Raw genomic sequence first — 55,323 nt, forward strand, 5'->3', positions numbered from 1 at the left:
CCGCGCGCCAAGCAGGGCGGGCGAAGTCCGCCGCGCTCCGGAGGGGGCGCGGGGCTGTGTTCATGTGCGGCTCCGCCGCGTGGGCGCGACCAGCCACCACGGCGCCGCGGACGATCGACGGCACATCGCCGCACTCCCAGCGGGACGCGTAGCGCCACCGGCGCCTGCTGGCCACTGGTAATTGACGTACCGTCAGAAACCGCGTCGGTGGCCGCCGTCCACGGGGACCATGATGCCGGTCAGATAGGACGCGGCAGGCGACAGCAGGAACGCCGCGGTCTTGCCGAACTCCTCCGGAGTGCCGTAGCGGCGCAGCGGAATCGACGCGCTGTGCCGGGCGCGGGCGGCCTGCGGGTCACCGTCGAGCGCGTCCAGTTCCCGTACCCGGTCGGTGTCGATCCGGGCCGGGAGCAGCCCCAGGACCCGGATGCCGCGCGGCCCCAGCTCGTCGGCCATGGTCTTGGCCACGCCCGCCAGCCCCGGCCGCAGCCCGTTGGAGACCACCAGGCCCGGGATCGGCTCGTGCACCGAGCCGGACAGCACGAAGCCGATGACCCCGCCGGAGCCCAGTTCGGCCGCGGCGGTCCGGGCGATGCGTACCGCGCCCAGGAAGACCGTCTCGAACGCCGCCCGCCACTGGTCGTCGTCGATCGCGGTGGCCGGGCCGGCGGGCGGTCCGCCGACGCTGACCAGCACCCCGTCGAAGCGGCCGAAGCGCTCGCGGGCGGCGTTGATCAGCCGCTGCGGGCCGTCCGGGTCGGCGTTGTCCGCGACCACGCCGAACGCCCGCCGCTTGCCGCCGAGCGCTTCGACGGCCGCGTCGACCGACTCCTCCTTGCGCCCACTGACCACCACCCTGGCACCGTCGGCGACCAACTCGCGGGCGACGGCGAAGCCCAGCCCCCGGGTGGCACCGGTGAGCACGTACACCCTGTCCTTGAGCCCGAGATCCATGGCGTCATTGGACCATGCGGGGCGCGCTCGAAAGGCGGTGGGGCGCCGCCCTGCCGGGGTCAGGCCCGCGCGGACGCCTCAGCGGGTTCGGCCGCGGCCCGCTCCGCCTCCGCCCGGGCCCTGCGCTGGTCCCTGACCTCGCGGCGCACCAGGATGAACCAGCCCACCGGGACCATGACCACGAACAGCCACCACTGCCAGGCGTAGGCCAGGTGCGGCGGGCTGTACCAGCCGCCGCTGTCACCGGGCGTCGGGGCCGGGACCGGCTCGGGCTGGTCACCGGACGGCTTGGGGGAGGTGCCGGTCAGCTCAAGGTAGCCACCGAGCAGTGGCTCGGTGACGGATCCGGCCAGCTTCGAGCTGTTGATCAGCATGATCTGCCGGGCGGGCAGCCCGGCCTTGTCGCGGATGCTGGTGCTGGCGGTGGTCTCGTCCGGCCGGATCCGGCCGGTGGCCGTGATCTCGCCGGACGGGGTGCTCGGGACCGGCGGGAACGAGACGCCGTCACCGTACTGCGGGGCGGCGATCCAGCCGCGGTTGACCAGTACGGCCTTGCCGTCGGCCATGATCAGCGGGGTGACCAGGTAGTACCCGATGGTGGAACCGTCAGCCGAGGTGCGGTGCCGGACCACGACCTGGTGCGCCGGATCGTAGTGCCCGGTGGCCGTCACCTTGCGGAAGTTGTCCCGCGAGGGCACCTGGGCGCCCGGCGCGGTGAGCTTCTCCACGGGGACCGCGGGAGCGTTCAGGCTGCGGGCGATCTCGGAGTTCTGCCGGGCCTGGCTCTCGTGCCGGTGCATCTGCCACAGGCCCAGCTCCACCATGGTGGGCATCAGGACCAGGCCGACGAGGGTGAGGATCACCCATTGTCTTGACAGCAGGAAGCGGTACACCCCACGACGGTACATCTCCGTCGTGGGGTGATCACCGTGGGGTCACGCCGTGGGGGCGCCGACCCGGTCGACGATGCCCTGGACCCCTTCGGCCTTGGCGCAGTGCGCGCTGCAGAACTGGCGGCCGTCAGCCTCGACGCCATGGCCGACGACCTGCACCCTGCAGTGCTCGCAGATCGGCGCCATACGGTGGATGGCGCACTCGAAGCAGTCGAAGACGTGCACCGCGCCACCCTGTGCGTGCACCTCGAACGTCATGGAGTACTCGTTACCGCAGACCTCGCAATGTCCCATGCGGCCAGAGTGCGGGCGCCGCGCCGCCCGGACAACGCTGCGGCTGGCGGGTCGTGGCGACTCCGCCCGTACGGCCTATCCGCCGTCACCCCTCGGCCCGGGCCACGTCCTCCAGCAGCTCCCGGAACCGTGCCTCGTCCACCACCGGGGTGCCGAACCGCCGGGCGTTGACCACCTTTCCGGCGGGGGAGCCGGGGTCGTTGGTGACCAGCAGGGAGGTGAGCCGGGAGACGCTGGACGCCACATGCAGCCCGGCTTCGGTGGCCCGGTCCTCCAACAGCTCGCGGTCCACGGTCGTATCACCCGAGAAGGCGACCCGCATGCCCTGTATCAGCGGCCCATCAGGCAGCAGACGGCCCGGGTTGGGGTACGGGCACGGCGGTCGCTTGCGTGAGTGCCGCCAACTGGTCGGCGGATAACCGGCCGAGCGCAGCGGCCCGCCGGTCGGCGACCACTCGGTGAGCGGGCGGCAGGCGTGCAGCGGCAGCGGTAGCCCGCTGGCCGCCGCCAGGTGCAGGCTCGGCCGGAACGCCTCGGCCAGCACCCGGGCGTCATCGAGGGCGTGGTGCGCCCGCTGCTGCACCACCCCGTAGTGCGCGGCCAGGGACTCCAACCGGTGGTTGGGCAACGGCAGTCGCAACTGCTTGGAGAGCATGATGGTGCACAACCGCTGCTCGACCGGGGCCCGGTGGTCGGCGCGGGCGTACTCGCGGGCCAGCATCGACCAGTCGAAGACGGCGTTGTGGGCGACCAGCACCCGGCCGGAGAGCCGCTCGGCCAGTTCGTCGGCGATGTCCCGGAACAGCGGGGCGTCGGCGAGCACCTCGCTGGTCAGTCCGTGGATCCACACCGGCCCGGGATCGCGCTGCGGGTTGACCGGCGAGTACCAGTGGTCCTGCACCTCGCCCTGCGCGTCCAGCCGGTAGACGGCCGCCGACACTATCCGGTCGTCCCGGCCCAGCCCGGTGGTCTCCACGTCCACCACCGCGTAGCCCTGCGGGTAGGCGGTCGGCCACGGGGAGGGGGGCTCGGTCGCGGCCGTGCGGTCCGTTTGGTTCTCCAGCATGGTCATTGAGGATAGGGGGCGGCACTGACAGTGACGGACGGGTGCACCGCCAGGGGTGAATGGCGCTCAGTTTCCTTGCGGGGGTGAGCGGTGGGCCGGACGGGAATGCCCGGGGCGCCGGGCGGCGTTGGACAGCCGGTAACACCGGTAGAGATTGAGGACCACCCATGCGCGCCACCGTCATCCATGCCCCGAACGACATACGCGTGGAGGAGGTGCCCGACCCCGTCATCAAGGAACCGGGCGACGCCGTGGTGCGCGTGCTGCGCGCCTGCATCTGCGGCAGCGACCTGTGGGCGTACCGGGGTGAGACCGCGCGGGAGCCCGGGCAGCGAACAGGCCATGAATTCCTGGGAGTTGTGGAGGAGACCGGCTCGCACGTCTCCGGACTGCGGGCGGGAGACCTGGTCGTCGCGCCCTTCGTCTGGTCCGACGGCTCCTGCGACTACTGCGCCGAGGGTTTGACCACCTCGTGCCCGGCCGGCGGCTTCTGGGGCGCCCCGGGCTCGGACGGCGGCCAGGGCGAGTACGTCCGGGTGCCGTTCGCCGACGCGACCCTCGTCGCCCTGCCCTCGGACGCGGTCGGCGACGACCGGCTGCTGGCCGCGCTGCTCACCCTCTCCGACGTGCTCGGCACCGGCCACCACGCGGCGGTCGGTGCGGGCGTGCGGCCCGGCGCCACCGTGGCGGTGGTCGGTGACGGCGCCGTCGGGCTGTGCGGTGTGGTGGCGGCGAAGCGGCTCGGCGCGGAGCGCATCATCGCGCTCGGCCGCCACCAGGACCGCACCGACCTGGCCAGGAGGTTCGGCGCCACCGACGTGGTCGCCGAGCGCGGCGAGGCGGCCGTCGAGGCGGTGCGCGAACTGACCGGCGGCCAGGGCGCCCACTCGGTGATCGAGGCGGTCGGCACCGAGCAGTCGATGCGCACCGCCGTCGGCATCGCCCGGGACGGCGGCGCGATCGGCTACGTCGGCGTACCGCACGGCAGCGGCACCGGGCTTGACCTCGGCGTGATGTTCGGGCGGAACATCGCGCTGCGCGGTGGCGTCGCCCCGGTGCGCACGTACATCGCGGAGCTGCTCCCCGACGTGCTGAGCGGCGCGATCGATCCGTCGCCCGTCTTCGACCTCACCGTCGACCTGGACGGCGTCCCGTCCGGCTACCGCGCGATGGACGAGCGCACCGCGCTGAAGGTCCTGGTGCGGCCCTGAGCTACCGGATGCCGCGCAGCGTCTCGATGCTCAGCAGCGGTATGACCACCCGCGGCCCGTACCACCTGCCGGATACCGGCGGTACGGGTCTGCGGGGCGCGGCCGGGGGCACGGGAGCGGCCAGCCGGACGGTTCCGTACGGTCGTTTGTCCGGCCCTGGCGGTGGGGTGCTCGGCGACGCGCTCACGCCGTGTAGAACGAACCGGAGCGTTACCGGTACCGGCCTGTCACTCGCGCTGTCGCGGCACCGCTGAGCTGGGCACCACCACCGTTTCAACAAACTGTTGCAATCGGCTGGTGGTCGCGTACCCTGACCGACGATCTAGGCTTGATAGCCACGGGCGCACCGAGTGCCCAGGAGGGGAGGCGTCACCGTGCTGCTCGACACCTACGGCCGGGTCGCCACCGACCTGCGGGTCTCGCTCACCGACCGGTGCAACCTCCGCTGTACGTACTGCATGCCGGAAGAGGGCCTGCAGTGGCTGGCCAAGCCCGAACTGCTCACCGACGACGAGATCGTCCGGCTGGTCCGGCTCGCGGTCACCGAACTCGGCGTCACCGAGGTCCGCTTCACCGGTGGCGAACCGCTGCTGCGGCCCGGCCTCGTCGGCATCGTGGAGCGCTGCGCCGCCCTCGAACCGCGCCCCCGGCTCTCCCTCACCACCAACGGCATCGGCCTGGCCAGAACCGCCCGGGCGCTGCGTGACGCGGGCCTGGACCGGGTCAACGTCTCACTGGACACCCTGCGGCCCGAGGTCTTCCAGCGGCTCACCCGGCGCAACCGGCACGAGGACGTCATCGCCGGGATGGCTGCCGCACACGACGTCGGCCTCACCCCAGTGAAGATCAACAGCGTGCTGATGCGCGACCTCAACGACGACGAGGCGCCCGCCCTGCTCGACTGGGCCATACGGCACGACTACGAACTGCGCTTCATAGAACAGATGCCGCTCGACCCCCAACACGGCTGGCAGCGCGCCAACATGGTGACCGCCGAGGAGATCCTGCGGCAGCTGACCGCGCACTTCACCCTGACCCCCGAGGAGTCCTCGGTCCGCGGCTCCGCGCCCGCCGAACGCTGGCTGGTCAACGGCGGCCCGGCCAAGGTCGGCGTGATCGCCTCCGTCACCCGGCCGTTCTGCCGCGCCTGCGACCGCACCCGGCTCACCGCGGACGGCCAGGTGCGCAACTGCCTGTTCGCCCGCGAGGAAACCGATCTGCGCACCGCACTGCGCTCAGGCGAGCCGGACGAGCGCATCGCCGAACTGTGGCGCGCCGCGATGTGGGGCAAGAAAGCGGGCTCCGGCCTGGACGACCCGTCCTTCCTCCAGCCGCAGCGCCCGATGTCCGCGATCGGCGGCTGAGCGCTCCGCTGGGGGGTGCGACGATTTTGCCCTCGATCGTCTGCGGCGCCGTGGTGGCTGGTCGCGCCCACGCGGCGGAGCCGCACATGAACACAGCCCCGAGCCCCTTCAGGGCGCTAGCGAACCGGAGCGGGGGCGGCACCCGCCGGTCAGGATTCGCGAGAGAAGTCCCAGTCCCCGAGCTTGACCACGTCCTTGAGGAAGCCGCGCATCCCCAGGAACGACGACAGGTGCTCGCGGTGCTCCTCACACGCCAGCCAGGTCTTGCGCCGCTCGGGCGTATGGACCTTCGGGTTGTTCCAGGCGATCACCCACACCGCCGCCGCCCGGCAACCCTTGGCCGAACAGATCGGCGTCTCGGCCGCGACGTGCTCCATGGTCTTCTTCGAACCCTCAACGCTCGGTGAACCCACCGCGAACCCTTGCGTGTTCGCTGGAAAGGCCGGAAAAGAGACGACGCCGGGCAGCCACGGGGGGAGCCGCCCGGCGTCGGTCCGTCGCTCCGACGGGGGATGCGGAGCGCCTACGAAGTATGTCACGCACCCACCCCGCCATGGCACCGGAACGACGTGATTGATCTGAGCTTTTCTTGAGCTTCCGGCAAGCGCGCAGGTCAGCTCGCCCGCTCGCGCCGGGGCTCCTCCCCGGCTTCCGCCCCGGCCGCTGGCTCGGCCTTCTCCGGGGTCCTCGGGTCCGGCGCCGGGCCCCGGTCCAGCATCGGACGCGGCGGATGCGACAGGTACGTGGACGGCAGCGACGGGGTGTTCTCCCGTCCCGCATTGGCGATAACCACCGCGATATACGGCAGTACGCCCCCCAGGACCAGCGCGATCGCCGCCAGCACCGTCTGTACGTGCCACAGGCAGATGGCGAGCAGGAAGCAGACCGTGCGGATCGACATCGAGATCACATAGCGGCGCTGCCGCCCTTTCACGTCCTCGGTCAGCCCGGCTCGAGCCCCCGTGATCCGGTAGACCCCGGCACTGCTGTGGTTCCGCATCACGTTCCACCACCTGTTGGATATGCCGGAACCTCCCCTGTCCGGACACTTCACACGTTACGCCGCGGCTGCGCTCGCTACGAGACCGGGGCTGACCCGTTCGGGGCGTGTGAGCTGCGCCGAACGGACGACCCGAGGCCCTGGCGGGAAGACCAGCCGGGCCGGGCCGTCCGTCCACCCGGCGTCACACCCCGGGGCTGACCGAGCTCATGTTGAAGTCAGGGACCCGCAGCGCCGGGGCCGCCGTGCGGGGGAAGTAGTCGCCCCACTCCCGCGGCAGGGTGCGCTCGGTGCGCCCGGCCTCCGTCGCCCGGCCCAGCACGTCCACCGGGGACTCGTTGAAGCGGAAGTTGTTCACCGCCGCGGTGACCTCGCCGTTCTCCACCAGGTAGACACCGTCCCTGGTCAGCCCGGTCAGCAGCAGCGTCGCCGGATCCACCTCGCGGATGTACCACAGGCAGGTCAGCAGCAGCCCCCGCTTGGTGCTGGCCACCAACTCGTCCAGCGACTTGCCGCCACCGGCGTCCAGCACCAGGTTGTCCACCGCCGGGGCCACCGGCAGACCGGTCAGCCGTGCCGCGTGCCGGGTGGCGATCAGCCGGTCCAGCACCCCGTCGCGCACCCACTCGGTGCGCTCCAGCGGCAGCCCGTTGTCGAAGACCGACGCCTCGTCACCCGAGGCGTGCGCCAGGACGAACGGCGCCGCCTCAAGACCGGGCTCGCGCGGATCGCTGTAGAGGCTCACCGGCAGTTCGGTGAGCTTCTCGCCAACCCGCGTACCGCCGCCCGGCCGACTGAAGACCGTACGGCCCTCGGCCGCGTCCCGGGCGCCCGAGGACCACAGCTGGTAGACGAACAGATCGGCCACCGCGCTCGGCGGCAGCAGCGTCTCGTACCGGCCGGCTGGCAGCTCCACCCTGCGGCCCGCCCACTCCAGCCGCCGAGCGAGACCCGCGTCCATCGCCAGCGGGTCGACGTCCGCGAAGTCACGGGTGGCCGCCCCCGACCAGGCCGAACGGGTGCCGTCCGGGGACTTGGCGTTCAGCTCCAGCGTGCCGGTCGGCTGGTCGTGGCGCAGCCGCAGGCCGGTCGAGCTGCCCAGATAGCTGGAGACCATCGAGTGGTACGCGAAGCCGTACAGCTCACGGCCGCCCGCCCGGGCCGCGGCGAACGACTCGCCCAGCGCGGGCGCGAACGCCGCGAACACCTCCGGGGAGGTCTCGGTAGGCGCCTCGGTGAAGTCGGCCGCCACCGCGCCCGCGCCGACCAGCGGCTGTGCGTCCTCCGCCGGGCCCGCCTCGCGCGCCGCCGCCTCCGCCGCGCGCACCAGCGGCTCCAACTCCCGTGCGGTGACCGCCGATCGGGACACCACTCCGGAGGCGGTGCCCCGCGCACCGTCCACGGTGGCGATCACGGTAAGGGTGCGGCCGCGGGTCACGCCGTTGGTGGTGAGCGCGTTGCGCGCCCAGCGCAGGTTGGCGCTCGACTCCTCGTCAGCGATGACCACACAGCCGTCGGCCCTGGACAACTCCAGGGCCCGCTCGACGATCTCGTGCGGAGCGGTCTGCCGGACGCTCATCGCCCTGCCTCCTGCGCGGTGTTGAGGATGGTGACGCCACGGAACAGCGCCGAAGGACAGCCATGGCTGACCGACGCGACCTGGCCGGGCTGCGCCTTACCGCAGTTGACCGCGCCGCCCAGCACATACGTCTGCGGGCCGCCGACCGCTTCCAACGCGCCCCAGAAGTCGGTGGTGGTCGCCTGATAGGCGAAGTCCTTCACCTGACCGGCGAGTTGGCCGTTCTTGATGCGAAACGCCCGCTGTGCGGTGAATTGAAAGTTGTATCGCTGCTGGTCGATGGACCACGACCGGTCGCCCACCAGGTACAGCCCCCGCTCCACCTGGCCGATCAGCTCCCGCGTCGACGGCCCGCCCTCCGCCGGGCGCAGTGAGACGTTCGCCATCCGCTGCACCGGCACATGGGAGGGGGAGTCGGCGTGCGCGCAGCCGTTGGAGCGCTCGAAGCCGCACCGTTTGGCGATCCGCCGGTCCATCTGGTAGCCGACCAGCACACCGTCCCTGACCAGGTCCCAGGACTGCGCGGCCACGCCCTCGTCGTCGTACCCGATGGTGGCCAGGCCGTGCTCCGCCGTGCGGTCCCCGGTCACGTTCATGACCTCGGAGCCGTACTTCAGCGTGCCCAACTGGTCGAAGGTGGCGAACGAGGTGCCCGCGTACGCCGCCTCGTAGCCCAGCGCGCGGTCCAGTTCGGTGGCGTGCCCGATCGACTCGTGGATCGTCAGCCACAGGTTGGACGGGTCGATGACCAGGTCGTACGTCCCGGCCTCGACGCTGGGGGCGCGCATCTTCTCGGCCAGCAGCGCGGGCATCGCGGCGAGTTCGGCGTCCCAGTCCCAGCCGGTGCCGGTCAGGTACTCCCAGCCGCGGCCCACCGGCGGCGCCAGGGTGCGCATCGAGTCGAACTCACCGGAGCGCTCGTCCACCGCGACGGCCGTCAACTCCGGGTGCAGCCGCACCCGTTGCTGGGTGGTCGTGGTGCCCGCGGTGTCCGCGTAGAACTTGTTCTCCTGGACGGTCAGCAGTGCGGCGTCCGCGTGCGAGACGCCCTCGGCGGCCAGCAGCCGACCGCTCCACTCGGCCAGCAGCTCGACCTTCTCCTTGTCCGGTACGTGGAACGGGTTCACCTCGTACGACGACACCCACGTACGGTCGGCGTGCACCGGCTCGGCGGCCAGCTCCACCCTGTCCTGCGCGCCGGAACCGGCCGCCGCGGTGACCTTCGCGGACAGCTTGGCCATCGCCACCGCCTGGCCAGCCACCCGGGCCGCCGCGTCCATCGTCAGCTCCACGCCGGAGGCGAAACCCCACGCCCCGCCGTGCACCACCCGGACCGCGTACCCGGTGTCCGTGGTGTCCGAGGTGCCGGACAGCCGGGCGTCGCGCAGCCGCCAGGAGGCCTCCCGCACCCGCTCGAACCGGAAGTCGGCGTGCTCCGCGCCCAGCGCCCGGGCGCGCGCCAGCGCCGCGTCCGCCAACGCCCGTAGCGGCAGCGCCAGAAACGACTCGTCGATCTCCTGGGGCATGACGGCTCCCCCTTCCCATGAGGCCTTCCTGTGTCGTGTTCGCAGTGAATCACGCCGCTGTGACAATCGGCTGGCGCCGGGACTTATGTAGGGATCCGACAGCGACGGCCGCCAGCCCCTGTGGGAGGCCGATTCTCCGCGGCCGACCCGCGGCCGATAGGTTTCATAGCGCACAGACGACTAAACGAAAGGGTGGGCCGTTGAGCCGCTCGGTTCTCGTCACCGGAGGCAATCGGGGCATCGGCCTCGCCATCGCCCGTGCCTTCGCGCAGGCAGGAGACAAGGTCGCCATCACCTACCGGACCGGCGAGCCACCGGCCGTCCTCAGCGAGCTGGGCGTCCTCGCGGTGCGGTGCGACATCACCGATCCCGAGCAGGTCGAGCAGGCCTACAAGGAAGTCGAGGACAAGCAGGGCGCGGTCGAGGTGCTGGTGGCCAACGCCGGTGTCACCCGTGACCAGTTGCTGCTGCGGATGTCCGAGGAGGACTTCACCTCCGTCGTCGACACCAACCTCACCGGTACCTTCCGGGTCGTCAAGCGTGCCGCGCGCGGGATGCTGCGCGCCCGCAAGGGCCGCATCGTGCTGGTCTCCTCCGTGGTCGGACTGCTCGGTTCCGCGGGCCAGGCCAACTACGCCGCCTCCAAGGCCGCCCTGGTCGGCTTCGGCCGTTCCCTCGCCCGCGAGCTGGGCTCCCGGAACATCACCGTCAATGTCGTCGCCCCCGGCTTCGTCGACACCGACATGACCCGGGCGCTCTCCGACGAGCAGCGGGCGGCCATCCTCGGCGGGGTCCCGCTGGGCCGGTACGCACAGCCCGAGGAGATCGCCTCCACTGTGCGCTTCCTGTCCTCCGAGGACGCCGCGTACATCACCGGAGCCGTCGTGCCTGTCGACGGCGGATTGGGCATGGGTCACTGATCGATATGAGTGGAATCCTCGCTGGCAAGCGCGTCCTGGTCACGGGTGTCCTGACCGAGTCCTCGATCGCCTTCCAGGCGGCGAAAGTGGCACAGGAGGAGGGCGCCGAGGTCATCCTCACCGGCTTCGGCCGGCTCTCCCTGGTGGAGCGGATCGCCAAGCGGCTGCCCAAGCCCGCCCCGGTGATCGAGCTGGACGTGACCAACCAGGAGCACCTCGACGGCCTCGCCGACAAGGTGCGTGAACACCTTGGTGAGGGCGTCGGCCTGGACGGCATCGTGCACTCCATCGCCTTCGGCCCGCAGGGCGCCTTCAACTTCCTTGAGGCGACCTGGGAGGACGTCTCCACCGCCGTGCACGTCTCGGCGTACTCCCTGAAGTCGCTGACCATGGCCTGCCTGCCGCTGATGCCGCGCGGCGGCTCGGTCGTCGGCCTCACCTTCGACGCGCAGATCGCCTGGCCGAAGTACGACTGGATGGGCGTGGCCAAGGCGGCCCTGGAGTCCACCAACCGCTACCTGGCGCGTGACCTGGGCGCGAAGAACGTGCGCTGCAACCTGATCTCCGCGGGCCCGATCAAGTCGATGGCCGCCAAGTCCATCCCGGGCTTCGAGGAGCTGGCGGACGTGTGGAACCACCGTGCCCCGATCGGCTGGGACCTGACCGACCCGGAGCCCGCGGGCCGCGGTGTCGTCGGTCTGCTGTCGGACTTCTTCCCCAAGACCACCGGCGAGATCGTGCACGTCGACGGCGGCGTGCACATGATGGGCGCCTGACACCGACGCTTCACCCTCAGCCCCGGTTCCGCCTTCGGGCGGGCCGGGGCTCTCGTCGTGCCCGCGGTGTGTCGTTCAGCCGCCGTGGCGGTAGCCCTGGGTGCGGCAGCCCAGGGGGTAGGCGCCCGCCTGGGCCGCGGCCCGTTCGCCGTCTCCGGCGCGGATCGCCTCGACCAGGGCGCCGTGCTCCACGTAGTTCTCCGGGCGCAGTTCCTCGCCGACGTCGGCCCTGATCAGGTCGCGCAGCACCTGGCCGAGGTCGGCGTACATCTCGGTGAGCACCTCGTTGTGTGCCGAGGCCACCACCGCCAGGTGCAGTGCGGCGTCGGCGTCCACGAACGCCTCGCTGTGGCCGGACTGCCACGCCCGCTCCCGGCGGTCCAGCGCTTTGTCCAACTGCGACAGATCGCGTTGGGTACGGCGCCGCGCGGCGAGCCGGGCGGCCGCCGCCTCCAGCACGCCGCGGACCTCGGCGAGTTGGTCCCGGTCGGCGTCGGCGAAGCGGCGCTGCATCACCCCGGCCAGCTCGCTGGTGGCCAGCACATACGTGCCGGAACCCTGCCGGATGTCCAGCAGCCCGTTGTGCGCCAGCGCGCGCACCGCCTCGCGGACGGTGTTGCGGGCGACGCCGAGTTGCTCGACCAGTTCGGGCTCGGTGGGGATGCGGGAGCCGACCGGCCATTCACCGGAGGTGATCTGCGTCCGCAGCTGGGCGATCACCAGGTCGACCAGGGCGGAACGCCGGGGCGTGGTCAGCGGCATGACTCTCCTCGCGCGGCTCGCGGACACGGAGCCGGGGAAACCAGTGGACAGGCAATCATCCAATGATTCTATGATGGTCCCATGCGTGATGACGAGACCCTGACCCGAGAACGACGGGAAGCGGCGGTGGCCGTCGGCAGACCGGCGGTCGGCGAGCCCCTGGCCACCTGGACGCGGCGACTCGTGGTCATCGGCATGATCGCCGCCGCGCTCAACCTGCGACCGGCGATCGCCAGCCTCGGCGCCCTGCTGGAGGAGGTCCGCGGCGGCCTGCACATGAGCGGCACCGTCGCCGGACTGCTCACCTCGGTGCCCGCCTTGTGCTTCGCCGTCTTCGGCGTCGCCGCGCCACGGCTCGCCCGCCGCTTCGGGCCCGGCGCGGTGGTGTGCGCCGGGATGGCGGCCATCACCGCCGGGCTGCTGCTGCGGCCGCTGGCCGGAGGGACACCCGCGTTCCTCGCCGCCAGCGCCCTCGGGCTGGCGGGCATCGCGGTGGGCAACGTGCTGATGCCGGTCATCGTCAAGCAGTACTTCCCGGACCGCATCGGCCAGATGACCGGTCTGTACTCCATGGCGCTCGCGCTCGGCACCGCGATAGCCGCGGCGGTCACCGTCCCCATCACCCATACCCTGGGCGGCAGTTGGCGCCTCGGCCTGGGCGTATGGGCGGCGTTCGCGGCGATCGCCGTCCTGCCCTGGCTCGCACTGGTCCGCGACCGGTCGAGCGGCGTCCCGGCCAGCGCGACGCCCGCACCGCGGGCCCAGGCGATACGCATCACCCGCAGTCCCACCGCCTGGGCGCTCGCCTGCTACTTCGGACTGCAGGCCACCGGTGCCTACATCACCATGGGCTGGTTGCCGCAGATCTTCCGTGACGCCGGGGTCTCGGCGAGCACGGCGGGGGTGCTGCTCGCCGTCACCATGGTCATGGGCGTGCCGCTGTCCTTCGTGCTGCCCGCGGTCGCCGGGCGGATGCGGCACCAGGGCGGGCTGGTGGTGGTCCTGGCCGCGTTCGGACTGGTGGGGTACGCGGGGTTGTGGCTCGCCCCGGGGGCGGCGCCGCTGGCCTGGGCACTGATGCTCGGGGTGGCGAACTGCGCCTTCCCGCTGGCGCTCACCATGATCGGCATGCGGTCGCGCAGCGGCCCCGGGGTGGTGCGGCTGTCGGCCTTCGCGCAGAGCGTCGGCTATCTGCTCTCGATACCCGGGCCGATCCTGGTCGGCACGCTCTACCAGCGGTCCGGCGGCTGGGGGCTGCCCATCGCGTTGATGGCCGGGCTCATGGTGCCGCAGATCATCGCGGGCCTGTTCGCCGGGCGCGGCCGTCACATAGAGGACGAGGCGCGAGCGGACGGCTGACACCCCGCCGCGGGACCCGTGCCACGGGCGGCCAGGAAGTGGTGCGACACTTGGCCGCATGCCAGTGCTCGAACCGAATCCTCCGCAGCCGCAGAAGAAGCTCCTGCTGGTCCTCGGCCTGATGCTCGGGGTGCCCGCCGTCGTCGCCGTGATCGCTTCCATCGCCGCCAACTACGGATGACCGGCGCCCCCGACCGCCCGGGTCAGGGGCCGGGGTGGGGCTGTCCCCACCTCCCCTAGGGGGTCAGGGTCAGGGTCAACTGGGTGGGCTGCCTGATGGGTTGGGCCGCCGCGGCTGCGTAACGTCGTCAGTGCACCGGGCGGAGCGCGCGGTGCGCACAGATAGCGAGCACTACGCCACGCGACCCGGGAGGCGGTTTCCATGGCGGCCATCCATACCCAGCCGAGGTCAGCGCGTCCACGCGCCAGCCGGGTGGCGACGAGACTGCCGTGGTGGGCGGTGGCCCTGCCCGCCATCGCCTTCGCCGGGCTGCTGGCCCTGGTCGCCGACCCAGCGCACGCCGCCTCAGCGGTGCCCGCGCAGCCGTTGGAAGAGCTGCTTGGGCGGCTCGCCGACCTGCTGCCGCGACTGCTGTCGCACCTGTTCTGACCGTACGCACTCCCGCGCCCGACGCCGAGATTTCTGCGAAGCTGATGGGCATGAGCGACGCAACGCCCCGAAGGATCATTCTCCTCCGGCACGCCAAGGCCGACTGGCCCGACGTGCCCGACCGGGACCGGCCGCTCGCCGAACGCGGACGCAAGGAAGCGCCCGCCGCCGGAGTGTGGCTTGCCGGAACGCGCATCATGCCCGATCTCACCCTCTGCTCACCGGTGGTCCGTACCCGCGAGACCTGGAAGCTGGTCGCGCACGAACTGCCCCAACGCCCCAAGACCGTCTACGAGGAGCGGCTCTACGAGGCCAGCCTCGGCGAACTCATCGCGGTGATCAACGAGACCCCCGAAGAGATCGTCGACCTGATGCTGGTGGGGCACAACCCCGGGATGCACGCGCTCGCCGACGCCCTCGCGGGCACGGTGGAGGGGGACGCGCTGACACGGATGAGCAGAACCGGCTTCCCGACCTCGGCGATCGCCGTGCTGACCTTCACCGGATCGTGGAAGTCCGTGGAGCACGGCGTCGGGCGCCTGGTGGAGTTCTGGGCCCCGCGGCCCTGAGAGCGTCCCGGACTCCGCCAGCCCCGGACTCCGCCAGCCCCGGACTCCACCAGCCCCAGACGACTCCGTGAGCCGGGGAGCTGAGGGCTCTGGGCTCGGCGAAGCCGGGATGTTCGGCGAGCCTGAGATGTGAGGAGTGCGCCTCCCCGCGCTGGGCCGGGGGCGCACTCGGTTGTGTGGCCGGGGGGCGGGGCTACGCCTCGATGTGCAGGTCGGCGGCCTCGATCTCCTCGCGGGTGATGCCCAGCAGGTACAGCACCGTGTCCAGGAACGGCACGTTGACCGCGGTGTCGGCGGCCTGCCGGACCACCGGCTTGGCGTTGAAGGCGACCCCGAGGCCCGCTGCGTTGAGCATGTCGAGATCATTGGCGCCATCGCCGACCGCCACCGTCTGAGCAAGCGGAACGCCTGCCTCCGCCGCGAAGCGGCGCAGCAGCCGGGCCTTGCCCGCCCGGTCCACCACCTCGCCGGTCACCCGGCCGGTGAGCTTGCCGTCCACGATCTCCAGGGTGTTCGCGGCGGCGAAGTCAAGGCCGAGCCGCTCCTTGAGCTCGTCGGTGACCTGGGTGAAGCCGCCGGAGACGATGCCGACCTGGTAGCCGAGCCGCTTGAGGGTACGGATGAGCGTACGGGCGCCCGGGGTCAGCCGTACCTCGGCGCGGACCTTGTCCACCACCGAGGCGTCCAGGCCCTCCAGCAGCGCCACCCGGGCGTGCAGTGACTCGGTGAAGTCGAGTTCCCCGCGCATCGCGGCGGCCGTCACCTCGGCGACCTTCTCCTCACAGCCCGCGTGGGCGGCGAAGAGTTCGATCACCTCGTCCTGGATGACGGTGGAGTCCACGTCCATCACGATCAGCCGCTGCGCCCTGCGGTGCAGACCGGACGCGACCACGGCCACGTCCACACCGCGGTGCGCCGCCTCCAGCGCGAGCGCCGTGCGCAGCTCGTCGGTGGGCGCGCCGGAGACCGTCAACTCCACGGCGGTCACCGGGTACTTGGCGAGTCGGAAGATACGGTCGATGTTGCCCCCGACCTCGGTGATCCTGGCCGCTATGGCGGCCGCGGACTCCGCGGTCAGCGGGTGGCCGAGCACGGTCACGTGCGAACGGCCCGCCGCGCGGGGGCGGTTGTCGCCGATGCCCGAGATGATCTCGGCCTGCATCTTGATCGATTCGGCCCAACTGTGCACGGTGGCGCGGAGGTCGCCCTCCGTACCCGGGCCGCCGGTGGGCGCGGTGATCAGTACGCAGAGCACTATGCGGCCTCGGGTGACCACCTGCTCGATGTCGATGACGTCCACGCCGAAGGCGGCGAGGGTGTCGAACAGGCCGGCGGTGATGCCGGGGCGGTCCTTGCCGAAGATCTTGACCAGGAGAGTCGGACCGGTCTCATGCGCGGCCGCCGCGCTCGCGGCGGAAGTGACCGGAGCGGCGGGGGCAGGTTTGGGCTGCGAGTCATCCATGGTGTGACCACCGTATCCGGCGGGGGCGCGGGGGCTCGCGTTTGGGGGTTGCGAGGCGGGTTCGCTCGCGCTGGCGTGTGGGGGGTTTGCCCACCCGCCCACCCGTGTGCCGGCGCCGTCGGCGGCGCTGTCGCCGTCGTCGGCGGCGGGCCGCGGTGCGGGAAGACGGGCTAGGTGTCGCCTAGGTGGGCGAACCGGCGCTGTAGCGGCGCAGCAGTGGCGAGAGCACCAGCACGGACTTGGTGCGCTCGACGAAGGGTTCGCCAGCGATGCGCTCCAGGACGCGCTCGAAGTGGCGTACGTCGGAGGCGTAGATCTGCACCAGGGCGTCCGCCTCGCCGGTGACGGTGGAGGCCGCCGCCACCTCCGGGTAGCGGGTCAGGCCGCGCCGGATGTCCTCGGGCGAGGTGTTGTGGCGGCAGTAGATCTCGACGAACGCCTCGGTCTCCCAGCCGAGCGCCGCCGGGTCGACCCGTACCGTGAAGCCGGTGATGGCGCCCGCCGCCAGCAGCCGGTCCACCCGGCGCTTGACCGCGGGGGCGGACAGGCCGACTTCGGCGCCGATGTCGGCGTAGGAGCGGCGGGCGTCCTCGGCGAGGGCGTGCACGATGCGTTCGTCGAGATCGTTCAGTCGCAAGGCGGGTGGTTCACTTCTCTGCTCGGGCGGGGGCCTCTCGGGCCAGCTGGGAGCGGCGCATGCCGTACGCGAAGTACAGCACGATTCCGACGATCATCCAGCCACCGAAGTACTCCCAGGTGATCTTTTCGAAGCTACCCATCATCCACAGGCACAGCACGAAGCCGATCGCCGGGGTGACCGGTGAGAAGGCCACCTTGAAGCTGCGCGGCATGTCGGGGCGCGTCCTGCGCAGCACGATGACGGCCGCGTTGACCAGCGCGAAGGCGAAGAGCGTGCCGATGCTGGTGGCGTCGGCCAGCGCGCCCAGCGGGACCACGGCGGCCAGCACACCGCAGAACAGCGAGACGATCACGGTGTTGGCGACCGGAATGCCGGACTTCGGGCTGACCCTCGCGAACAGCTTGGGCACCAGCCCGTCCCGGGACATCGAGAACAGGATCCGGGTCTGGCCGTACATCACGGTCAGCACCACGCTGGCGATGGCGATGACGGCGCCCGCGGCCAGCAGTACGGACCAGAAGCTCTGGCCGGTGACGTCCTTCATGATCTGGGCGAGGGCGGCGTCGGCGTTCGCGAAGTTCTTCCACGGCATGGCGCCCACCGCCACCAGCGCGACCAGGCAGTACAGCGCGGTGACGATCAGCAGCGAGAGCATGATCGCCCGCGGCAGGTCCCGCTTGGGGTTCTTGGCCTCCTCGCCCGCGGTGGAGGCGGCGTCGAAGCCGATGTAGGAGAAGAACAGCGAGGCGCCCGCGGCGCTGACACCACCGAGGCCGAGCGGCATGAACGGCTTGTAGTTACCGGCGCGGATACCGGTGAACGCCACGGCGCAGAAGAGGATCAGCGAGGCGATCTTCACCACGACCATGATGGTGTTGGCCCGGGCGCTCTCCTTGGCGCCGCCCAGCAGGAAGCCCATGGCCAGCAGCACCACGAGCAGCGCGGGGATGTTCAGATAGCCGCCCTGGCCCGGCGGGTTGGCCATCCAGCCGGGAATGGTGAGCCCGATGGTGCCGCTGAGCAGCTCGTTGAGGTACTGCCCCCAGCCCACCGCGACTGCGGCGACCGACACGCCGTATTCAAGGATCAGACACCAGCCGCAGATCCAGGCGATCAGCTCGCCCATCGTCGCGTAGGCGTAGGAGTACGAGGAGCCGGAGACCGGGATGGTGCCGGCCAGCTCGGCGTAGGACAGCGCGGAGAACAGCGCGGTCAGACCGGCGATGACGAAGGAGACCACCACGGCGGGACCGGCCTTGGGCACCGCCTCGCCGAGCACCACGAAGATGCCGGTGCCCAGGGTGGCACCGATGCTGATCATGGTGAGCTGCCACATGCTCAGCGAGCGCTTGAGCTGACCGCCCTCGCCCTGGCCGCCCTCGGCGACCAGTCGCTCCACCGGCTTGCGACGCATCACGGCGGCACCGAGGCCGGACGGCCGTCCGGCTGGAGGCGGTCCGGCGTCGGTCGTCCGGGCAGGGGCTATCGGCGTCGTGCCGGGTTCCACCACGTGGGCTCCATCATCGTCAGCGGCTCTGGGCGGCGGCGACCCGCGCGGCCGACCAGGCGAAGGGCATGCCGATGACAGGCATGCCCTCGATCGAGGGGGACCGCCGAGCCGGGGGTCCCCGCTGCTCCACGTACGGCCCACGACTCTAGGAGCCCGGGCGCTGTGTCCATAATGCGTGACCATTGCATATATGCAAAAAAACGTTGCGCCTGACCCGGGGTGGCCGCATGATCGTTAGCCGCTTTCGGCTGTTCGTTGCGCTCGGGTGTTTTGCGGCATATAGCCAAGGCCCCGTACGGCCCGCCGAGCGGCGGTCCGTACGGGGCCTGCTGCCGATGTGGTGCGACTACTGCCAGCTGGAGTGCAAAGGCTTGCCCTCGGCGTATCCGGAAGCGGACTGCACGCCGACGACCGCCTTCTGGTGGAACTCCTCCAGCGAGCCCGCGCCCGCGTAGGTGCAGGAGCTGCGCACGCCCGCGATGATCGAGTCGATCAGGTCCTCAACGCCCGGCCGGGCCGGGTCGAGGAACATCCGCGAGGTCGAGATGCCCTCCTCGAACAGCGCCTTGCGGGCCCGGTCGTACCCGGACTCCTCGCTGGTGCGGTTGCGCACCGCGCGGGCCGACGCCATGCCGAAACTCTCCTTGTACGGGCGGCCGTCCGCGGTGTGCTGGAGGTCACCCGGCGACTCGTAGGTCCCGGCGAACCACGAGCCGATCATCACGTTGGACGCGCCGGCGGCCAGCGCCATCGCCACGTCACGCGGGTGCCGCACACCGCCGTCGGCCCATACGTGCTTGCCGTACCTGCGCGCCTCGGCGGCGCACTCCAGCACGGCGGAGAACTGCGGGCGGCCCACGCCGGTCATCATGCGGGTGGTGCACATCGCGCCCGGGCCCACACCGACCTTGACGATGTCGGCCCCGGCCTCGATCAGGTCGCGGACGCCCTCGGCGGCGACGATGTTGCCCGCCACGATCGGCACCTGCGGGTCGAGCGCGCGCACCGCCTTGATGGCGGAGACCATCGACTCCTGGTGGCCGTGCGCGGTGTCGATCACCAGCGTGTCCACACCGGCGTCCAGCAGCTGCTTGGCCTTGCCCGCCACATCGCCGTTGATGCCCACGGCGGCGGCGATCCGCAGCCTTCCGTCGGCGTCGGTGGCGGGGGTGTACAAGGTGGCGCGCAGTGCGCCCTTGCGGGTCAGGATGCCCGCCAGCCTGCCGTCCTTGTCGACCGCGGGGGCGAGCTTGCGGTGGGCTTCCTCCAGGCGGTTGAACGCCTCACGCGGGTCGATGTCCGCGTCGAAGACCAGCAGGTCCTTGGACATCACCTCGGACAGCTGGGTGAAACGGTCCACCCCGGACAGGTCGGACTCGGTGACGACGCCCACCGGGCGGCCGTCCTCGACCACCACGCCCGCGCCGTGCGCCCGCTTGGGCAGCAGCGAGATGGCGTCGGCGACCGTGCTGTGCGGGGCGAGCACGATCGGGGTGTCCAGCACCAGGTGCCGCTGCTTCACCCAGGAGATGACCTCGGTCACCACCTCGATCGGGATGTCCTGCGGAATGACGGCCAGACCGCCGCGGCGGGCCACCGTCTCGGCCATGCGGCGACCGGCGATCGCGGTCATGTTGGCGACCACGAGGGGGATGGTGGTTCCGGTCCCGTCCGGGGAGGACAGGTCCACGCCCTGCCGGGAGCCCACGGCGGAGCGGCTGGGAACCATGAACACGTCGTCGTACGTCAGGTCGTACGGCGGCTGAGAATCATTGAGGAAACGCACGTACTTCATTTTTGCATGCCGGAAGAGCAAACCCCCTTTGGAGGAACCTCCCGGATCCAGCGGTGCCGCTTGGGGCATGATCTGAGCGCCCACGGGAACCAACCGACCGCCCAGGTCGGTTCCACAGGCAGTGGAGCGACAATCGTAGTGACGCAGTGAGGCGCCTTCCGGCCGTGCGGCCGGGCCTTGGGAGCCCCGGGAGGGGAACATGAACCGCACTCGCTTCGCCCCGGATCGGGGTCTGGCCAGCCGCATGGTCATCACCATGTTCTTCATCGGCCTGCTGTACGTGGTGTTCGTCGGTGTGCTGCTGGTGCTGCTGCGGGGCGCCTGGCCACTGATCGTGATCATCGCCGGCGGCCTGTTCATCGCCCAGTTCTGGTTCAGCGACAAGATCGCCGCGTTCAGCATGGGGGCGCGCGAGGTCACGCCCGAGGAGTATCCGCAGCTGCACGGCACGGTCGACCGGCTGTGCGCGCTGGCCGACATGCCCAAGCCGCGGGTGGCCGTCGCCCAGTCCGACGTGCCCAACGCCTTCGCCACCGGCCGCAACGCCGACAACGCGGTGATCTGCGCGACCACCGGACTGCTGCGGCGGCTGGAGCCGGAGGAACTGGAGGGCGTGCTGGCCCATGAGCTGTCGCACGTCGCGCACAAGGACGTCGCGGTGATGACCATCGCGTCCTTCCTCGGCGTGCTGGCCGGGGTGATCACCCGGATCGGCCTGTGGGGCGGCTTCCGCTCGCGTGGCAACAACCAGAACGCGGCCATCGTCGCGCTGCTCATCCCGCTGGTGAGCGCCGTGGTGTACGCGATCAGCTTCCTGCTGACCCGGATGCTCTCCCGCTACCGCGAGTTGTCCGCGGACCGCGCGGCCGCGCAGCTGACCGGGCGGCCGTCCGCGCTCGCCTCCGCGCTGACCAAGGTGACCGGCCAGATGGCCCGCATCCCCACCGAGGACCTGCGCAAGGCGGAACCGTTCAACGCCTTCTACTTCGCCCCGGCGATCGCCTCCAAGGAGAGCCTGTCCAACCTGCTCTCCACCCACCCGACGCTGGAGCAGCGGCTGGAGCAGCTTGGGCGGATCTCCGCCGAGCTGAACCGCGGCTGAGTCGCGACTGAACCGAGGCTGAACCGAGGCCGACCCACCACCGCACCCGCCGGGGAGACCCCCGCACCCCTTCGAGGAGCTGACCGCCCGTGGGATTCCTTGACACCCTGCTCGGCCGCAGCAAGCCGGTCAAGCCCGATCTCGACCAGTTGTTCGGACTTCCGTCGGCCGCCGTGACGCTGGCCGCGGCCGCCGGGTTCACCCCGACCGGCGAGGGGTCGGTGTGCTTCGCCGCCGTCGAGGGCGGTGCCTTCGCCCAGTTGAAGCAGGAGGTGCAGGGCCTGCTGGACGCCGGCGCCAAGGAGGACGGCGGGCTTCCGGTGGAGTTCAGCCGGGACTCCTACGGCTACACCTGGCTGCTCTCCCGGCACTCGCCGGACGATGTGACGGGCCTGGTCACCGATCTGCACGCGGTCAACTCGGTGCTGGAGGGCGGCGGGTTCGGCCCGCAACTGCTGTGCTCGCTGGTCGGCTTCCGGGACACCGAGGGGCGTTCGCTGGCGCTGGTCTACCTCTACAAGCGCGGTACGTTCTACCCGTTCGCGCCGCGCGGCGGCGAACGGCGGGACAACGCGCTGGAGTTGCAGGTCAAGGCGATGATCGCGAACGACCTTCGGGTCGAGGAGGACCTCAGCCGCTGGTTCCCGGTGTGGGGTGCGCCGGGGCTGTGAGCTCCGGTTCGACCAGCACCGCCAGGAACTGGGTGTCCGTCTTCGCCCAGTAGTCGGCGGCGTCGCCGAGGACGCCGAGCGCGGTGCGCCAGTCTTCCGGCGCGGCCGCCGCGTAGCCGTGCCAGCCGGTGACCACCAGTACGCGGCCGCCGTCGGCGGGTAGTACGTCCGGGTCGGTCAGGCAGTCGTACAGCGCGTCCCAGTTGGCGCCGAACCAGTCCGGCAGCTTCAGCGCGGCGGCGCAGCGCGCCATGAACCCGGCCTTGTCCGCTACTCCCTGGAGTTCCACGGAGTACGCCCGGCGACCGGTCCGCTCGGCGGCGGCCAGCAGGTCGGCGGTGGGGCGGTCCTGGCTCCAGTGAACGACTCCGGTGCGGGCCAACAGAGTTGACAGCTCCTCAGGTACGGGCGTGGTCAACGTCCGTCACCTCCTTGAAGGTCCGGTAGTGGTCATCGGTGTAGTACGTCTCATGCCCGGCGCCGGTGACGATGCGACGGGCGCCGCGGTCGCGGGCGCCGGGGGTGGGCACGGTGTACTCGTGGTAGTAGCCGCGGCGCTCCCGCGGCAGCGCGTTCTCGTAGTTGCCGAACACCACGCCGTCCTTGGGGTACGGGAAGGGGCCTCCGGCGGCGATGAGTTGGAGGGTGTGCCGTGCCTCTGGAGGCAACTGGCTTGCCGGGATGGTCGGCAGACCGTGCGTTCCGCGGGTTCCGCTCGGGCGCGGGGCGGCCGGGTGTTTGGCCGCGGTGCAGCCGGCGAGGGCGAGCAGCAGGCAGGCCAGCAGGGCGGGGAGGAATCGCAACGTGCGGCGGCGCATGGGGCGATGCTGCCATAACGGGGCGGGCGTTGGAGTTGCGGCGGGTTCGGCACCGCCGGGTCTCCGCCATCGTGGCCGGGCGCCACGGCGGCGGAATTGTTTGGGCGGCAAGCGTCGTGCGGGCTTGCGACCACGGTGAGTTCGGCACCGCCGGGTCCCCGCCATCGTGCCTGGGCGCCACGGCGGCGGTTCTCGCTCCGGGGCGCCATTTCCTGGGGGCTCGCCCCCAGATCAACCCCGCCGCGCAGCGGCGAGCAACCAGCGCGGCGTGGCCCGGCGGTGCCGAACCGGGCGCGACCCCGACCGAAGCCTCCGCAGGAAGGGCTCACGCCTCGCCGGGGTCGGCGCGCTCCAGGGCCGGGCGCGGCCCGGGGGACTGGTGGTTGAGCAGATGGTCCGCGGCAGCGGTGTCCGTCACCAGGCTGGTGACCAGCCCGGACCGCAGCACCGCGCCGACCGCCTGGGCCTTGCGCATCCCTCCGGCGATAGCGACGACTTCGGGCACCCGGCGCAGCCGGTCCGCGTCCACCGTGATGCAGCGCTCCCGCAGGTCCCGGCCGACCCGGCGGCCGTCCGCGTCGAACAGATGCGAGGACATCTCGGCGGCCACGCCCAGGTCCGCGTAGTGCTTGCGCTCGGCGTCGGACAGCGCGTCGTACACCGTGGAGACGCGCGGCTCCCAGGAGCCGATGGACACCACGGCGACGGTGACCTTGTCGAAGTAGCTCATGGCCGCCGCGATACCGGTCTGCTTGCGCAGCGCGGCCGCGGTGGCCGCGTCGGGCAGCACCATGGGCGCGTACATCGGATGCGCCTCGCCACCGGAGACGGCGGCGGCCCGGCGGACCGCCTCGACCGAGCCGCGCTCCGCGGTACCGGCGTCGTACACGCCGGTCAACTGGACGACCGTGCACGGCGGCAGCCGGTCGAGCGCGTTGGCCATGGTGATGATGGAGCGCCCCCAGGCCAGGCCCAGCACATCGCCCTCGTTGACCAGTTCACCGAGCAGCCCGGCGGCCACCGCCCCGAGGTTCTCCGGGTCGGGGGCGTCGCTGGCCTGCCCCTCCGGCGACTCCACCACGACGGCGTTGCGCAACCCGTACCGGGCGCGCAGTGCGTCGGAGCGCTCGGCGTCCAGTTCGGCCGGGACGCGGATCTCGATGCGTACCAGATCGCGTTCGAGCGCCGACTCCAGCACCCGGGCGACCTTGAAGCGGCTGACGCCGAACTCCTCCGCGATCTGGATCTTGGACTTGCCCTCCAGGTAGAAGCGGCGGGCCATCGCCGCCGCCTGCACCATCTCGGCGGGCCCCATGCGGACGGATGAGCGGCCAGTGGTCACGTCAGCCTCCCCAGTGCTCATTTGATTGCCAACATGCTCATCTTTGCAGATGGCGAGGCGCGGCGCGCCCTCCGGCCGCCGGGACTTTTCCCGGAATCACGATCTCTTCCGCAATCTACGGGAGTGAGGTGAACGGAACACGGCGCTGGGAGCCGCGACGCCCAGCGGAGTTAACGGTTCCGTTCCCCCTCGCGTTCAGTGGCCGCAGGCCCACGGCGCCGTGGCGAAGGTCGACTCGGCCTTCTCCCGCAGCGCCCGCACCGCCGCCGCCGGATCGTCCGCCCCGTACACCGCGGAGCCCGCCACGAACACGTCGGCGCCCGCCTCCGCGCACCGCTCGATGGTGGACTCGGACACCCCACCGTCCACCTGGAGCCACAGCTCAAGGCCGTGCTTGGCGATCAGCTCCCGGGTCCGGCGGATCTTCGGCAGCATGATGTCCAGGAACGCCTGGCCGCCGAAGCCCGGCTCCACCGTCATCACCAGCAGCATGTCGAGTTCCGGAAGCAGGTCCTCGTACGGCTCGATCGGCGTGGCGGGCTTGAGCGCCATCGACGCCCTGGCGCCCTTGGCCCGGATCTCCCGGGCCAGCCGGACCGGCGCCGCGGCCGCCTCGACGTGGAAGGTCACCGAGCCCGCGCCCGCCTCCACGTACTGCGGCGCCCAGCGGTCCGGGTCCTCGATCATCAGATGGCAGTCCAGCGGGGTGTCGGTCGCCTTGCGCAGCGATTCCACCACGGGAACACCGAGCGTCAGGTTGGGCACGAAGTGGTTGTCCATCACGTCGACATGCAGCCAGTCGGCTCCCGCCACGGCCTGCGCCTCGTCGGCGAGCCGGGCGAAGTCGGCGGAAAGGATGCTCGGGTTGATCTGCGCACGCATGCGCCCAGTATGGCGCCCCCGGCGCCGGGCCGCTTCGGGCGCCCCCCGTCAGCCGGTCCGGCGCAGCGCCCCCGTCAGCCGGTCCGGCGCAGCAGAGCGAGGTACATCGCGTCCGTGCCGTGCAGATGCGGCCACAGCTGGATGTCGGGACCGTCGCCGAGGTGCGGTACGCCGGGCAACAGCGGCCGGGCGTCGATCAGTTCGGCGCCCTCCGGTGCCGCGCGCAGTACGTCGTCCACCACGGCCCGGGTCTCGGCGAGGTGCGGTGAGCAGGTCGCGTACCCCACGACGCCGCCGACCCGCACCGAACGCAGCGCGGTGCGCAGCAACTCCCGCTGCAGCGGCCCGAATCCGGCCACGTCCTCCGGGCGGCGCCGCCACCGGGCCTCGGGGCGGCGGCGCAGCGCGCCAAGGCCGGTGCACGGCACGTCCATCAGCACCCGGTCGAACACCCCCCGCGGCCACGCCGGTCGGGTGCCGTCGGCGGTGATCACCTGGTAGGGGCCGGGGTTGCCATCCAGCGCGCGGGCCACCAGCCGGGCGCGGTGCGGCTGCTTCTCGGCGGCCAGCAGTGCCGCGCCGCGCTCCGCGGCGAGTGCGGCCAGCAGCGCCGCCTTGCCGCCGGGGCCCGCGCAGCCGTCCAGCCAGCGGCGGTCGGGGCCGTCCAGTGGGGCGCCCGCCAGCGCGAGCGCGACGAGTTGGCTGCCCTCGTCCTGCACCCCGGCCGCGCCGTCGCGTACCGCGTCCAGTGCCGCCGGGTCGCCGCCGTCGGCGAGCCGGATCGCGTACGGGGACCAGCGGCCCGGCTCGCCGTCCGCCCCGGTCTCCTCGGCCAGTTCGGCGGTGGTGCACCGACCCGGCCGGGCGACCAGGGTCACCTCGGGCCGCTCGTTGTCCGCCGCCAGCAGCTCCTCGATGTCCTCGCGTCCGCCGCCGAGCGCGTCCCACAGCGCGGAGACCACCCACCGGGGGTGCGAGTGCACCACGGCGAGGTGGTTCTCGGGGTCCTCGTCGTACGGCGGCGCCACCCGGTCCAGCCAGCCGTCGAGATCATCGGCGGCGATCTTGCGCAGCACCGCGTTGACGAACCGGGAACGGCCGTCGCCCACCACGTCCCTGGCCAGTTCGACGGTGGCCGAGACCGCGGCGTGCGGCGGGATGCGGGTGCCGAGCAGTTGGTGCGCGCCAAGGCTCAGCACGTCCAGCACCGGCGGATCCACCTCGCGCAACGGCCGGTCCACACAGGCCGCGATGATCGCGTCGTACGTGCCCTGGCGGCGCAGCGTCCCGTAGACCAACTCGGTGGCCAGCGCCGAGTCCCGCCGGTCGAAGCCCGCGGAGCCGCGCTCGGCGTCCCGCAGCATGGCGGGCAGGACGAGGTTGGCGTACGCGTCACGCTCGTCCACGGCGCGCAGCACGTCGTAGGCGAGCCTGCGCACCGGATCGGGCCTGGGACGACGGTACGGTGCCTTGCCCTGCGGGCGGCGGGGGCGGGAGTTCATACGGGAAGGTGCTCCGGAATCAGCTGTCTGCGGCCCACCTGTCCGGCGGGCGTCCCCAGCCTACGGCCTGACGGCCATACGAGCAGGCCACAGGGTCGGCGCCAGCCCGGAAACCGCCCCGCGCCCCCGCACCCGCCGCGGCGTCAGGCGTCGAACCGTTCCCCGGAAGCGATCCGGACGCCGCGCGCCCAGTCGGCGGCGGCCATCCGCTTCTTGCCCTGCGGCCGCACCTCCGTCAGCTCCACCGGATACGAGCCGGTGCCCGCGTACACCGCGGACTTGGTCACCGCCAACTCCCCCGGCGCGAGCCGGAGATCGGTGCGGTCCGGCAGCGGTCTCACCGGCGCCGCGAGCTTGAGCCGCTCACCGTGGAACAGGGTCCACGCCCCGGGCGCGGGCGTGCAGGCCCGGACCACCCGGTCCACCCGCAGCGCGGGCGCGGTCCAGTCGACGCGGGCGTCGTCAACGGTGATCTTCGGGGCCAGCGTGACGCCCTCGGTGGGCTGCGGCCGGGGCTTCAGCGTGCCGTCCTCGATGCCGTCCATGGTGGCCGCCAGCAGTCCGGCGCCGGAGCGGGCCAGCCGGTCCAGCAGCGCGCCGCTGGTGTCGTCGGGACGCACCGTCTCGGTGATCACGCCGTAGACCGGGCCGGAGTCCAGCCCCTCCTCGATCTGGAAGGTGGACGCCCCGGTCACCTCGTCGCCCGCCAGCACGGCGTGCTGCACCGGGGCCGCGCCGCGCCACGCGGGCAGCAGCGAGAAGTGCAGGTTGACCCAGCCGTGCGCGGGGATGTCGAGCGCCGCCTTGGGCAGCAGGGCGCCGTACGCCACGACCGGGCAGCAGTCGGGGGCGATCTCCCGCAGCCGGTCGAGGAAGTCCTCGTCGCGCGGCCGGTTCGGCTTGAGCACCTCGATCCCGGCCTCCTGCGCGCGCTGCGCGACCGGGCTGGCCACCAGCTTGCGGCCGCGGCCCGCGGGGGCGTCGGGCCGGGTGACGACGGCGGCCACCTCGTGCCGCTCGGACGCCAGCAGCGCCTCCAGCGCGGGGACGGCGACTTCGGGGGTGCCGGCGAAGACAAGCCTCATCGGGGTGCGGTGCCTTTCGGGGAGGAGCGTGGAACGGGAAGGTCAGCGGGCCCGGCCGAACGTGCTGTGCGGGGAGATCCGGACCTGCGGCGCGGGCTCGCCCGCCCATTCGGCCTCCCGGATGGCCTTCATCGCCGCCTTGCGCTGCTCGGGGTCGAGCCGGTCGATGAAGATGATGCCGTCGAGGTGGTCGGTCTCGTGCTGGATGCAGCGGGCGAGCAGTTGGGTGCCCTGGACGGTGACCGGATCGCCGTACATGTTGAAGCCCTTGGCGACCACTCCGTACGCCCGCTTGCAGTCGAACCGCAGGCCGGGCAGCGACAGACAGCCCTCGGGGCCGTCCTGCTCCTCGTCGGTGAGCGTCAGGTCGGGGTTGACCAGATGCCCGAGTTCGCCGTCCACATGGTAGGTGAACACCCGCAGGGACACGCCGAGTTGGGGCGCCGCCAGGCCCGCGCCCGGCGCGTCGAGCATGGTGTCGGTGAGGTCCTTGACGAGCGTGCGCAGTTCCTTGTCGAAGACGGTGACCGGCTGCGCCTTCATGCGCAGCACCGGATCGCCGAAAAGATGGATCGGCATCACGGACACAGGGCGGACTCCCGTCGGCGGGCAACTCAAGCGGCCTCCCAGTCTATGGGCGTCGGCGCACCGGCGGATTCGGGGGCGTACGGAATGACGTGCGCCTCTTCCGTGTCCACTCACGCTCCTGGAGCGTGACCCGATGGGCCGGTGACGCGTTGGTCAAGACAGATTGACCGAAAACGGGTCGCGAGCGGCCCGTTCGCAACCCGACACACTCACAGCATCGCCGGTTCGAGAGGCTTGTTCATGGCCGACCACGCAACCCACGACGCCCAGGCACGGGCCAGTCTGCACCTTCTCGTGCGGGACATCGAGCGGGTCCGCCGGCAGGTGGACGCGCTGCGCACCCTCACCGCCCAGTTGGGCAATGTCTACCGCCCGAGGCGCAGCGGACCCGCCGCCGGATTCGTCGTTTACGGCCGGGCCCCGGCGCCAACCGTACGGCTCGCACAGGAACTGCGGGACAGCGTTGAGACCCTGGTCACCGCGGCCGTCGACTTCGACCGGTCGCTGGGGTTCTCCTGGGACGCGGTGGGGTCGGCGCTCGGGGTGACCAAACAGGCCGTACACCGCCGCTACGGCACCCGCCGGGCCGCGGCGACGGGCGGCGAGGACGAGCGCGGTACCGGCGCCAGCGCCACCCGTACGGTTCCGGCCGCGCGCTCGGTGCCGATGGGCGCGGCGCCGTCCGGCGGTCCGGCGCTACGGGACGAGGCGTTCCCCGGCGCGCTGCCGGGGCCGCGCAACGGCTGACGACCGACGGCACGCCGCCCCACGACGCCGACACGCCGGGGCGGTTCAGCCGATGTCCGGCGGATCCATCCGCACCCGAACGGGTTCGAAGTGCTTACGGGCCATCCGCGCCACCTGGGCCGTCTTGAGCGCCGTGGCCAGCGAGCCGCCGCTGCCCGGCGGCACCCGCAGCAGCATCCGCTCCCACCGCTCGCCGGGCGGCGGGTCCGCCATCCGCCTCGGGCGGCCGGGTGGCGCGACCGGGACCGGAACCGGGCCCAACCGGTCGGTGTCGTCCGGTAGTTGGGCGTTCTCCAGCAGATCGCTGACCGCCGCCGCGGTGCCGGTCACCGACGCCATCCGGGACACCGGCGGAAAGCCCAGCTCCGCCCGCTCCGCCAGTTCCCGTACCGCGTACCCGGCCGGGTCCCAGCGCACCAGCGCCTGCACCGGGCGCAGCCCGGGCTCGGCGAGCACCACCACCGTGCCGCCCTCGGCGGCCGGGCGGACCAGCGCGGCGGCGGTCAGCCAGCGGCGCAGCGCCTCCTCGCCCGCGCGTAGGTCGGGGCGGTTCAGCAGCGCCCAGCCGTCGAGCAGCAGCGCCGCCGCGTAGCCGCCGTCCGCCACCGGTTCCGCGCCCGGCGTGCAGATGACCAGCGCGGGCTGGTCCGGAACCCGGGCCAGCACCGCGTCCCGCCCTGAGGTACGCACCGGCACCTTGGGGAAGGCGCGGCCCAACTCGTCGGCGGTGCGCCGGGCGCCGACCACCTGGGCGCGCAGCCGGGTTCCGGCGCACTCCCGGCAGTGCCAGGCGGCCTCCGGCCGACCACACCACGCGCAGTGCAGCGCCCCTGACTCGGCCAGCTCCAACGGTCCGGCGCACCGGGCGCAGCGGGCGGGTTCGCGGCAGCGTTCACAGGCCAGCCGGGGCACATAGCCACGGCGCGGCACCTGCACCAGCACCGGTCCGCGCAGCAGCGCGTCCCGGGTGACCTGCCAGGCCAGGCTGGGCAGCCGGGCGGCACGCGCCGCCGCGTCCCGCGCCTGGTCCCCGTCGCCGACGGTACGCACCAGTGGCGCGGCGGCGCGCACCTGCTCCCGGGGTGCGGTGAGCGGCAACGCCCAACGGCTGTCGACGAGTTGGGCGCCCTCGGCGGTCACCGAGAGACCGCCGAGCAGGAAGGCGGCCTGCTCGTCGGTGGCGCGCAGCAGCAGGACGTCGCGGGCGTGCGGCTGCGGCGCGTGTGGTTCGGCGTGGCTGGAGTCGCCGTCGTCCCACAGCGCGACGAGGCCGAGGTCGGCCACGGGGGCGAACATCGCGGCGCGGGTGCCGATGACGCCGCGCACCGCGCCCCGGTTGACGGCGAGCCATCGCCGGTACCGCTCCTCGGGGCCGCTGTCGGCGGTGAGCACGACATGGTGGCCCTCCCCCAGCAGCGCGGTGAGGGCGGCGTCGACCCGGGCCACCGCCCGGCCGTCGGGCAGCACCGCCAGCGCGCCGCGCCCGGAGGCCAGCGTGGCGGCGAGAGCACGGGCGAGTTCGTCGGGCCAGTGCGGTCCCGGCAACGCGGTCCACACCGCGCGCGGGTTGGCCCCGGTGGCGAGCGCGTCCAGGAAGCCGGGTCCGGTGGCGTACCGCGCCCAGCTACCGGGGTCGGGCTTCGCGGGCGGTGCGGGCGCTTGCGGAACCGCCCGGCTCTCCGCGCGGGCGTGCCTGGGCGGCACCGCCAACTGCACCACATCGGCCAGCGCTCCCGCGTACCGGTCGGCCACCGCCCGGCACAGCCGCAGCAGTTCCGGGCCCAACACCGGTTCCGGGGACAGCACTTGGGCCAACGGCGCGAGCGGTCCGCGGTAGTCGCTCTCGGGGAGCCGGGCCACGACGAACCCGTCGTGCAGCTCCCCGCCTTCCCGGCGGCCCCTGACCACCCGGGCGCCGAACCGCACCCGGACCCGCACGCCCGGCTGGGCCTGCTCGTCCATCGGCTCGGGCACCGAGTAGTCGAAGAACTGGTCGAGGTGGATCAGCCCCTTGTCCACCAGCACCCGGGCCACCGGCAACCCCGACGCCAGCTTCGCCGCGCGCCAGCTACGCGGCTTGGCCCGCGGCTCCTCGGCCTTGCGCACCGTCTCCCGGATCAGCGCGAGCTGCTCCCCGGCCCCACCCGTCGGGCCCTGCTCCGGGCGCTCGTTCTCGCTGCTCACGTCCTCATAACTACCAGACGGGTACGACAATGCCCGCCGGACGCGGTGCGGCCCCGGACCGCGATGGTCCGGGGCCGCGGCGTGGTTCGGGCGGCGGCTGCTTACAGCCCCACGGCCGCGCGGAGTTCGTCCACGCGGTCGGTGCGCTCCCAGGTGAAGTCCGGCAGCTCGCGGCCGAAGTGGCCGTAGGCGGCGGTCTGGGCGTAGATCGGGCGGAGCAGGTCGAGGTCGCGGATGATGGCGGCCGGGCGCAGGTCGAAGACCTCGCCGATGGCGTGCTCGATCTTCTCCACGTCGACCTTGGCGGTGCCGAAGGTCTCCACGAACAGGCCGACCGGTTCGGCCTTGCCGATCGCGTAGGCGACCTGGACCTCGCAGCGCGAGGCGAGGCCCGCGGCCACCACGTTCTTGGCGACCCAGCGCATCGCGTAGGCGGCCGAGCGGTCCACCTTGGACGGGTCCTTGCCGGAGAAGGCGCCGCCGCCGTGCCGGGACATGCCGCCGTAGGTGTCGATGATGATCTTGCGGCCGGTCAGGCCCGCGTCACCCATCGGGCCACCGATCTCGAAACGGCCGGTGGGGTTGACCAGCAGGCGGTAGCCGTCGGTGTCCAGCTTGATGCCGGAGTCCAGCAGGGCCTTCAGCTCCGGCTCGACCACGAACTCCCGGATGTCGGGGGCCAGCAGCGAGTCGAGGTCGATGTCGGAGGCGTGCTGCGAGGAGACGACGACGGTGTCCAGGCGGACCGCCTTGTCGCCGTCGTACTCGATGGTGACCTGGGTCTTGCCGTCCGGACGCAGGTAGGGGATGGTGCCGTTCTTGCGGACGTCGGTAAGGCGCTTGGACAGCCGGTGCGCCAGCGTGATCGGCAGCGGCATCAGCTCGGGGGTCTCGTCGCACGCGTACCCGAACATCAGGCCCTGGTCACCGGCGCCCTGCCGGTCCAGCTCGTCGTCGTCGCCCTCGACCCGGTTCTCGTACGCGGAGTCGACACCCTGGGCGATGTCCGGGGACTGCGCGCCAATGGACACCGACACGCCACAGGAGGCGCCGTCGAAGCCCTTCTTCGAGCTGTCGTAACCGATCCCGAGGACGGTGTTGCGGACCAGGGTCGCCACGTCGGCGTAGCCCTTGGTCGTCACCTCCCCGGCGACGTGCACCAGACCGGTGGTGATCAACGTCTCGACGGCGACGCGGGAGGTCGGGTCCTCCTTCAGCAGGGCGTCGAGGATCGTGTCGCTGATCTGGTCAGCGATCTTGTCAGGGTGACCCTCGGTAACCGACTCCGAGGTGAACAGGCGGCGGGACACATCGCTCCCTGGGGTTGCAGCGGCTGCTGGCTGATACGGGCGGTCCGACCGGGGCTGCGCCCGTCGGACCACCGCCAGTTTATCGGTCGTGTCGAGGAAATAGGCGCGGTATCCGGATCTTTGTATCCATCGTGACCTGCGACACTCTCCCGAACGCCATGACGATACGCCCCAACGCTCACCGGACGGGAGAATTCCGGGCGGAGTTGACCGCTCCGCCACAGCACGTTCACCCGTCGGCCCGCCCACCTCGGCGTGGCGCGGCCCACCGGGGCCCCACCCAACGCCTCACCAGCGCTGGAGCACCAGGTCCCACACCACGTCGGCGAGCGCCTCCTTGGGACCGTACGGCACCGGGGTCCGGGTGCCGTCAGGGGCGAGCACCACGGCCTCGTTCTGCTCGGAGCCGAAGGTCTTGTGCTCGCCGACCTCGTTGACGACCAGCAGATCGCAACCCTTACGAGTGAGTTTGGCGAGGCCGTTCGCCAGAACGTCGTCGGTTTCGGCGGCGAAGCCCACCACGACCTGGCCGGGCTTCGGGCGGGCCGCGGACAGCTCGGCGAGGATGTCCGGATTGCGCACCAGCTCCAGCGGTGCGGGTTCCTCGCCGTCCTTCTTCTTGATCTTGCCCGCGGCGTACCGTGCGGGCCGGAAGTCGGCGACCGCCGCCGCCATCACCACCGCGTCGGCGTCGGCCGCGGCCTTGAAGACCGCCTCGTGCAGCTGCTGGGCGGTCTCGACGCGGACCACGTCCGCCCCGGCCGGGTCGGCGAGCCCGGTGTTGGCGACGACCAGGGTGACCCGCGCGCCGCGGGCCACGGCGGTACGGGCGAGGGCGTAGCCCTGCTTGCCGGAGGAGCGGTTGCCCAGGAAGCGCACCGGGTCCAGCGGCTCGCGGGTGCCTCCGGCGCTGATCACCACATGCCGTCCGGCCAGGTCGGCGGCGGCCGCCGCGCCCCGGGCCAGTACCCGCTGGCAGACCTCGAAGATCTCGCCGGGCTCGGGCAGCCGCCCCTTGCCGGTGTCCACGCCGGTGAGCCGTCCGACGGCCGGTTCGATCACGACCGCGCCGCGACGGCGCAGGGTGGCGACGTTCTCCTGGGTGGCGGGGTGCTCCCACATCTCGGTGTGCATGGCGGGGGCGAAGACCACCGGGCAGCGGGCGGTGAGCAGGGTGTTGGTGAGCAGGTCGTCGGCGAGGCCGTGGGCGGCCTTGGCGAGCATGTCGGCGGTGGCCGGGGCGACCACGACGAGGTCGGCGTGCTGGCCGATCCGTACGTGCGGGACCTCGCTCACGGCGTCCCAGACGCGGGTGGAGACCGGGTTGCCGGACAGCGCGGCCCAGGTGGCCTCCCCCACGAAGTGCAGCGCCGAGTCGGTGGGCACCACGCGCACGTCGTGCCCGGACTCGGTCAACCGCCGCAGGAGTTCGCACGCCTTGTACGCGGCGATGCCGCCGCTCACCCCCAGGACGACCTGTGGCCTGCCCATACACCTCTCCCGGCCGAACGGATACCCGTCTCCATACTGCGCCCGCCGGAGACCCGCCCCGGATCAGACGACAGGCCCGGCAGCTGCGCCGCCGGGCCTGGTGTCGGTGTTGCCTGTGCTGTCAGTGGGCCGGCGTGTCGACGGCCTCGGAGGTCAGCAGACCCGCGTTGATCTCGCGCAGCGCGATCGACAGCGGCTTCTCGTGCACGTGGGTGTCCACGAGCGGGCCGACGTACTCCAGCAGGCCCTCACCGAGCTGCGAGTAGTACGCGTTGATCTGGCGGGCACGCTTGGCCGCGTAGATCACCAGGCTGTACTTCGAGTCGGTGGCTTCGAGCAGCTCGTCGATCGGCGGGTTGATGATGCCCTCGGGCGTGGCGATGGAAGAGGACACTCTCTACCTATCCCTCTTTGTGGTTTAGATCCTCTGGCGGGGACCCTGATGGAGACCTTCTGGAGCGGATCTCGCGAGCCGCCCCAGCTCAGCCCGGCTCAGCGGACCGTCATCAAGGCTAGCAGTTCGCGGACGACGTCCTCGACTGAGGTGTTGACCAGGGTGACGTCGAACTCGGACTCCGCGGCGAGTTCCACCCGGGCCACGGACAGTCGCCGCTCGATCACCTCGGGCGACTCGGTGCCGCGGCCGGTGAGCCGGCGGACCAGTTCCTCCCAGCTCGGCGGGGCGAGGAAGACCAGCCGGGCCTCCGGCATGGTCTGCCGGACCTGCCGGGCACCCTGGAGATCGATCTCAAGCAGTACCGGAACACCGGCTTCGAGGTGTTCCAGCACGGCCTGGCGCGGGGTCCCGTAGCGGTTGCCCGCGAACTCCGCCCACTCCAGCAGTTCGCCGTTGGCGATCAGCTTGTCGAACTGGTCATCGTCGACGAAGTGGTACTGCACGCCGTCCCGTTCGCCCGGGCGGGGCTTGCGGGTGGTGACCGAGACCGACAGCCAGACTTCGGGGTGGACCTTGCGCAGGTAGCCGACGACCGTGCTCTTGCCGACCCCGGAGGGGCCGGAGAGCACGGTCAGCCGGGGTTGCCTGGCCGGGGGTTCGGGGGTTTCCCCCCGGGGGACCGCATCGCTCATGGAGCGATTATCCCGGTTCCCCGGCCATGCGGAAAACGCCGGTTGAACGTCAGGCGCCGGTGCTGCCGAACTCACGCTCCAGAGCGGCGATCTGGTTGGAGCCGAGACCCCGCACCCGACGGCTCTCGGAGATGCCGAGCCGCTCCATGAGCTGCTTGGCGCGGACCTTGCCCACGCCGGGCAGGGACTCGAGCAGCGCGGAAACCTTCATCTTGCCGATGACATCGTTCTCCTGCCCCTGCTTGATGACCTCGTGGAGGGAGGCCCCGGAGTGCTTGAGACGATTCTTGACCTCGGCGCGCTCCCGGCGAGCCGCGGCGGCCTTCTCTAGCGCGGCAGCGCGCTGTTCAGGGGTAAGGGGCGGTAGAGCCACGCCTACGTCACCTCGGATGTAGAACTGTCGGATACGGACCGGTGAGGAACCTAGTTGCTCCACACCTACAGAGCAACGAGCAACGCGCTTCCTTGCGTTCTCCTGTCGGAGACTAGCGGGCGAACCCGCTCCCGTCAGCGAGAACAGGCGAAAAGTCCAGGTCAGACTTGATCTCGCGGTACTTTTCGGGCATATCGGACAGGGCTTGTCTGCCTATGACTGCGTTGGGTATCCGTGAGGCCACGTTCCGCCCCCTTCGCCCTCAGCCGCCCACCACCGTCCGTACCTCGCCGGTGATCCGCTCGGCCGCCGCGCGCAGCGCCGCGGTGTCCGGCCCGTGCCGCAGCACGTCCCGGCTGACGCTCGGCAGCACGTTGCGCAGCGCGGATCCGAAGACCGCGGGCAGATCCGCGGGGGTCGCGCCCTGCGCGCCGATGCCGGGGGCGAGCAGCGGCCCGCCGGTGTCGAGGTCGATCCCGGCCTCGGCGACCGTCGCGCCCAGGGTCGCGCCGACGACCGCGCCGAACGAGCCCAGCGGCTGCTCGCCCGCGTTCTGCGCGCGCAGATGGCCGAGAACCGTCGCGGCCACCGTGCTGCCGTCCGCGCCGGTCGCCCGCTGCACCTCGGCGCCCTCCGGGTTCGAGGTGAGCGCCAGCGCGAAGATTCCGGTGCCGGAGGCACGGGCCAGGTCCACCGCGGGGCGCAGCGACCCGAAGCCCAGGTACGGGCTGACCGTCACCGCGTCGCTGAACAGCGGGCTCGCCGGGTCGAGATAGGTGGCGGCGTACGCGGCCATGGTGGAGCCGATGTCACCGCGCTTGGCGTCCATCAGCACCAGCGCGCCAGCCGCCCGCGCGTCGGCCACCGTGCGCTCCAGCACCGCGACCCCCCGCGAGCCGAACCGCTCGAAGAACGCGGACTGCGGCTTGAGCACCGCCACCCGGTCGGCCAGCGCCTCCACCGCGGTCCGGCAGAAGCGCTCCAGGCCCGCCGGGTCGTCGGCCAGGCCCCACGCCTCCAGCAGGGAGGCGTGCGGGTCGATCCCCACGCACAGCGGGCCACGGGTGTCCATGGCGCGCCGCAGCCGGGCGCCGAACGGTTCGAGGGTCATTCGGACTGCTCCTTGACGTCGGCGCCGACAGCGGCGGCGAGGGTGGGGTACGGACTGGCCTTGAGGCGTTCGGCCAGTCCCTTGTGGATCGCCCGGCACCAGAAGGGGCCCTGGTAGATGAAGGCGCTGTAGCCCTGGACCAGCGAGGCGCCCGCCAGGATCCGCTCCCAGGCGTCGTCCGCGGTCTCGATGCCCCCGACGCCGACCAGCGTGATCCGGTCGCCGACCCGCGCGTAGAGCCTGCGCAGCACCTCAAGCGAGCGGGCCTTGAGCGGCGCGCCGGACAGCCCGCCCGCGCCGATGGCCTCGACGGTCGCCGAGTCGGTCTTCAGCCCTTCCCGGCCGATCGTGGTGTTGGTGGCGATGATGCCGTCCAGGCCGAGTTCGACCGCGAGGTCGGCGACCGCGTCGATGTCCTCGTCCGCCAGGTCGGGTGCGATCTTCACCAGCAGCGGTACCCGCCGGTCGGTGACGGTGCGGTCGGCGGCCTGGCGCACCGCGCTGAGCAGCGGGCGCAGGTGCTCGACGGCCTGCAGGTCGCGCAGTCCGGGGGTGTTGGGCGAGGAGACGTTGACCACGAGGTAGTCGGCGTACCGGGCCAGCCGCTCGGTGGACGTCACGTAGTCGGCGACGGCCTCCGCCTCGGGGACGACCTTGGTCTTGCCGATGTTGACGCCGAGCACCGGCTTGAAGACCGCCTTGCGGGCGGCCAGCCGGGCGGCGACGGCGGCCGAGCCGTCGTTGTTGAAACCCATCCGGTTGATCAGGGCGCGGTCCTTGACCAGCCGGAACAGCCGCTTCTTGGGGTTGCCGGGCTGCGGCTGGGCGGTGACGGTGCCGATCTCGACGTGGTCGAAGCCGAGCATCGCCATGCCGTCGATGCCGGTCGCGTTCTTGTCGAACCCGGCGGCGAGCCCGAACGGCCCGTGCATCCGCCTGCCGAACACCTCGGTGCGCAACTGCGGGTGGCGCGGCGCGAGCGCGGCGGCGACGAACGTACGGAGCACCGGGATCCGCGCTACGCCGCGGATCCAGCCGAAGGCCAGATGGTGCGCCCGCTCCGGGTCGAGCCGGGTGAAGAAGAGTCTGAAGAACAGGGGGTACATGGGAGCGGGCCTTCTGCGGTTGGGCAACTGCGGCCGGTGGGGCGGGAGTTGGAGGTTGCGGCTGCGCGTGCCGGGGTTGTGCCCCCGTGCCGCGAGGACGGCACGGGGGCACGACCCCGGCGTTCGGCTACTTCGCGCGGGCCGCGGTCAGATGCGCCGCGTGCTCCTGCAGCGACCGTACGCCGACCTCGTCGCCGCCCAGGGCGTCGATGCCCTGTACGGCCGCGGCCAGTGCCTGCACGGTGGTCAGGCAGGGCACGCCGCGGGCGACCGCGGCGGTACGGATGTCGTAGCCGTCGAGGCGGCCGCCGGTGCCGTAGGGGGTGTTGACGATCAGGTCGACCCGGGCGTCATGGATGAGCTGCACGATCGTGGGCTCGCCGTTCGGTCCGGTGCCCTCGCTCTGCTTGCGCACCACGGTGGCCTCGATGCCGTTGCGCCGCAGCACCTCGGCGGTGCCGGAGGTGGCCAGCAGCTCGAAGCCGTGGTCGACCAGCGCGCGGGCCGGGAAGATCATGGCCCGCTTGTCGCGGTTGGCGATCGAGATGAACGCCCGCCCCTTGGTGGGCAGCGCGCCGTAGGCGGCGGCCTGGGACTTGGCGTAGGCGGTGCCGAAGACCGCGTCGATGCCCATGACCTCGCCGGTGGAGCGCATCTCCGGGCCGAGGATGGTGTCCACCCCGCGTCCGGAGGCGTCCCGGAACCGGGACCACGGCAGCACCGCTTCCTTGACGGAGATGGGCGCGTCCAGCGGCAGGGTGCCGCCGTCGCCGCTGCTGGGCAGGATGCCCTCGGCGCGCAGTTCGGCGATGGTGGCGCCCAGCGAGATCCGGGCGGCTGCCTTGGCCAGCGGTACCGCGGTCGCCTTGGAGGTGAACGGGACGGTGCGCGAGGCGCGCGGGTTGGCCTCCAGGACGTAGAGGATGTCCCCGGCCAGCGCGAACTGGATGTTGATCAGCCCGCGGACCCCAACGCCCTTGGCGATGGCCTCGGTTGAGGCGCGCAGCCGCTTGATGTCGTAGCCGCCCAGCGTCATCGGCGGCAGTGCGCACGCGGAGTCGCCGGAGTGGATTCCGGCCTCCTCGATGTGCTCCATCACACCGCCGAGGTACAGCTCGGTGCCGTCGTAGAGCGCGTCGACGTCGATCTCGATGGCGTCGTCGAGGAACCGGTCGACCAGCACCGGCCGGTCCGGGCTGATCTCGGTGGACTCGGCGATGTACGCGGACAGCCGCGCCTCGTCGTAGACGATCTCCATGCCCCGGCCGCCGAGCACGTACGAGGGGCGGACCAGCACCGGGTAGCCGATCTCGTCGGCGATGGCCTTGGCCTGCTCGAAGGTGGTGGCGGTGCCGTGCTTCGGCGCGGGCAGTCCGGCCTCGGTGAGCACCCGGCCGAACGCGCCGCGGTCCTCGGCGAGATGGATCGCTTCCGGTGAAGTGCCCACGATGGGCACGCCGTTGTCCTTCAGCGCCTGCGCCAGGCCCAGCGGGGTCTGGCCGCCCAACTGCACGATGACACCGGCGATCGGGCCCGCCTGCTGCTCGGCGTGGACGATCTCCAGCACGTCCTCCAACGTCAGCGGCTCGAAGTACAGCCGGTCGGAGGTGTCGTAGTCGGTGGAGACCGTCTCCGGGTTGCAGTTGACCATCACGGTCTCGTAGCCCGCCGCGGACAGCGCGAACGAGGCGTGGACGCAGGAGTAGTCGAACTCGATGCCCTGGCCGATGCGGTTGGGCCCGGACCCCAGGATGATCACCGCGGGCTTCTCGCGCGGGGCGACCTCGGACTCCTCGTCGTAGGACGAGTAGAAGTACGGGGTCTTGGCGGCGAACTCGGCGGCGCAGGTGTCGACCGTCTTGTAGACCGGGCGCACGCCGAGGGTGTGCCGTACCTCGCGCACGACCTCCTCGCGCAGGCCGCGGATCTCGGCGATCTGGGCGTCGGAGAACCCGTACCGCTTGGCCTCGGCCAGCAGCTCGGGGCCCAGCCGGTCGGCGGCGGCGAGTTCGTCGGCGATCTCCTTGATCAGGAAGAGCTGGTCGACGAACCACGGGTCGATGCGGGTCGCCTCGAACACCTCGCGCGCGGTGGCGCCGGCCCGGATCGCCCGCATCACGGTGTTGATCCGGCCGTCGGTGGGAAGCCGGGCGGCGGCCAGCAGTTGGCCCTTGTCGCCCGGGTCGCCGACGAAGCTGAACTGCGAGCCCTTCTTCTCCAGCGACCGCAGCGCCTTGTTCAGCGCCTCGGGGAAGTTGCGGCCGATCGCCATCGCCTCGCCCACCGACTTCATGGTGGTGGTCAGCGTGGCGTCGGCGGCCGGGAACTTCTCGAACGCGAACCGCGGCACCTTGACGACCACGTAGTCCAGCGTCGGCTCGAAGGACGCCGGGGTCTGCTCGGTGATGTCGTTGGGGATCTCGTCCAGGGTGTAGCCGATGGCCAGCCGGGCGGCGATCTTGGCGATCGGGAAGCCGGTAGCCTTGGAGGCCAGCGCCGAGGAGCGGGAGACCCGCGGGTTCATCTCGATGACGATGACCCGGCCGTCCTCCGGGTTGACGGCGAACTGGATGTTGCAGCCACCGGTGTCGACGCCGACCTCGCGGATGACGGCGATGCCGACGTCCCGCAGGATCTGGTACTCGCGGTCGGTGAGCGTCATCGCCGGGGCGACGGTGATGGAGTCGCCGGTGTGCACGCCCATCGGGTCGAAGTTCTCGATGGAGCAGACGACCACGACGTTGTCGTGCTTGTCGCGCATCAGCTCCAGCTCGTACTCCTTCCACCCCAGGATGGACTCCTCGAGGAGCACCTCGGTGGTCGGCGAGAGCGTCAGCCCCTGACCGGCGATCCGGCGCAGCTCGTCCTCGTCGTGCGCGAAGCCGGAACCGGCGCCGCCCATGGTGAACGACGGGCGCACCACCACCGGGTAGCCGCCGAGCCGCTCGACACCGGCCAGCACCTCCTCCATGGTGTGGCAGATCACCGAGCGGGCGGACTCACCGTGACCGATCTTGGCGTTGACCGCCTCGACGACGGTCTTGAACTGGTCGCGGTCCTCGCCCTTGTGGATCGCCTCGACGTTCGCGCCGATCAACTCGACGCCGTACTTGTCCAACACCCCCTGCTCGTGCAGGGAGATGGCGGTGTTCAGCGCCGTCTGGCCACCCAGGGTGGGCAGCAGCGCGTCCGGACGCTCCTTGGCGATGATCTTCTCGACGAACTCCGGGGTGATCGGCTCCACATAGGTGGCGTCGGCGATCTCCGGGTCGGTCATGATCGTCGCCGGGTTGGAGTTGACCAGGATGACCCGCAGGCCCTCGGACTTGAGCACCCGGCAGGCCTGGGTTCCGGAGTAGTCGAACTCGGCCGCCTGGCCGATGACGATCGGGCCGGAGCCGATGACCAGGACGGACTGGATGTCGGTGCGCTTAGGCACGCTGGCCCTCCATCAGGGAGACGAAGCGGTCGAACAGGTAGGCGGCGTCGTGCGGACCTGCGGCTGCTTCGGGGTGGTACTGGACGCTGAACGCGGGGGTGTCGAGGCACTCCAGGCCCTCGACGACATCGTCGTTGAGGCACACGTGGGAGACCCTCACCCGCCCGTACGGGGTCTCGGAGTCGCGGTCGAGCGGCGCGTCCACGGCGAAGCCGTGGTTGTGCGCGGTCACCTCGACCTTGCCGGTGGAACGGTCCTGCACCGGCTGGTTGATGCCGCGGTGACCGTACTTGAGCTTGTACGTGCCGAAGCCGAGCGCCCGGCCGAGGATCTGGTTGCCGAAGCAGATGCCGAAGAACGGCGTACCGCGCTCCAACACGCCCCGCAGTACGGTCATCTGGTGGTCGGCGGTGGCCGGGTCACCCGGGCCGTTGGAGAAGAACACGCCGTCCGGGCGCACCGCGTAGATGTCGTCGAGCGTGGCGGTGGCGGGCAGTACGTGCACCTCGATGCCGCGTTCGGCCATCCGCTGCGGGGTCATCGCCTTGATGCCGAGGTCGACGGCGGCGACGGTGAGCTTCCTGGTGCCGACCGCCGGGATGACGTACGGCTCGGTGGTGGCCACCTCGGCGGCCAGGTCGGCGCCCTTCATCTGCGGGGACGCCTGCACCTTGGCCAGCAGAACCGCTTCGTCGGCGATCGCCTGGCCGGAGAAGATGCCGACCCGCATCGCGCCGCGCTCACGCAGGTGCCGGGTGAGCGCGCGGGTGTCGATGCCGCTGATGCCGACCACGCCCTGGGCGGTCAGTTCCTCGTCGAGGGAGCGCTGGGCGCGCCAGTTGGAGGAGACCCGGGCCGGGTCGCGGACCACATAGCCGGAGACCCAGATGCGCTTGGACTCCGGGTCCTCGTCGTTGACGCCGGTGTTGCCCACGTGCGGCGCGGTCATGACCACGACCTGGCGGTGGTACGAGGGGTCGGTCAGCGTCTCCTGGTAGCCGGTCATGCCGGTGGAGAACACCGCCTCACCGAAGGTCTCCCCCACCGCCCCGTAGGCACGGCCGCGGAAGGTGCGGCCGTCCTCCAGGACGAGTACGGCGGGGATCCGGTCTCCCCTGGTGGAGGTGGTCATCGTGCGCCTTCCTTGCTCGTGTTCAGGTTGCTCAGTGCGGTGACCCACGCGGGGTGCTCGGCGGGGTGCTCGGAGCGGAAGCCGGAGTCGATCAGCCGGTCGCCGTGCTGCCAGGTGATCACCAGCAGCCCTCCGTCGGGGACGACCTTGCCCGCGATGCCCTTGTCCAGCCGGGCGCCGCGCAGCGCCTCGGCCGGGATGAAGAAGTCGGCGGCGGCCGGTCGGCGTACCGCCACGCCCTGCTCGGTGAGGGTCAGCTCGACCAGGCTGCGGGTGCCCAGGCCGCGCGCGGCGATCCGGTCCAGCCAGTCACCGGCGGTGGTGCTGGCGTGGTAGCGGCCGGACATGGTCAGCAGCGGCGGCTCGCCGCCTCCGTTGAGGGTGGTGGTGGGCGACGGGTGGGCCAGCAGCGGCGGCTCGCCGCCTCCGTTGAGGGTGGTGGTGGGCGACGGGTGGGCCAGCAGCGGCGGCTCGCCGCCTTCGCCGAGGTCGGCCGGGATCGTCGGCAGCTCGGGCAGGTCCGACTGGCGGGCGGCCCGCTTGTGCCAGGCGCGCCACATCAGCCAGTAGACGAGGGCGATGAGGGCCAGCAGCGCGAGGACCCACAGCAGCCGGTCGCCGAGGTCGGTGACCTGCGCGGAGTGCTTGTCAGCGGCCTGCGTTACGTACGTTGTCGCGTTCACGTGAGCTTCCCGTCCATGACCGTCGCCTTGCCCCGCAGGAAGGTGGCGGTCACCTGACCCGGCAGCTGAAGCCCCTGGTACGGGGTGTTGCGGCTGCGGGAGGCGAAGCCGGCGGGGTTCACCACACCACGGTATGCCGGATCGACCAGCGTGAGGTTGGCGGGCTCACCGGCGGCGATCGGCCGGCCGTGGCCGTCGAGGCGTCCGATGGCCGCCGGGCGGAACGACATCCGGTCGGCGACCTGGGCCCAGTCCAGCAGTCCGGTGTCGACCATCGTGTGCTGGACGACGGACAGCGCGGTCTCCAGGCCGATCATGCCCATGGCGGCGGCGGACCACTCGCAGTCCTTGTCCTCGTGCGGGTGCGGGGCGTGGTCGGTGGCGACGCAGTCGATCGTCCCGTCCGCCAGTGCCTCGCGCAGCGCCATCACGTCGGCCTCGGTGCGCAGCGGCGGGTTCACCTTGTAGACCGGGTTGTACGAGCGCACCAACTCGTCGGTGAGCAGCAGGTGGTGCGGGGTGACCTCGGCGGTGACCTGCCAGCCCTTGGACTTCGCCCAGCGCACCAGCTCCACCGAACCGGCGGTGGACAGGTGGCAGATGTGCACCCGGGAGCCGACGTGCGCGGCGAGCAGCACGTCACGGGCGATGATCGACTCCTCGGCGACCGCGGGCCAGCCGCGCAGGCCGAGTTCGGCGGAGACGGTGCCCTCGTTCATCTGGGCGCCCTCGGTGAGCCGGGGTTCCTGCGCGTGCTGGGCGATGACGCCGTCGAAGGCCTTCACGTACTCCAGGGCGCGCCGCATGATCACGGCGTCGTCCACGCACTTGCCGTCGTCGGAGAAGACCCGCACCCCCGCCGCGGAGTCGTGCATCGCGCCCAGTTCGGCGAGCTTCTTGCCCTCAAGGCCGACGGTGACCGCGCCGACCGGCTGTACGTCGCAGTAGCCGGACTCCCTGCCGAGCCGCCAGACCTGCTCCACCACACCGGCGGTGTCGGCCACCGGGAAGGTGTTGGCCATGGCGTGCACGGCGGTGTAGCCGCCGACGGCGGCGGCGCGGGTGCCGGTCAGCACCGTCTCGGAGTCCTCACGGCCGGGCTCGCGCAGATGGGTGTGCAGGTCGACCAGGCCCGGCAGCAGCACCTTGCCGTCCGCCTCGACGACGGTGGCGCCGTCCGCGGCCAGCCCGCTGCCGACGGCTGCGATGGTCTCGCCGTCGATCAGCACGTCCTGCGGTTCGCCGCCGAGTACCTTCGCGCCGCGGATCAGGGTCTTGCTGGTCGTCACTTGTTCTCCTCGGTGCGGTTCTCGGACAGGGCTGGCTCGTTGCCGCCGAGCAGCAGGTAGAGCACGGCCATCCGGACGCTCACGCCATTGCCGACCTGCTCGACGGCGGTGCAGCGCTCGGAGTCGGCCACCTCGGCGGTGATCTCCATGCCGCGGTTCATCGGGCCGGGGTGCATCACGATGGCGTGCCCCGGCAGCGCGGCCATGCGTGTGGCGTCCAGCCCGTAGCGGCGGGCGTACTCGCGCTCGGTGGGGAAGAACGCGGCGTTCATCCGCTCGTTCTGCACCCGCAGCATCATCACGGCGTCGGACTTGGCGAGCACGGAGTCGAGGTCGTAGCTGACCTCGCAGGGCCAGGTCTCCACCCCGATCGGCAGCAGGGTGGGCGGCGCGACCAGGGTGACCTCGGCCCCCAGTGTGTTGAGCAGGTGGACGTTGGACCGGGCGACCCGGCTGTGCAGCACGTCGCCGACGATGGTGATCCGGCGTCCGGCGAGGTCGCGTCCGGTGCCGTCGCCGGGGCCCTTGTGGTGGGTGGGGCCGCCGTCGGGGGCGCCGGCGAGGTGGCGGCGCATGGTGAAGGCGTCCAGCAGGGCCTGGGTGGGGTGCTCATGGGTGCCGTCGCCCGCGTTGACCACCGAGCCGTTGATCCAGCCGGAGGTGGCCAGGCGGTGCGGGGCGCCGGAGGCGTGGTGCCGGATGACGACGGCGTCGGCGCCCATCGCCTCCAGGGTGAGCGCGGTGTCCTTCAGCGACTCGCCCTTGGAGACCGAGGAGCCCTTGGCGGAGAAGTTGATGACGTCCGCCGAGAGCCGTTTGGCGGCGGCTTCGAAGGAGATCCGGGTGCGGGTGGAGTCCTCGAAGAAGAGGTTGACGACGGTACGGCCGCGCAGCGTGGGCAGCTTCTTGATCGGGCGGTTGGCGACGCGGGCCATCTCCTCCGCGGTGTCGAGGATCAGTAGCGCGTCGTCACGGGTGAGGTCGGCGGCCGAGATGAGGTGGCGCTTCATCGGGTTCACTCCGGAATGTACGGATATGCGGCAGGGCTGCGGGGCGCGCGGGCCCGGCGGTACGGGTGCGTCCGGGCGCGGCGGCGGGTGTGCCCTTATTCGTCGTGCGAGCCGGGCTTGACGCCCAGCAGAACGCAGTCCCGGCCGTCGTTCTCGGCCAGCTGGACCTTGACGGTCTCGCGGAGCGAGGTCGGCAGGTTCTTGCCCACGTAGTCGGCGCGGATCGGCAGCTGGCGGTGGCCGCGGTCGACCAGCACGGCGAGCTGCACGGCGCGCGGGCGGCCGATGTCGTTGAGCGCGTCGAGGGCCGCGCGGATGGTGCGGCCGGAGAACAGCACGTCGTCGACGAGGACGACCAGGCGCCCGTCGATGCCGTCGCCCGGGATGTCGGTGCGGGCGAGCGCGCGGGCCGGGCCGAGCCGCAGGTCGTCGCGGTACATGGTGATGTCGAGGGCGCCGACCGGCGTCTTGCGGCCGGTGATCTCGGCGAGCTTGTCGGCGAGCCTGCGGGCGAGGAAGACCCCGCGGGTCGGGATGCCGAGCAGCACCACGTCGTCGGCGCCCTTGGCGCGCTCGACGATCTCGTGGGCGATACGGGTGAGCACCCGTGCGATGTCCGGCGCTTCCAGGACTGGGCGCACCGGTGTGGAGCGGTCGTCGACCATGGGTCGTGAGACCTCCTTCCCCGCCTCACGGGACGGGCATTAAAGGACGTCAGAGGTACGCAGTAACCGTACCAGGCCTGGGCGGGCGACCTTTTCCGGGGGTCAACCGGAACTGTTCCGCTTGACGAAGCCAAATTACGCTGCGTAACCTCACAGTGAGTTACCAAGTGTCCATCCGGGGAGCCTTATGTCCAGCGATTACGCCAAACAGCTCGGAGCGAAACTCCGGGCGATCCGCACGCAGCAGGGACTCTCCCTCCACGGCGTTGAGGAGAAGTCCCAGGGCCGCTGGAAGGCCGTCGTCGTCGGCTCCTACGAGCGTGGCGACCGTGCGGTGACCGTGCAGCGGCTTGCCGAGCTGGCCGACTTCTACGGGGTCCCGGTGCAGGAGCTGCTGCCCGGCAGCGCGCCCGGTGGCGCCGCTGAGCCGCCGCCGAAGCTCGTACTCGACCTTGAGCGGCTGGCCCAGGTGCCCTCCGAGAAGGCGGGTCCGCTCCAGCGGTACGCCGCGACCATCCAGAGCCAGCGCGGCGACTACAACGGCAAGGTGCTCTCGATCCGCCAGGACGACCTGCGCACCCTCGCCGTCATCTACGACCAGTCGCCCTCGGTGCTCACCGAGCAACTGATCGGCTGGGGCGTACTGGACGCCGACGCGCGTCGGGCGGTGCAACCCGAGGAGGGCTGAGCCCCACCGGTGCTATCCGGCACCTGTGGTGCAGAAACGTCCCACTGAGCACAGCAGTACAGAAGGCCCGGAACAGTGAGTGTTCCGGGCCTTCTCGGTTCGTTCAACGCGTCACTGGATGCGGAGCGTCGGCTTGAGATCCTTCAGCCGGGCCAGCAGACCGTTGACGAAGGACGGCGACTCGTCGGTGGAGAACTCCTTGACGAGCTGCACCGCCTCGTCCAGCACGACCGCGTCCGGGATCTCGTCCTCCCAGAGCAGCTCGTACGCGCCGAGCCGCAGCACATTGCGGTCCACGGCGGGCATCCGGTCCATGGTCCAGCCCACCGCGTAGGTGGCGATCAGCTCGTCGACCCGGGCCGCGTGGTCCTGGTACCCCTCGACGAGCCGCATCGTGTACTCGGTGACCGGCGGCTGCCGGTCGTCGGTCCGGGCGAGCCGGATCCAGTCCGCCATGACGGTCTTGGGCGCGGCACCGCGCTGGTCCGCCTCGAAGAGGATCTGGAAAGCGCGCTTTCGGGCCTTCGTACGGGCAGCCACGGTTAGCTGTTCACCCGGCCGAGGTAGTCACCCGAGCGGGTGTCGACCTTGATCTTCTCACCGGTGGTGATGAACAGCGGGACCTGGATCTCGTAGTCGGTCTCCAGGGTGGCGGGCTTGGTGCCGCCGGTGGAACGGTCGCCCTGCACGCCGGGCTCGGTGTGCTTGACGGTCAGCTCGACGGCGGCCGGAAGCTCGACGTAGAGGACCTCGCCCTCATGCTGGGCGACGGTGGCCTCGAAGCCTTCGAGCAGGAAGTTGGCGGCGTCACCGACCGACTTGCGGTCGACGTGCAGCTGGTCGTAGGTGTCCATGTCCATGAAGACGAAGTACTCGCCGTCCATGTACGAGAACTGCATCGTGCGCTTGTCGACGGTGGCCGTCTCGACCTTCACGCCGGCGTTGAAGGTCTTGTCGACGACCTTGCCGGAGAGCACGTTCTTGAGCTTGGTACGGACGAAGGCAGGGCCCTTGCCCGGCTTGACGTGCTGGAACTCGACGACGGACCAGAGCTGGTCGCCGTCGAGCTTGAGCACCATGCCGTTCTTGAGGTCGTTCGTGGTGGCCACGGTCGCGGAATCTCCTGAGAGTGCTGCATCGGAAACCAGAAAGCGCCCGCTACAAGGCGAGCAGTTCCTTGGTCGTGATGGTGAGTAGCTCGGGCCCGCCGTCCGCCGTGGGGCGTACGACGAGTGTGTCGTCGATCCGGACACCGCCCCGGTCCGGGAAGTGGACCCCCGGTTCGACGGTGACCGGCACACAAGCGTCCAGTTTACCCATGGCTGCGGGGGTGAGCCGAGGGTCCTCGTCGATTTCGAGTCCCACGCCGTGTCCGGTCCACGATCCGGCGGCCTCGCCATGGCCCGCCCGCTCCAGCACCCGCCGCGCCGCGAGGTCCACCTCCCGGCAGGCGGCGCCCGGTGCCAGGGCCTCGCGGCCGGCGCGCTGGGCGTCGAACACCACGTCGTACAGGTCGATCTGCCAGTTCGCGGGCGCGGCGCCGATGACGAAGGTTCGGCCGACCTCGCAGCGGTAGCCGCGGTAGCAGGCGCCGAGGCAGACGGTGAGGAAGTCGCCCTCCTCGACCCGGCGGTCGGTGGGGCGGTGCCGGGCGGCGCCGGAGTGCGGGCCGGTGCCGACGTAGGTGGGGAACGCGGGGCCGTCCGCGCCGTGGTCGGCGAGCCTGCGCTCCAGTTCCAGTGCGAGATGCCGCTCGGTGCGGCCGACCAGGATGGACTCCAGCAGCTCGCCCAGCGCCTGGTCGGTGATCTCGGCGGCGATCCGCAGACAGGCGATCTCCTCCTCGTCCTTGACCAGCCGCAGCTGCTCGACGGCCTGGCTCAGGTCGAGCAGGCGCAGGCCCGGCGCGACCGAGGCGATGGCCCGGTGCCGGGCGACGGTCAGATGGTGCTCCTCCACCGCCAGGCTGTCGGCGCCCAGGCCCGGAGCGAGGTCCGCCGCGGCCACCGCGGGGTCGCCGTCCGGCGCGGGCAGCGTCACCCGGCGCAGGTCGTCCGGCGGGGTGCCCTCGCCCGGCTCCCCGTACGCCCGGCGGCGGTGCACCAGCACGTCCTCCGCCGGCGCCAGCATCAGTACGGCGCCGGACGGAGCCCAACCGGTCAGATAGCGGATGTTGGCGGGTCGGGAAACCAGCGCCGCGGCGGATCCGGCCGCCGCGCACCGCTCCCGTAGCCGCATCCGGCGGGCGGCGTGCACCTCGGACATGTGCCGAGCGTACGCAACACTCGCCGTTCGGACCTCCGGACCACGTCCGGACGGGTCCCACCCGGGACCCGACCGAGGCCCGAAGGGGCCCGCGGCTCGCCGTCCCGGCCCGGGAAGGCGCACCGAACGCTCAATCTAACGGCCGGTGAGGGTGCGGGTGACCACCCGGTCCAGCGCCTGCGCCGTGCTCGGAACGTCCAGCTGGGAGTTGTCGATGATGGGCAGGCCCGACCCGTACCAACCCGCCATGCGGCCGTGGATGCGGGCCACCTCCTCGTCGGAGAGGCGGCGGTTGCCGGTGCGCTCCGCGTTGCGGGCCAGGACGACCTCCAGGCCCGGCAGCAGCACCACCGGCAGCAGCCCCGGCCCGACGTGGCGTTTCCAGCCACCGAGGCCGACCACCGGCCGGTCCGGGAAGACCGCGTCGTCGATGATGCAGGAGATGCCGTTGGCCAGGAAGTTACGGGCGGAGAACCCGCAGGTCCGCCGGGCGAGCCGGTACTGCGCCTCGGAGTGCTCGTTCCAGCCGGACTGGGGATCGGCGAACCCGGACCGCACCCACTCCCGCACGTCGTCCAGGCTGATGTGCGCGGTGGCCGCACCCCGGTGGTCGGCCCAGTACCGCGCGACGGTGGTCTTCCCCGCCCCCGCCGGACCGATGAGCAGCACCGCCACCGGCGCGTACGAGGGGGCCGACGGCAGCGCCATGGCGGCCGGAGGCAGCGGGAAGTGCCCGGTGGTGGCCGCCGGAGCAGGGCCGGGGACCGCGCCCGGCGGTGCGGGCCACGGCGGGGGCACGGGCGGCTCCTGGGGCACCGGTCCCGGACCGGGCCGTCCCTGCGGGGCCGGGGGGATCCAGCCAGCGGCACCCCCGTGAGGCGGTGGCAGCGGCACCCCCACAGCATGCTGCATATCGGCGCACTCCGTCTCGTGCCGATCGGAACTGTGTCAGACCGGCGCGATGACCGGTCCGACACCGAACCGTACCGCCCCTGGCCGTAGTTGTGTGAACGACCAGCGGACGGCCAAGGTGCCCGGAGCAGGTCGGGAACCCGTTCAGGCCGACAGTTCGTCAGCGAGCGCGCGCAGCGCCAACCGGTACGAGCCGATGCCGAATCCGGCGATGGTGCCGCTGGCCACCGCCGCGATGACCGAATTGTGGCGGAACTCCTCACGCGAGTACGGGTTGGAGATGTGCACCTCGATCAGCGGCGCGGTGCGCTGCGCCGCCGCGTCCCGCATCCCGTACGAGTAGTGGGTGAACGCCCCGGGGTTGAGAACGACCGGAATCGATCCATCGGCGGCCTCGTGCAGCCAACGGATCATCTCCCCCTCGTCGTTGGTCTCCCGGACCTCCACGTCGAAGCCGAGTTCCTTGCCGAGGGCGGTGCACTCCTCGACCAGCCCGGCATAGGAGGTGGAGCCGTACACATCCGGCTCACGGCTGCCCAGCCGGCCCAGGTTCGGCCCGTTCAACACATAGACGGCACGGGTCACTTGGCCACCTCCGCGTATGCCGCGAGCAGCAGGGCCGGGTCGGGCGCCTCCAGCACGGCGGGCTTGGCCAGACCGTTCAGCACGATGAAGCGCAGCCGGTCACCGCGTGACTTCTTGTCGACCTTCATGGTCTCCAGCAGCCTGGGCCACTGGTCGCCCTTGTAGGTCAGCGGCAGCCCCACCGAGGAGAGCACCGCGCGGTGCCGGTCGGCGGTGGCGTCGTCCAACCGGCCCGCCAGTCGGCCGAGTTCGGCCGCGAATACCATGCCGACCGAGACCGCGGCGCCGTGCCGCCAGCTGTACCGCTCGTTCTTCTCGATGGCGTGGGCCAGCGTATGGCCGTAGTTGAGGATCTCCCGCAGCCCGGACTCCTTCAGGTCCTGCGAGACCACCTCGGCCTTCACCCGGATCGACCGCTCTATCAACTCCGCGGTGTGCTGGCCCTGCGGGCTGCGGGCGGCCTGCGGATCGGCCTCGATCAGATCGAGGATCACCGGGTCGGCGATGAACCCCGCCTTGATGATCTCGGCGAGCCCGCTGACGTAGTCGTTGACCGGCAGCGACTCCAGGCAGGCCAGGTCGCAGAGCACCCCGGCGGGCGGATGGAAGGCGCCCACCAGGTTCTTGCCCTCGGCGGTGTTGATGCCGGTCTTGCCGCCGACCGCCGCGTCCACCATCGCCAGCACCGTGGTCGGCACCGCGATCCACCGCACGCCGCGCAACCAGGTGGCGGCGACGAATCCGGCCAGGTCGGTGGTGGCGCCGCCACCGACCCCGACGATCACATCGGTACGGGTGAAGTGAGTCTGGCCGAGCACGCTCCAGCAGTACGCGGCCACCTCGGCGGACTTGGCCTCCTCGGCGTTCGGCAGCTGGACGGCGATCGCCTCGTACCCCTGCTCCGCGAGGTCGGCGCGGACCGCCTCACCGGTGGCGGACAGCGCCTCGGGGTGCAGCACCGCGACGCGCTTGGCGTCGCGGCCGATCAACCCGGGGAGTTCGCCGAGCAGTTGGCGGCCGACCAGCACTTCGTAAGGGGCGCTGCCCGCTGTGCCGCCGACCTGGATGCGCGTGGGTGTGTCGTTCATGCCTTCCTCAGCTCCAGTACGTCGAGGACCTGGTCGGCGACGTCCTGCGGGGTACGGTCATCGGTCGCCACGACGGCCCGGGCGACCTCGGTGTACAGCGGACGGCGGCGCTCCATCAACTCCCGCCACTGCTTACGGGGGTTGACCGCCAGCAGTGGCCGGGGCGCGTCGAGCCCCACCCGGTGCACGGCGGTGGACAGGTTCACGTCGAGGAAGACCACCGGCCGTCCGCGCAGCGCCTCCCGGGTGCCGTCGTCCATGATCGAACCGCCGCCGAGGGAGAGCACCCCGGAGTGCTCGGCGAGTGCGGTGCGCACGGCGCTGCGCTCCAGCTCCCGGAAGTACGGCTCGCCGTCCTCGACGAAGATGTCCGAGATGGCTCGCCCCTGTGCGGCCTCGATGTCGGCGTCGGTGTCCCGGTACGTGGTGCCCAGCCGCTCGGCGAGCAACCGGCCGATGGTGGACTTGCCCGCCCCGGGCGGCCCCACCAGGACGACGACGGGTCCTTCCATCACCGGATCGCCAGATTCTCGAGGTACCCGGTCACGTTGCGGCGGGTTTCGGCCACCGAGTCGCCGCCGAACTTCTCGGCGACGGCGTCCGCCAGTACCAGCGCGACCATGGCCTCGGCCACGATCCCCGCGGCGGGCACCGCGCAGACATCGGACCGCTGGTGGTGCGCCTGGGCGGCCTCACCGGTGCTGACGTCCACCGTGGCCAGCGCCCGCGGAACGGTGGCGATCGGCTTCATCGCGGCGCGCACCCGCAGCAGTTCACCGGTGGTGAGCCCACCCTCCGTGCCGCCGGAGCGGCCCGAGGCGCGCCGGATTCCGTCCTCGGTGGGCAGGATCTCGTCGTGCGCCTTCGAGCCGGGCACCCGGGCCAACTCGAAGCCGTCGCCGACCTCCACGCCCTTGATGGCCTGGATGCCCATCAGCGCGGCGGCCAGCCGGGCGTCCAGGCGGCGGTCCCAGTGAACGTGCGACCCCAGGCCCACCGGCACGCCGTAGGCCAGGACCTCGACCACACCGCCGAGAGTATCGCCGTCCTTGTGGGCCTGGTCGATCTCGGCCACCATCGCCTCGCTGGCGGCGGCGTCCAGGCAGCGCACCGGGTCGGCGTCCAGCCGCTCGACGTCGGCGGGCTTGGGGTAGACGCCGTACGGCGCCTTGGCGGCGCCCAACTCCACGACGTGCGAGACGATCTCGATGCCGGTGGTCTCCTTCAGGTACGACCGGGCCACCGTGCCCAGCGCCACGCGGGCCGCGGTCTCCCGTGCCGAGGCCCGCTCCAGCACCGGACGGGCCTCGTCGAAGCCGTACTTCTGCATGCCCGCCAGATCGGCGTGGCCCGGGCGCGGCCTGGTCAGCGGGGCGTTGCGGGCCAGTTCGGCGAGCTCGGCCGGGTCGACCGGGTCGGCCGCCATGACCTTCTCCCACTTGGGCCACTCGGTGTTCCCCACCATGATCGCCACCGGCGAGCCGAGGGTGAGGCCGTGCCGCACGCCGCCGAGGAACGTGACCTCGTCCCGCTCGAACTTCATCCGGGCGCCGCGGCCGTACCCCAGCCGCCGGCGGGCCAGGGCGTCCGCCACCATCTCCGTCGTCACCGGCACCCCCGCAGGCAGCCCCTCCAGTGTCGCCACCAGGGCTGGACCGTGCGACTCCCCCGCCGTCAACCAGCGCAACCTACTCAACGGTGTTCCCTCTCTCCTGTGCCCGCCGGAAGTCTCGAACCGCGAACGTCCTCGGATCCGATCCTCCCACGGGACACCGACAAGCCGGGCACCAGTCCGTTGACCGGACACCGCTGAACGGGCACCGCCTCAGCGTGCGGCGAGCGCCGCCTCCCCGGCCGCCCGCATCGCCGCGAGGGGTGCCGGACTGCGGCCGGTCATCAGCTCGACCTGGAGCACGGCCTGGTGCACCAGCAGGTCAAGACCGCCCACCACCGCGCCGCCGCGTTCCGCCCAGGCCGCGGCCAGCGGCGTCGGCCACGGCTCGTAGAGCACGTCGAACAGCGCGCCGGGCTGCTCCGGCACCTGGGCGGCGAGCGCGTCGGTGGCTCCCGCGGGGGTGGTGGCGATCACCAGTGGGGCGGTGAAGGCGTCCGCCGCGTCCGACCAGTCCCGGGTGCGCACGGCCACGCCGAGTCGCTCCCCCCACTGCCGCATCTCGGCGGCCCGCGCCTCGCTGCGCACATACGCGGTGACCTCGGCCGAGCAGATCCCGGCGAGCGCGGCCAGCGCGGAGGAGGCGGTGGCTCCGGCGCCCAGGATCGCCGCGGAGTCGACCTGGCCCACACCGCGTTCCGCAAGGGCGGCGACCATGCCGGGAATGTCGGTGTTCTCCCCGGCGCGCCGCCCGTCCTCGGTGAAGACCACGGTGTTGACGGCCTCCACGGAGGCCGCGGTGTCGCTGATCTCGTCCAGCAGCGGAATCACCGCGCGCTTGAGCGGCATGGTCAGCGACAGCCCGGCCCAGGGCTTCTCGTCGTCCGCGATGGAGGCGAGGAATCCGGGCAGGGCCGCCTCGTCCACCTCATGCCGTCCGTACTCCCAGCCCTCAAGCCCCAGGGCCTGGTACGCGGCACGGTGCAGCACCGGGGAGAGCGAGTGGGCGATGGGCGATCCGAGGACCGCCGCGCGGTGGGGCCGAGCCGCCCTTGCCGAGTTCATCAACCGCCGTGCTCCCGCTGGTACTTGTTGAATTCCGCGACGTTGCGCTGGTGCTCCGCGTAGTCGTTGGTGAACCGGGTGTCCCCCGGCTTGACGGTGACAAAGTACAGCCAGTTGCCGTCGGCCGGGTGGAGCGCGGCGTCGATCGCCAGGTGGCCGGGGTTGTCGATCGGCCCGGGCGGCAGGCCCTTGTGCAGATAGGTGTTGTACGGCGAGTTGAACTTGGTGTCGCTGTTGGTGGTGTTCAGCGTGGAGCGGCCCTTGGCGTAGTTGATCGTGGAGTCGAAGCCCAACGCCATGTTCTGGTCGAGGCGGTTGTAGATCACCCGTGAGACCTTGTAGAAGTCCTGCCGTTCCTGGGCCTCGGCCTGGATCAGGCTGGCGATGATGATGACCTCGTACGGTGTCTTGCCCACCTTGGCGGCCTGGGCTTCGAGGTCGTCCTTGCCGTACTCCGCCTCGGCCTGCTGGACCATCTGCTTGAGGAAGTCCACGGGTTTGGTGGACTTGCCGATGCTGTAGCGCATCGGGAACAGGAAGCCCTCGGGGTTGCCGTTCGCGTAGGACGGCAGTCCCAGGTCGGCGCCCTTGGCGGCGTTCTCCGTGGTGCCGGACGGCAGGCCGAGCTTCTGGTCGATGGCCTGGTAGATCCGGGTGGCGCGCGAGCCCTCGGGGATGATCAGCGCGTTCTGGCTGCTGGGGTTGAGCATCATGGCGACCGCGGCGGCGGCCGACATCTCCTTGTGCAGCATGTAGACGCCGCCCTGGAGGGGCTTGCCGCCCGCCGCCTTGGTGAAGGCGTCGACGCTCTTGACGACGTCGTTCCGCTTGAGGATGTTGCCCATCTGGGCGAGCGTCGCGCCGTTGGGGATCACCACCTGCACGTCGCCCGTTCCGTCCCCGGAGAAGTCGGGCGCGGCGGCGAAGTGCCGTTGCCAGTACCAGTACCCGCCGTAGCCGACGCCTCCGACGAGCCCGACGAGCACCAACAGCGCGACCAGGACGGCGCAGCCGCTGCGCTTCTTCTTGCCCTTGCGCGTGTTGCGCTCGTCGTCCGGCTCGTCCTCGTACTCGTCGTCATCGTCGTCGTTGGCGACGAAGCGCTCGCGTTCGTCTTCCTGGTAGTCCGCGAGCGAGGTGCCGGTGAAGAACGGATGCCGCTCGGGCTCCTCGGCCTCCTCGTGGAACGCGGCCCATTC

General features: G+C 71.6%; 57 protein-coding genes (1 of these 57 only partly in view). 12 read left to right on the forward strand and 45 right to left on the reverse strand.

Annotated elements, in window-relative coordinates; all coding sequences use genetic code 11:
* Positions 1–192 precede the first annotated feature (192 nt).
* From NON19_RS19550 to NON19_RS19565, 4 genes are all read right to left on the reverse strand, one after another.
* Entirely contained in the window at positions 193–954 is a 762-nt protein-coding gene (locus NON19_RS19550; protein WP_255929827.1) for an SDR family oxidoreductase, read from the reverse strand.
* 59 nt (positions 955–1,013) lie between these two features.
* Entirely contained in the window at positions 1,014–1,847 is an 834-nt protein-coding gene (locus NON19_RS19555) for an SURF1 family cytochrome oxidase biogenesis protein (protein ID WP_255929829.1), read from the reverse strand.
* 42 nt (positions 1,848–1,889) lie between these two features.
* Complete coding sequence (locus NON19_RS19560) at positions 1,890–2,141, reverse strand: metallothionein (protein ID WP_255929831.1); 252 nt, start codon at positions 2,139–2,141, stop codon at positions 1,890–1,892.
* 85 nt (positions 2,142–2,226) lie between these two features.
* Positions 2,227–3,207, reverse strand: coding sequence for a DEDDh family exonuclease (locus tag NON19_RS19565; RefSeq protein ID WP_255929833.1), 981 nt, complete (start codon positions 3,205–3,207; stop codon positions 2,227–2,229).
* 167 nt (positions 3,208–3,374) lie between these two features.
* Here NON19_RS19565 and NON19_RS19570 point away from each other — a divergent pair, with 167 nt between their 5' ends.
* A complete protein-coding gene (locus NON19_RS19570; RefSeq protein WP_255929835.1) occupies positions 3,375–4,418 on the forward strand; it encodes a zinc-dependent alcohol dehydrogenase family protein in 1,044 nt (347 codons plus the stop codon).
* Between the two features lies 1 nt (position 4,419).
* Here NON19_RS19570 and NON19_RS19575 read toward each other — a convergent pair whose 3' ends face one another.
* On the reverse strand, positions 4,420–4,605 hold the full coding sequence (locus NON19_RS19575; RefSeq protein ID WP_255929837.1) for a hypothetical protein: 186 nt from the start codon (positions 4,603–4,605) through the stop codon (positions 4,420–4,422).
* Positions 4,606–4,792: 187 nt separating this feature from the next.
* On the opposite strand from NON19_RS19575, the gene moaA reads away from it, so the two are divergent.
* On the forward strand, positions 4,793–5,782 hold the full coding sequence (moaA, locus tag NON19_RS19580; RefSeq protein ID WP_255929839.1) for a GTP 3',8-cyclase MoaA: 990 nt from the start codon (positions 4,793–4,795) through the stop codon (positions 5,780–5,782).
* Positions 5,783–5,931: 149 nt separating this feature from the next.
* Here moaA and NON19_RS19585 read toward each other — a convergent pair whose 3' ends face one another.
* From NON19_RS19585 to NON19_RS19600, 4 genes are all read right to left on the reverse strand, one after another.
* A complete protein-coding gene (locus tag NON19_RS19585) occupies positions 5,932–6,159 on the reverse strand; it encodes a hypothetical protein (RefSeq protein WP_255929953.1) in 228 nt (75 codons plus the stop codon).
* Positions 6,160–6,395: 236 nt separating this feature from the next.
* On the reverse strand, positions 6,396–6,782 hold the full coding sequence (locus tag NON19_RS19590; protein WP_255929841.1) for a DUF3099 domain-containing protein: 387 nt from the start codon (positions 6,780–6,782) through the stop codon (positions 6,396–6,398).
* A gap of 184 nt (positions 6,783–6,966) precedes the next feature.
* A complete protein-coding gene (locus tag NON19_RS19595; protein WP_255929843.1) occupies positions 6,967–8,361 on the reverse strand; it encodes a metallopeptidase TldD-related protein in 1,395 nt (464 codons plus the stop codon).
* Positions 8,358–9,887, reverse strand: coding sequence for a TldD/PmbA family protein (locus NON19_RS19600; RefSeq protein WP_255929845.1), 1,530 nt, complete (start codon positions 9,885–9,887; stop codon positions 8,358–8,360). The genes NON19_RS19595 and NON19_RS19600 overlap by 4 nt, the downstream gene beginning before the upstream one ends.
* A 200-nt stretch (positions 9,888–10,087) precedes the next feature.
* Between NON19_RS19600 and fabG the strand changes: the two genes are divergently transcribed.
* Together fabG and fabI are read left to right on the forward strand one after the other, a co-directional pair.
* The gene (gene fabG, locus NON19_RS19605; protein WP_255929847.1) at positions 10,088–10,807 is read left to right on the forward strand and encodes a 3-oxoacyl-[acyl-carrier-protein] reductase; all 720 of its coding nucleotides are present in this window, start codon (positions 10,088–10,090) and stop codon (positions 10,805–10,807) included.
* 5 nt (positions 10,808–10,812) lie between these two features.
* Entirely contained in the window at positions 10,813–11,583 is a 771-nt protein-coding gene (gene fabI / locus NON19_RS19610) for an enoyl-ACP reductase FabI (protein ID WP_255929849.1), read from the forward strand.
* A gap of 75 nt (positions 11,584–11,658) precedes the next feature.
* On the opposite strand, the gene NON19_RS19615 is transcribed toward fabI, so the two are convergent.
* The gene (locus NON19_RS19615; protein ID WP_255929851.1) at positions 11,659–12,345 is read right to left on the reverse strand and encodes a FadR/GntR family transcriptional regulator; all 687 of its coding nucleotides are present in this window, start codon (positions 12,343–12,345) and stop codon (positions 11,659–11,661) included.
* 81 nt (positions 12,346–12,426) lie between these two features.
* Between NON19_RS19615 and NON19_RS19620 the strand changes: the two genes are divergently transcribed.
* From NON19_RS19620 to NON19_RS19635, 4 genes are all read left to right on the forward strand, one after another.
* The gene (locus NON19_RS19620) at positions 12,427–13,704 is read left to right on the forward strand and encodes a CynX/NimT family MFS transporter (protein WP_255929853.1); all 1,278 of its coding nucleotides are present in this window, start codon (positions 12,427–12,429) and stop codon (positions 13,702–13,704) included.
* A gap of 58 nt (positions 13,705–13,762) precedes the next feature.
* Complete coding sequence (locus NON19_RS19625) at positions 13,763–13,885, forward strand: SGM_5486 family transporter-associated protein (RefSeq protein WP_255929855.1); 123 nt, start codon at positions 13,763–13,765, stop codon at positions 13,883–13,885.
* A 201-nt stretch (positions 13,886–14,086) separates the two neighbouring features.
* On the forward strand, positions 14,087–14,314 hold the full coding sequence (locus NON19_RS19630) for a hypothetical protein (RefSeq protein ID WP_255929857.1): 228 nt from the start codon (positions 14,087–14,089) through the stop codon (positions 14,312–14,314).
* A gap of 50 nt (positions 14,315–14,364) precedes the next feature.
* Entirely contained in the window at positions 14,365–14,883 is a 519-nt protein-coding gene (locus NON19_RS19635) for a SixA phosphatase family protein (protein ID WP_255929859.1), read from the forward strand.
* Between the two features lie 193 nt (positions 14,884–15,076).
* Here the strand turns inward: NON19_RS19635 and serB are convergent, their stop codons facing one another.
* From serB to NON19_RS19655, 4 genes are all read right to left on the reverse strand, one after another.
* Positions 15,077–16,345, reverse strand: a complete 1,269-nt coding sequence (gene serB, locus NON19_RS19640) for a phosphoserine phosphatase SerB (protein WP_255929861.1) — start codon at positions 16,343–16,345, stop codon at positions 15,077–15,079.
* A gap of 181 nt (positions 16,346–16,526) precedes the next feature.
* The gene (locus NON19_RS19645; protein ID WP_255929863.1) at positions 16,527–16,982 is read right to left on the reverse strand and encodes an Lrp/AsnC family transcriptional regulator; all 456 of its coding nucleotides are present in this window, start codon (positions 16,980–16,982) and stop codon (positions 16,527–16,529) included.
* Between the two features lie 10 nt (positions 16,983–16,992).
* Positions 16,993–18,399 (reverse strand): amino acid permease, encoded by a 1,407-nt coding sequence (locus NON19_RS19650; RefSeq protein WP_255929954.1) that lies wholly within the window; start codon positions 18,397–18,399, stop codon positions 16,993–16,995.
* 442 nt (positions 18,400–18,841) lie between these two features.
* Positions 18,842–20,290 carry a GuaB1 family IMP dehydrogenase-related protein gene (locus NON19_RS19655; RefSeq protein ID WP_255929865.1) on the reverse strand — a complete coding sequence of 483 codons (1,449 nt, stop codon included), beginning with the start codon at positions 20,288–20,290 and terminating at the stop codon, positions 18,842–18,844.
* Between the two features lie 199 nt (positions 20,291–20,489).
* Here NON19_RS19655 and htpX point away from each other — a divergent pair, with 199 nt between their 5' ends.
* Together htpX and pspAB are read left to right on the forward strand one after the other, a co-directional pair.
* Positions 20,490–21,392: a zinc metalloprotease HtpX gene (htpX, locus tag NON19_RS19660; RefSeq protein WP_255929867.1), complete on the forward strand. Its 903-nt coding sequence runs from the start codon at positions 20,490–20,492 to the stop codon at positions 21,390–21,392.
* 89 nt (positions 21,393–21,481) lie between these two features.
* Positions 21,482–22,063 carry a PspA-associated protein PspAB gene (gene pspAB / locus NON19_RS19665; protein ID WP_255929869.1) on the forward strand — a complete coding sequence of 194 codons (582 nt, stop codon included), beginning with the start codon at positions 21,482–21,484 and terminating at the stop codon, positions 22,061–22,063.
* On the opposite strand, the gene NON19_RS19670 is transcribed toward pspAB, so the two are convergent.
* From NON19_RS19670 to def, 7 genes are all read right to left on the reverse strand, one after another.
* Positions 22,023–22,481, reverse strand: coding sequence for a barstar family protein (locus tag NON19_RS19670; protein WP_255929871.1), 459 nt, complete (start codon positions 22,479–22,481; stop codon positions 22,023–22,025). The genes pspAB and NON19_RS19670 overlap by 41 nt on opposite strands.
* Positions 22,462–22,881 carry a guanyl-specific ribonuclease gene (locus NON19_RS19675; RefSeq protein WP_255929873.1) on the reverse strand — a complete coding sequence of 140 codons (420 nt, stop codon included), beginning with the start codon at positions 22,879–22,881 and terminating at the stop codon, positions 22,462–22,464. Before NON19_RS19675 ends, NON19_RS19670 begins: the two co-directional genes overlap by 20 nt.
* 325 nt (positions 22,882–23,206) lie before the next feature.
* Positions 23,207–24,244, reverse strand: coding sequence for a sugar-binding transcriptional regulator (locus NON19_RS19680; protein ID WP_255929875.1), 1,038 nt, complete (start codon positions 24,242–24,244; stop codon positions 23,207–23,209).
* A 174-nt stretch (positions 24,245–24,418) separates the two neighbouring features.
* The gene (rpe, locus tag NON19_RS19685) at positions 24,419–25,105 is read right to left on the reverse strand and encodes a ribulose-phosphate 3-epimerase (RefSeq protein WP_255929876.1); all 687 of its coding nucleotides are present in this window, start codon (positions 25,103–25,105) and stop codon (positions 24,419–24,421) included.
* A 74-nt stretch (positions 25,106–25,179) separates the two neighbouring features.
* Positions 25,180–26,607 (reverse strand): RsmB/NOP family class I SAM-dependent RNA methyltransferase, encoded by a 1,428-nt coding sequence (locus NON19_RS19690; RefSeq protein WP_255929877.1) that lies wholly within the window; start codon positions 26,605–26,607, stop codon positions 25,180–25,182.
* 143 nt (positions 26,608–26,750) lie between these two features.
* Positions 26,751–27,692, reverse strand: coding sequence for a methionyl-tRNA formyltransferase (fmt, locus tag NON19_RS19695; RefSeq protein WP_255929878.1), 942 nt, complete (start codon positions 27,690–27,692; stop codon positions 26,751–26,753).
* A gap of 42 nt (positions 27,693–27,734) precedes the next feature.
* Entirely contained in the window at positions 27,735–28,280 is a 546-nt protein-coding gene (def, locus tag NON19_RS19700) for a peptide deformylase (RefSeq protein ID WP_255929879.1), read from the reverse strand.
* Positions 28,281–28,520: 240 nt separating this feature from the next.
* On the opposite strand from def, the gene NON19_RS19705 reads away from it, so the two are divergent.
* Positions 28,521–29,027, forward strand: a complete 507-nt coding sequence (locus NON19_RS19705; RefSeq protein WP_255929880.1) for a hypothetical protein — start codon at positions 28,521–28,523, stop codon at positions 29,025–29,027.
* A 45-nt stretch (positions 29,028–29,072) separates the two neighbouring features.
* On the opposite strand, the gene NON19_RS19710 is transcribed toward NON19_RS19705, so the two are convergent.
* The 14 genes from NON19_RS19710 to pyrR form a co-directional block, all read right to left on the reverse strand.
* Complete coding sequence (locus NON19_RS19710) at positions 29,073–31,211, reverse strand: primosomal protein N' (RefSeq protein ID WP_255929881.1); 2,139 nt, start codon at positions 31,209–31,211, stop codon at positions 29,073–29,075.
* A gap of 101 nt (positions 31,212–31,312) precedes the next feature.
* Complete coding sequence (gene metK / locus NON19_RS19715; RefSeq protein ID WP_255929882.1) at positions 31,313–32,521, reverse strand: methionine adenosyltransferase; 1,209 nt, start codon at positions 32,519–32,521, stop codon at positions 31,313–31,315.
* A gap of 288 nt (positions 32,522–32,809) precedes the next feature.
* Positions 32,810–34,012: a bifunctional phosphopantothenoylcysteine decarboxylase/phosphopantothenate--cysteine ligase CoaBC gene (gene coaBC / locus NON19_RS19720; RefSeq protein ID WP_255929884.1), complete on the reverse strand. Its 1,203-nt coding sequence runs from the start codon at positions 34,010–34,012 to the stop codon at positions 32,810–32,812.
* A 121-nt stretch (positions 34,013–34,133) separates the two neighbouring features.
* Positions 34,134–34,406, reverse strand: a complete 273-nt coding sequence (gene rpoZ / locus NON19_RS19725) for a DNA-directed RNA polymerase subunit omega (protein WP_255929886.1) — start codon at positions 34,404–34,406, stop codon at positions 34,134–34,136.
* 98 nt (positions 34,407–34,504) lie between these two features.
* A complete protein-coding gene (gmk, locus tag NON19_RS19730; protein ID WP_255929888.1) occupies positions 34,505–35,101 on the reverse strand; it encodes a guanylate kinase in 597 nt (198 codons plus the stop codon).
* A gap of 49 nt (positions 35,102–35,150) precedes the next feature.
* The gene (locus NON19_RS19735; protein WP_255929890.1) at positions 35,151–35,474 is read right to left on the reverse strand and encodes an integration host factor; all 324 of its coding nucleotides are present in this window, start codon (positions 35,472–35,474) and stop codon (positions 35,151–35,153) included.
* A 262-nt stretch (positions 35,475–35,736) separates the two neighbouring features.
* On the reverse strand, positions 35,737–36,585 hold the full coding sequence (gene pyrF / locus NON19_RS19740; protein WP_255929892.1) for an orotidine-5'-phosphate decarboxylase: 849 nt from the start codon (positions 36,583–36,585) through the stop codon (positions 35,737–35,739).
* Complete coding sequence (locus NON19_RS19745) at positions 36,582–37,691, reverse strand: quinone-dependent dihydroorotate dehydrogenase (RefSeq protein ID WP_255929893.1); 1,110 nt, start codon at positions 37,689–37,691, stop codon at positions 36,582–36,584. Before NON19_RS19745 ends, pyrF begins: the two co-directional genes overlap by 4 nt.
* 127 nt (positions 37,692–37,818) lie before the next feature.
* A complete protein-coding gene (carB, locus tag NON19_RS19750; RefSeq protein WP_255929894.1) occupies positions 37,819–41,130 on the reverse strand; it encodes a carbamoyl-phosphate synthase large subunit in 3,312 nt (1,103 codons plus the stop codon).
* Complete coding sequence (carA, locus tag NON19_RS19755) at positions 41,123–42,262, reverse strand: glutamine-hydrolyzing carbamoyl-phosphate synthase small subunit (RefSeq protein ID WP_255929895.1); 1,140 nt, start codon at positions 42,260–42,262, stop codon at positions 41,123–41,125. Before carA ends, carB begins: the two co-directional genes overlap by 8 nt.
* Positions 42,259–42,945: a PH-like domain-containing protein gene (locus tag NON19_RS19760; protein ID WP_255929896.1), complete on the reverse strand. Its 687-nt coding sequence runs from the start codon at positions 42,943–42,945 to the stop codon at positions 42,259–42,261. Before NON19_RS19760 ends, carA begins: the two co-directional genes overlap by 4 nt.
* Positions 42,942–44,234, reverse strand: a complete 1,293-nt coding sequence (locus NON19_RS19765; RefSeq protein ID WP_255929897.1) for a dihydroorotase — start codon at positions 44,232–44,234, stop codon at positions 42,942–42,944. The genes NON19_RS19760 and NON19_RS19765 overlap by 4 nt, the downstream gene beginning before the upstream one ends.
* Complete coding sequence (locus NON19_RS19770; protein WP_255929898.1) at positions 44,231–45,244, reverse strand: aspartate carbamoyltransferase catalytic subunit; 1,014 nt, start codon at positions 45,242–45,244, stop codon at positions 44,231–44,233. The genes NON19_RS19765 and NON19_RS19770 overlap by 4 nt, the downstream gene beginning before the upstream one ends.
* Positions 45,245–45,339: 95 nt before the next feature.
* A complete protein-coding gene (gene pyrR / locus NON19_RS19775; protein ID WP_255929899.1) occupies positions 45,340–45,909 on the reverse strand; it encodes a bifunctional pyr operon transcriptional regulator/uracil phosphoribosyltransferase PyrR in 570 nt (189 codons plus the stop codon).
* 187 nt (positions 45,910–46,096) lie between these two features.
* Here pyrR and bldD point away from each other — a divergent pair, with 187 nt between their 5' ends.
* Complete coding sequence (gene bldD, locus NON19_RS19780) at positions 46,097–46,597, forward strand: transcriptional regulator BldD (protein WP_255929900.1); 501 nt, start codon at positions 46,097–46,099, stop codon at positions 46,595–46,597.
* Between the two features lie 111 nt (positions 46,598–46,708).
* On the opposite strand, the gene nusB is transcribed toward bldD, so the two are convergent.
* The 10 genes from nusB to mltG form a co-directional block, all read right to left on the reverse strand.
* Complete coding sequence (gene nusB, locus NON19_RS19785; protein ID WP_255929903.1) at positions 46,709–47,137, reverse strand: transcription antitermination factor NusB; 429 nt, start codon at positions 47,135–47,137, stop codon at positions 46,709–46,711.
* A 2-nt stretch (positions 47,138–47,139) separates the two neighbouring features.
* Positions 47,140–47,706, reverse strand: coding sequence for an elongation factor P (efp, locus tag NON19_RS19790; RefSeq protein WP_255929905.1), 567 nt, complete (start codon positions 47,704–47,706; stop codon positions 47,140–47,142).
* Positions 47,707–47,755: 49 nt separating this feature from the next.
* On the reverse strand, positions 47,756–48,862 hold the full coding sequence (locus NON19_RS19795; protein WP_255929907.1) for an aminopeptidase P family protein: 1,107 nt from the start codon (positions 48,860–48,862) through the stop codon (positions 47,756–47,758).
* A gap of 135 nt (positions 48,863–48,997) precedes the next feature.
* Complete coding sequence (locus tag NON19_RS19800; RefSeq protein ID WP_255929908.1) at positions 48,998–49,774, reverse strand: AAA family ATPase; 777 nt, start codon at positions 49,772–49,774, stop codon at positions 48,998–49,000.
* A 144-nt stretch (positions 49,775–49,918) separates the two neighbouring features.
* Entirely contained in the window at positions 49,919–50,359 is a 441-nt protein-coding gene (gene aroQ / locus NON19_RS19805) for a type II 3-dehydroquinate dehydratase (RefSeq protein WP_255929909.1), read from the reverse strand.
* Positions 50,356–51,447, reverse strand: a complete 1,092-nt coding sequence (gene aroB, locus NON19_RS19810; RefSeq protein ID WP_255929910.1) for a 3-dehydroquinate synthase — start codon at positions 51,445–51,447, stop codon at positions 50,356–50,358. The genes aroQ and aroB overlap by 4 nt, the downstream gene beginning before the upstream one ends.
* Complete coding sequence (locus tag NON19_RS19815) at positions 51,444–51,959, reverse strand: shikimate kinase (RefSeq protein WP_255929911.1); 516 nt, start codon at positions 51,957–51,959, stop codon at positions 51,444–51,446. Before NON19_RS19815 ends, aroB begins: the two co-directional genes overlap by 4 nt.
* Complete coding sequence (aroC, locus tag NON19_RS19820) at positions 51,959–53,143, reverse strand: chorismate synthase (RefSeq protein ID WP_255929912.1); 1,185 nt, start codon at positions 53,141–53,143, stop codon at positions 51,959–51,961. The genes NON19_RS19815 and aroC overlap by 1 nt, the downstream gene beginning before the upstream one ends.
* Before the next feature lie 129 nt (positions 53,144–53,272).
* The gene (locus NON19_RS19825; protein WP_255929913.1) at positions 53,273–54,124 is read right to left on the reverse strand and encodes a shikimate dehydrogenase; all 852 of its coding nucleotides are present in this window, start codon (positions 54,122–54,124) and stop codon (positions 53,273–53,275) included.
* A protein-coding gene (gene mltG / locus NON19_RS19830) for an endolytic transglycosylase MltG (RefSeq protein WP_255929915.1) crosses the window boundary here: on the reverse strand, positions 54,124–55,323 show its 3' portion. Its footprint extends 447 nt past the window's final position; only the last 1,200 of its 1,647 coding nucleotides appear in the window; its start codon lies off the right edge, out of view; its stop codon occupies positions 54,124–54,126. The genes NON19_RS19825 and mltG overlap by 1 nt, the downstream gene beginning before the upstream one ends.

Origin of the sequence: Streptantibioticus rubrisoli (assembly GCF_024436055.1) — a bacterium.
GTDB classification, from domain to species: Bacteria; Actinomycetota; Actinomycetes; order Streptomycetales; family Streptomycetaceae; genus Streptantibioticus_A; species Streptantibioticus_A rubrisoli.

Coding starts and splice junctions, on each gene's coding strand:
- NON19_RS19550 (WP_255929827.1), bottom strand. CDS start 954: ATGGATCTCGGGCTCAAGGACAGGGTGTACGTGCTCACCGGTGCCACC.
- NON19_RS19560 (WP_255929831.1), bottom strand. CDS start 2,141: ATGGGACATTGCGAGGTCTGCGGTAACGAGTACTCCATGACGTTCGAG.
- NON19_RS19565 (WP_255929833.1), bottom strand. CDS start 3,207: ATGCTGGAGAACCAAACGGACCGCACGGCCGCGACCGAGCCCCCCTCC.
- NON19_RS19570 (WP_255929835.1), top strand. CDS start 3,375: ATGCGCGCCACCGTCATCCATGCCCCGAACGACATACGCGTGGAGGAG.
- NON19_RS19585 (WP_255929953.1), bottom strand. CDS start 6,159: ATGGAGCACGTCGCGGCCGAGACGCCGATCTGTTCGGCCAAGGGTTGC.
- NON19_RS19590 (WP_255929841.1), bottom strand. CDS start 6,782: ATGCGGAACCACAGCAGTGCCGGGGTCTACCGGATCACGGGGGCTCGA.
- NON19_RS19595 (WP_255929843.1), bottom strand. CDS start 8,361: ATGAGCGTCCGGCAGACCGCTCCGCACGAGATCGTCGAGCGGGCCCTG.
- NON19_RS19600 (WP_255929845.1), bottom strand. CDS start 9,887: ATGCCCCAGGAGATCGACGAGTCGTTTCTGGCGCTGCCGCTACGGGCG.
- fabI (WP_255929849.1), top strand. CDS start 10,813: ATGAGTGGAATCCTCGCTGGCAAGCGCGTCCTGGTCACGGGTGTCCTG.
- NON19_RS19615 (WP_255929851.1), bottom strand. CDS start 12,345: ATGCCGCTGACCACGCCCCGGCGTTCCGCCCTGGTCGACCTGGTGATC.
- NON19_RS19620 (WP_255929853.1), top strand. CDS start 12,427: ATGCGTGATGACGAGACCCTGACCCGAGAACGACGGGAAGCGGCGGTG.
- NON19_RS19625 (WP_255929855.1), top strand. CDS start 13,763: ATGCCAGTGCTCGAACCGAATCCTCCGCAGCCGCAGAAGAAGCTCCTG.
- NON19_RS19630 (WP_255929857.1), top strand. CDS start 14,087: ATGGCGGCCATCCATACCCAGCCGAGGTCAGCGCGTCCACGCGCCAGC.
- NON19_RS19635 (WP_255929859.1), top strand. CDS start 14,365: ATGAGCGACGCAACGCCCCGAAGGATCATTCTCCTCCGGCACGCCAAG.
- serB (WP_255929861.1), bottom strand. CDS start 16,345: ATGGATGACTCGCAGCCCAAACCTGCCCCCGCCGCTCCGGTCACTTCC.
- NON19_RS19650 (WP_255929954.1), bottom strand. CDS start 18,399: ATGCGTCGCAAGCCGGTGGAGCGACTGGTCGCCGAGGGCGGCCAGGGC.
- NON19_RS19655 (WP_255929865.1), bottom strand. CDS start 20,290: ATGAAGTACGTGCGTTTCCTCAATGATTCTCAGCCGCCGTACGACCTG.
- htpX (WP_255929867.1), top strand. CDS start 20,490: ATGAACCGCACTCGCTTCGCCCCGGATCGGGGTCTGGCCAGCCGCATG.
- NON19_RS19675 (WP_255929873.1), bottom strand. CDS start 22,881: ATGCGCCGCCGCACGTTGCGATTCCTCCCCGCCCTGCTGGCCTGCCTG.
- NON19_RS19680 (WP_255929875.1), bottom strand. CDS start 24,244: ATGAGCACTGGGGAGGCTGACGTGACCACTGGCCGCTCATCCGTCCGC.
- rpe (WP_255929876.1), bottom strand. CDS start 25,105: ATGCGTGCGCAGATCAACCCGAGCATCCTTTCCGCCGACTTCGCCCGG.
- NON19_RS19690 (WP_255929877.1), bottom strand. CDS start 26,607: ATGAACTCCCGCCCCCGCCGCCCGCAGGGCAAGGCACCGTACCGTCGT.
- fmt (WP_255929878.1), bottom strand. CDS start 27,692: ATGAGGCTTGTCTTCGCCGGCACCCCCGAAGTCGCCGTCCCCGCGCTG.
- NON19_RS19705 (WP_255929880.1), top strand. CDS start 28,521: ATGGCCGACCACGCAACCCACGACGCCCAGGCACGGGCCAGTCTGCAC.
- coaBC (WP_255929884.1), bottom strand. CDS start 34,012: ATGGGCAGGCCACAGGTCGTCCTGGGGGTGAGCGGCGGCATCGCCGCG.
- gmk (WP_255929888.1), bottom strand. CDS start 35,101: ATGAGCGATGCGGTCCCCCGGGGGGAAACCCCCGAACCCCCGGCCAGG.
- pyrF (WP_255929892.1), bottom strand. CDS start 36,585: ATGACCCTCGAACCGTTCGGCGCCCGGCTGCGGCGCGCCATGGACACC.
- NON19_RS19745 (WP_255929893.1), bottom strand. CDS start 37,691: ATGTACCCCCTGTTCTTCAGACTCTTCTTCACCCGGCTCGACCCGGAG.
- carA (WP_255929895.1), bottom strand. CDS start 42,262: ATGACCACCTCCACCAGGGGAGACCGGATCCCCGCCGTACTCGTCCTG.
- NON19_RS19770 (WP_255929898.1), bottom strand. CDS start 45,244: ATGAAGCGCCACCTCATCTCGGCCGCCGACCTCACCCGTGACGACGCG.
- pyrR (WP_255929899.1), bottom strand. CDS start 45,909: ATGGTCGACGACCGCTCCACACCGGTGCGCCCAGTCCTGGAAGCGCCG.
- bldD (WP_255929900.1), top strand. CDS start 46,097: ATGTCCAGCGATTACGCCAAACAGCTCGGAGCGAAACTCCGGGCGATC.
- NON19_RS19795 (WP_255929907.1), bottom strand. CDS start 48,862: ATGTCCGAGGTGCACGCCGCCCGCCGGATGCGGCTACGGGAGCGGTGC.
- NON19_RS19800 (WP_255929908.1), bottom strand. CDS start 49,774: ATGCAGCATGCTGTGGGGGTGCCGCTGCCACCGCCTCACGGGGGTGCC.
- aroB (WP_255929910.1), bottom strand. CDS start 51,447: ATGAACGACACACCCACGCGCATCCAGGTCGGCGGCACAGCGGGCAGC.
- NON19_RS19815 (WP_255929911.1), bottom strand. CDS start 51,959: ATGGAAGGACCCGTCGTCGTCCTGGTGGGGCCGCCCGGGGCGGGCAAG.
- NON19_RS19825 (WP_255929913.1), bottom strand. CDS start 54,124: ATGAACTCGGCAAGGGCGGCTCGGCCCCACCGCGCGGCGGTCCTCGGA.